Annotated in this window: 59 protein-coding genes and 3 tRNA genes (2 of these 62 running past the window's edge); 24 read left to right on the plus strand and 38 right to left on the minus strand. The window is 68.9% G+C overall.

Going from position 1 to position 54763, the window contains the following annotated elements:
• The 6 genes from ACX80U_RS01820 to ACX80U_RS01845 all read right to left on the minus strand — a co-directional run.
• Positions 1-192, minus strand: partial view of an FAS1-like dehydratase domain-containing protein gene (locus ACX80U_RS01820; protein ID WP_133082370.1) — the beginning only. Its footprint begins 258 nt before the window's first position; 192 of the gene's 450 nt are visible here — the first part of the coding sequence; its start codon is at positions 190-192; its stop codon lies off the left edge, out of view.
• A 70-nt stretch (positions 193-262) separates the two neighbouring features.
• Positions 263-493 (minus strand): hypothetical protein, encoded by a 231-nt coding sequence (locus tag ACX80U_RS01825; RefSeq protein WP_459267198.1) that lies wholly within the window; start codon positions 491-493, stop codon positions 263-265.
• A gap of 35 nt (positions 494-528) precedes the next feature.
• On the minus strand, positions 529-1503 hold the full coding sequence (locus ACX80U_RS01830; protein ID WP_459267199.1) for a DUF2797 domain-containing protein: 975 nt from the start codon (positions 1501-1503) through the stop codon (positions 529-531).
• A 43-nt stretch (positions 1504-1546) separates the two neighbouring features.
• Positions 1547-2596 (minus strand): ATP-dependent DNA ligase, encoded by a 1050-nt coding sequence (locus tag ACX80U_RS01835; RefSeq protein ID WP_459267200.1) that lies wholly within the window; start codon positions 2594-2596, stop codon positions 1547-1549.
• A 73-nt stretch (positions 2597-2669) separates the two neighbouring features.
• Positions 2670-3236: a type 1 glutamine amidotransferase domain-containing protein gene (locus tag ACX80U_RS01840; RefSeq protein WP_459267201.1), complete on the minus strand. Its 567-nt coding sequence runs from the start codon at positions 3234-3236 to the stop codon at positions 2670-2672.
• A 98-nt stretch (positions 3237-3334) separates the two neighbouring features.
• Positions 3335-3919, minus strand: coding sequence for a helix-turn-helix domain-containing protein (locus ACX80U_RS01845; protein ID WP_208739053.1), 585 nt, complete (start codon positions 3917-3919; stop codon positions 3335-3337).
• Between the two features lie 92 nt (positions 3920-4011).
• Between ACX80U_RS01845 and ACX80U_RS01850 the strand changes: the two genes are divergently transcribed.
• From ACX80U_RS01850 to ACX80U_RS01870, 5 genes are all read left to right on the plus strand, one after another.
• Positions 4012-5121: an NAD(P)/FAD-dependent oxidoreductase gene (locus ACX80U_RS01850; RefSeq protein ID WP_459267202.1), complete on the plus strand. Its 1110-nt coding sequence runs from the start codon at positions 4012-4014 to the stop codon at positions 5119-5121.
• A complete protein-coding gene (locus ACX80U_RS01855) occupies positions 5111-5740 on the plus strand; it encodes a class I SAM-dependent methyltransferase (RefSeq protein ID WP_459267203.1) in 630 nt (209 codons plus the stop codon). The genes ACX80U_RS01850 and ACX80U_RS01855 overlap by 11 nt, the downstream gene beginning before the upstream one ends.
• Before the next feature lie 70 nt (positions 5741-5810).
• The gene (locus tag ACX80U_RS01860) at positions 5811-6980 is read left to right on the plus strand and encodes an RtcB family protein (protein ID WP_459267204.1); all 1170 of its coding nucleotides are present in this window, start codon (positions 5811-5813) and stop codon (positions 6978-6980) included.
• Positions 6981-7030: 50 nt separating this feature from the next.
• Entirely contained in the window at positions 7031-7462 is a 432-nt protein-coding gene (locus tag ACX80U_RS01865) for a hypothetical protein (protein ID WP_459267205.1), read from the plus strand.
• 23 nt (positions 7463-7485) lie between these two features.
• Positions 7486-7659 (plus strand): hypothetical protein, encoded by a 174-nt coding sequence (locus tag ACX80U_RS01870; protein WP_459267206.1) that lies wholly within the window; start codon positions 7486-7488, stop codon positions 7657-7659.
• An 81-nt stretch (positions 7660-7740) separates the two neighbouring features.
• Here the strand turns inward: ACX80U_RS01870 and ACX80U_RS01875 are convergent, their stop codons facing one another.
• The 4 genes from ACX80U_RS01875 to ACX80U_RS01890 all read right to left on the minus strand — a co-directional run bounded on the left by ACX80U_RS01875 (position 7741) and on the right by ACX80U_RS01890 (position 11132).
• A complete protein-coding gene (locus ACX80U_RS01875; RefSeq protein WP_459267207.1) occupies positions 7741-8682 on the minus strand; it encodes an SDR family oxidoreductase in 942 nt (313 codons plus the stop codon).
• Positions 8683-8856: 174 nt separating this feature from the next.
• Positions 8857-9696 (minus strand): helix-turn-helix transcriptional regulator, encoded by an 840-nt coding sequence (locus ACX80U_RS01880; RefSeq protein WP_459267208.1) that lies wholly within the window; start codon positions 9694-9696, stop codon positions 8857-8859.
• Between the two features lie 114 nt (positions 9697-9810).
• Positions 9811-10386, minus strand: a complete 576-nt coding sequence (locus ACX80U_RS01885; protein ID WP_133082359.1) for a dihydrofolate reductase family protein — start codon at positions 10384-10386, stop codon at positions 9811-9813.
• A 320-nt stretch (positions 10387-10706) separates the two neighbouring features.
• Entirely contained in the window at positions 10707-11132 is a 426-nt protein-coding gene (locus ACX80U_RS01890; protein ID WP_459267209.1) for a hypothetical protein, read from the minus strand.
• A gap of 221 nt (positions 11133-11353) precedes the next feature.
• Here ACX80U_RS01890 and ACX80U_RS01895 point away from each other — a divergent pair, with 221 nt between their 5' ends.
• The gene (locus ACX80U_RS01895) at positions 11354-11734 is read left to right on the plus strand and encodes a hypothetical protein (RefSeq protein WP_459267210.1); all 381 of its coding nucleotides are present in this window, start codon (positions 11354-11356) and stop codon (positions 11732-11734) included.
• Positions 11735-11988: 254 nt separating this feature from the next.
• Here the strand turns inward: ACX80U_RS01895 and ACX80U_RS01900 are convergent, their stop codons facing one another.
• The 11 genes from ACX80U_RS01900 to ACX80U_RS01950 form a co-directional block, all read right to left on the minus strand.
• Positions 11989-12360: a hypothetical protein gene (locus ACX80U_RS01900; protein ID WP_133082356.1), complete on the minus strand. Its 372-nt coding sequence runs from the start codon at positions 12358-12360 to the stop codon at positions 11989-11991.
• A gap of 36 nt (positions 12361-12396) precedes the next feature.
• A complete protein-coding gene (locus tag ACX80U_RS01905) occupies positions 12397-12591 on the minus strand; it encodes an excisionase family DNA-binding protein (protein WP_133082355.1) in 195 nt (64 codons plus the stop codon).
• 288 nt (positions 12592-12879) lie between these two features.
• Positions 12880-13440, minus strand: coding sequence for a hypothetical protein (locus ACX80U_RS01910; RefSeq protein WP_459267211.1), 561 nt, complete (start codon positions 13438-13440; stop codon positions 12880-12882).
• Positions 13441-13499: 59 nt separating this feature from the next.
• Entirely contained in the window at positions 13500-13691 is a 192-nt protein-coding gene (locus tag ACX80U_RS01915) for a hypothetical protein (RefSeq protein ID WP_133082353.1), read from the minus strand.
• 327 nt (positions 13692-14018) lie between these two features.
• Positions 14019-14092: transfer RNA gene (locus ACX80U_RS01920), tRNA-Met, on the minus strand.
• A gap of 54 nt (positions 14093-14146) precedes the next feature.
• Positions 14147-14218: transfer RNA gene (locus ACX80U_RS01925), tRNA-Thr, on the minus strand.
• 128 nt (positions 14219-14346) lie between these two features.
• Positions 14347-16332, minus strand: a complete 1986-nt coding sequence (locus ACX80U_RS01930; protein WP_459267212.1) for a DEAD/DEAH box helicase — start codon at positions 16330-16332, stop codon at positions 14347-14349.
• A gap of 267 nt (positions 16333-16599) precedes the next feature.
• Positions 16600-17256 (minus strand): MOSC domain-containing protein, encoded by a 657-nt coding sequence (locus ACX80U_RS01935; RefSeq protein WP_459267213.1) that lies wholly within the window; start codon positions 17254-17256, stop codon positions 16600-16602.
• Between the two features lie 39 nt (positions 17257-17295).
• Positions 17296-17970, minus strand: a complete 675-nt coding sequence (locus ACX80U_RS01940; protein ID WP_459267214.1) for a response regulator — start codon at positions 17968-17970, stop codon at positions 17296-17298.
• Positions 17967-19610: a sensor histidine kinase gene (locus tag ACX80U_RS01945; protein WP_459267215.1), complete on the minus strand. Its 1644-nt coding sequence runs from the start codon at positions 19608-19610 to the stop codon at positions 17967-17969. Before ACX80U_RS01945 ends, ACX80U_RS01940 begins: the two co-directional genes overlap by 4 nt.
• A complete protein-coding gene (locus ACX80U_RS01950) occupies positions 19610-20956 on the minus strand; it encodes a glycosyltransferase 87 family protein (protein WP_459267216.1) in 1347 nt (448 codons plus the stop codon). The genes ACX80U_RS01945 and ACX80U_RS01950 overlap by 1 nt, the downstream gene beginning before the upstream one ends.
• Positions 20957-21102: 146 nt before the next feature.
• Between ACX80U_RS01950 and ACX80U_RS01955 the strand changes: the two genes are divergently transcribed.
• Positions 21103-22308 carry an amidohydrolase gene (locus ACX80U_RS01955; RefSeq protein ID WP_459267217.1) on the plus strand — a complete coding sequence of 402 codons (1206 nt, stop codon included), beginning with the start codon at positions 21103-21105 and terminating at the stop codon, positions 22306-22308.
• A 6-nt stretch (positions 22309-22314) separates the two neighbouring features.
• On the plus strand, positions 22315-22728 hold the full coding sequence (locus ACX80U_RS01960; RefSeq protein ID WP_459267218.1) for a hypothetical protein: 414 nt from the start codon (positions 22315-22317) through the stop codon (positions 22726-22728).
• Between the two features lie 171 nt (positions 22729-22899).
• Here the strand turns inward: ACX80U_RS01960 and ACX80U_RS01965 are convergent, their stop codons facing one another.
• Positions 22900-24069 carry a cystathionine gamma-synthase gene (locus ACX80U_RS01965; protein WP_459267219.1) on the minus strand — a complete coding sequence of 390 codons (1170 nt, stop codon included), beginning with the start codon at positions 24067-24069 and terminating at the stop codon, positions 22900-22902.
• Between the two features lie 30 nt (positions 24070-24099).
• A complete protein-coding gene (locus tag ACX80U_RS01970) occupies positions 24100-25476 on the minus strand; it encodes a cystathionine beta-synthase (protein ID WP_459267220.1) in 1377 nt (458 codons plus the stop codon).
• 97 nt (positions 25477-25573) lie between these two features.
• Here ACX80U_RS01970 and ACX80U_RS01975 point away from each other — a divergent pair, with 97 nt between their 5' ends.
• Together ACX80U_RS01975 and ACX80U_RS01980 are read left to right on the plus strand one after the other, a co-directional pair.
• A complete protein-coding gene (locus ACX80U_RS01975) occupies positions 25574-26731 on the plus strand; it encodes an ArsB/NhaD family transporter (RefSeq protein ID WP_459267221.1) in 1158 nt (385 codons plus the stop codon).
• Positions 26732-26789: 58 nt separating this feature from the next.
• Positions 26790-27866: a tartrate dehydrogenase gene (locus tag ACX80U_RS01980; protein ID WP_133082343.1), complete on the plus strand. Its 1077-nt coding sequence runs from the start codon at positions 26790-26792 to the stop codon at positions 27864-27866.
• A gap of 9 nt (positions 27867-27875) precedes the next feature.
• On the opposite strand, the gene ACX80U_RS01985 is transcribed toward ACX80U_RS01980, so the two are convergent.
• Positions 27876-29117, minus strand: a complete 1242-nt coding sequence (locus ACX80U_RS01985) for a CapA family protein (protein WP_459267222.1) — start codon at positions 29115-29117, stop codon at positions 27876-27878.
• A gap of 111 nt (positions 29118-29228) precedes the next feature.
• On the opposite strand from ACX80U_RS01985, the gene ACX80U_RS01990 reads away from it, so the two are divergent.
• Positions 29229-30203 (plus strand): DNA-3-methyladenine glycosylase family protein, encoded by a 975-nt coding sequence (locus ACX80U_RS01990; RefSeq protein ID WP_459267223.1) that lies wholly within the window; start codon positions 29229-29231, stop codon positions 30201-30203.
• 60 nt (positions 30204-30263) lie between these two features.
• Positions 30264-30554 carry a putative quinol monooxygenase gene (locus ACX80U_RS01995; RefSeq protein ID WP_133082340.1) on the plus strand — a complete coding sequence of 97 codons (291 nt, stop codon included), beginning with the start codon at positions 30264-30266 and terminating at the stop codon, positions 30552-30554.
• Between the two features lie 59 nt (positions 30555-30613).
• Here the strand turns inward: ACX80U_RS01995 and trxA are convergent, their stop codons facing one another.
• Positions 30614-31003, minus strand: a complete 390-nt coding sequence (gene trxA, locus ACX80U_RS02000) for a thioredoxin (RefSeq protein WP_133082339.1) — start codon at positions 31001-31003, stop codon at positions 30614-30616.
• A 91-nt stretch (positions 31004-31094) separates the two neighbouring features.
• Here trxA and ACX80U_RS02005 point away from each other — a divergent pair, with 91 nt between their 5' ends.
• Complete coding sequence (locus ACX80U_RS02005; RefSeq protein ID WP_459267224.1) at positions 31095-31526, plus strand: DUF1810 domain-containing protein; 432 nt, start codon at positions 31095-31097, stop codon at positions 31524-31526.
• Between the two features lie 30 nt (positions 31527-31556).
• Here ACX80U_RS02005 and ACX80U_RS02010 read toward each other — a convergent pair whose 3' ends face one another.
• Together ACX80U_RS02010 and ACX80U_RS02015 are read right to left on the minus strand one after the other, a co-directional pair.
• On the minus strand, positions 31557-32777 hold the full coding sequence (locus tag ACX80U_RS02010; RefSeq protein WP_459267225.1) for an MFS transporter: 1221 nt from the start codon (positions 32775-32777) through the stop codon (positions 31557-31559).
• Between the two features lie 10 nt (positions 32778-32787).
• Entirely contained in the window at positions 32788-33228 is a 441-nt protein-coding gene (locus ACX80U_RS02015) for a MarR family winged helix-turn-helix transcriptional regulator (protein WP_459267226.1), read from the minus strand.
• A gap of 93 nt (positions 33229-33321) precedes the next feature.
• On the opposite strand from ACX80U_RS02015, the gene ACX80U_RS02020 reads away from it, so the two are divergent.
• Entirely contained in the window at positions 33322-33837 is a 516-nt protein-coding gene (locus ACX80U_RS02020; RefSeq protein WP_459267227.1) for a DUF6314 family protein, read from the plus strand.
• On the opposite strand, the gene ACX80U_RS02025 is transcribed toward ACX80U_RS02020, so the two are convergent.
• Positions 33824-34879 (minus strand): acyltransferase family protein, encoded by a 1056-nt coding sequence (locus ACX80U_RS02025; protein WP_459267228.1) that lies wholly within the window; start codon positions 34877-34879, stop codon positions 33824-33826. The genes ACX80U_RS02020 and ACX80U_RS02025 overlap by 14 nt on opposite strands.
• A 182-nt stretch (positions 34880-35061) precedes the next feature.
• On the opposite strand from ACX80U_RS02025, the gene ACX80U_RS02030 reads away from it, so the two are divergent.
• Complete coding sequence (locus ACX80U_RS02030) at positions 35062-37167, plus strand: acyltransferase family protein (protein WP_459267229.1); 2106 nt, start codon at positions 35062-35064, stop codon at positions 37165-37167.
• Between the two features lie 130 nt (positions 37168-37297).
• On the opposite strand, the gene ACX80U_RS02035 is transcribed toward ACX80U_RS02030, so the two are convergent.
• A tRNA-Tyr gene (locus ACX80U_RS02035) sits at positions 37298-37379 on the minus strand.
• Between the two features lie 88 nt (positions 37380-37467).
• Positions 37468-37845 carry a hypothetical protein gene (locus tag ACX80U_RS02040; protein ID WP_459267230.1) on the minus strand — a complete coding sequence of 126 codons (378 nt, stop codon included), beginning with the start codon at positions 37843-37845 and terminating at the stop codon, positions 37468-37470.
• A gap of 168 nt (positions 37846-38013) precedes the next feature.
• Between ACX80U_RS02040 and ACX80U_RS02045 the strand changes: the two genes are divergently transcribed.
• The gene (locus tag ACX80U_RS02045) at positions 38014-38502 is read left to right on the plus strand and encodes a YajQ family cyclic di-GMP-binding protein (RefSeq protein ID WP_104051037.1); all 489 of its coding nucleotides are present in this window, start codon (positions 38014-38016) and stop codon (positions 38500-38502) included.
• A 72-nt stretch (positions 38503-38574) separates the two neighbouring features.
• On the opposite strand, the gene htpX is transcribed toward ACX80U_RS02045, so the two are convergent.
• The 3 genes from htpX to ACX80U_RS02060 all read right to left on the minus strand — a co-directional run bounded on the left by htpX (position 38575) and on the right by ACX80U_RS02060 (position 41618).
• Entirely contained in the window at positions 38575-39453 is an 879-nt protein-coding gene (gene htpX / locus ACX80U_RS02050) for a zinc metalloprotease HtpX (protein ID WP_133082308.1), read from the minus strand.
• 121 nt (positions 39454-39574) lie between these two features.
• Entirely contained in the window at positions 39575-40861 is a 1287-nt protein-coding gene (locus ACX80U_RS02055; RefSeq protein WP_459267231.1) for an MFS transporter, read from the minus strand.
• Between the two features lie 52 nt (positions 40862-40913).
• The gene (locus tag ACX80U_RS02060) at positions 40914-41618 is read right to left on the minus strand and encodes an alpha/beta fold hydrolase (protein WP_133082306.1); all 705 of its coding nucleotides are present in this window, start codon (positions 41616-41618) and stop codon (positions 40914-40916) included.
• 92 nt (positions 41619-41710) lie between these two features.
• On the opposite strand from ACX80U_RS02060, the gene ACX80U_RS02065 reads away from it, so the two are divergent.
• From ACX80U_RS02065 to ACX80U_RS02085, 5 genes are all read left to right on the plus strand, one after another.
• Positions 41711-42181 carry a Fur family transcriptional regulator gene (locus ACX80U_RS02065; RefSeq protein ID WP_432206091.1) on the plus strand — a complete coding sequence of 157 codons (471 nt, stop codon included), beginning with the start codon at positions 41711-41713 and terminating at the stop codon, positions 42179-42181.
• Positions 42182-42208: 27 nt separating this feature from the next.
• The gene (locus ACX80U_RS02070; protein WP_133082305.1) at positions 42209-43696 is read left to right on the plus strand and encodes a catalase; all 1488 of its coding nucleotides are present in this window, start codon (positions 42209-42211) and stop codon (positions 43694-43696) included.
• A 112-nt stretch (positions 43697-43808) separates the two neighbouring features.
• Complete coding sequence (locus ACX80U_RS02075; RefSeq protein WP_459267232.1) at positions 43809-44819, plus strand: adenosine deaminase; 1011 nt, start codon at positions 43809-43811, stop codon at positions 44817-44819.
• Positions 44820-44915: 96 nt separating this feature from the next.
• Positions 44916-45299, plus strand: coding sequence for a hypothetical protein (locus ACX80U_RS02080; protein WP_459267233.1), 384 nt, complete (start codon positions 44916-44918; stop codon positions 45297-45299).
• 103 nt (positions 45300-45402) lie between these two features.
• Positions 45403-46041 carry a YitT family protein gene (locus tag ACX80U_RS02085; protein WP_459267234.1) on the plus strand — a complete coding sequence of 213 codons (639 nt, stop codon included), beginning with the start codon at positions 45403-45405 and terminating at the stop codon, positions 46039-46041.
• Between the two features lie 66 nt (positions 46042-46107).
• On the opposite strand, the gene ACX80U_RS02090 is transcribed toward ACX80U_RS02085, so the two are convergent.
• On the minus strand, positions 46108-48660 hold the full coding sequence (locus tag ACX80U_RS02090; RefSeq protein WP_459267235.1) for an MMPL family transporter: 2553 nt from the start codon (positions 48658-48660) through the stop codon (positions 46108-46110).
• A 48-nt stretch (positions 48661-48708) separates the two neighbouring features.
• On the minus strand, positions 48709-49446 hold the full coding sequence (locus tag ACX80U_RS02095) for a TetR/AcrR family transcriptional regulator (RefSeq protein WP_459267236.1): 738 nt from the start codon (positions 49444-49446) through the stop codon (positions 48709-48711).
• Between the two features lie 126 nt (positions 49447-49572).
• Here ACX80U_RS02095 and ACX80U_RS02100 point away from each other — a divergent pair, with 126 nt between their 5' ends.
• The 3 genes from ACX80U_RS02100 to ACX80U_RS02110 all read left to right on the plus strand — a co-directional run bounded on the left by ACX80U_RS02100 (position 49573) and on the right by ACX80U_RS02110 (position 52591).
• Positions 49573-50547: an aldo/keto reductase gene (locus tag ACX80U_RS02100; protein WP_459267237.1), complete on the plus strand. Its 975-nt coding sequence runs from the start codon at positions 49573-49575 to the stop codon at positions 50545-50547.
• 326 nt (positions 50548-50873) lie between these two features.
• Complete coding sequence (locus tag ACX80U_RS02105; protein ID WP_459267344.1) at positions 50874-51551, plus strand: hypothetical protein; 678 nt, start codon at positions 50874-50876, stop codon at positions 51549-51551.
• Positions 51552-51589: 38 nt separating this feature from the next.
• The gene (locus ACX80U_RS02110) at positions 51590-52591 is read left to right on the plus strand and encodes an asparagine synthase-related protein (RefSeq protein ID WP_459267238.1); all 1002 of its coding nucleotides are present in this window, start codon (positions 51590-51592) and stop codon (positions 52589-52591) included.
• An 18-nt stretch (positions 52592-52609) separates the two neighbouring features.
• On the opposite strand, the gene ACX80U_RS02115 is transcribed toward ACX80U_RS02110, so the two are convergent.
• From ACX80U_RS02115 to exaC, 3 genes are all read right to left on the minus strand, one after another.
• Positions 52610-53356: an ANTAR domain-containing protein gene (locus ACX80U_RS02115; protein ID WP_133081062.1), complete on the minus strand. Its 747-nt coding sequence runs from the start codon at positions 53354-53356 to the stop codon at positions 52610-52612.
• A gap of 158 nt (positions 53357-53514) precedes the next feature.
• Positions 53515-53913, minus strand: a complete 399-nt coding sequence (locus ACX80U_RS02120; protein ID WP_133081063.1) for a DUF779 domain-containing protein — start codon at positions 53911-53913, stop codon at positions 53515-53517.
• Positions 53914-53921: 8 nt separating this feature from the next.
• Positions 53922-54763, minus strand: partial view of an acetaldehyde dehydrogenase ExaC gene (exaC, locus tag ACX80U_RS02125; protein WP_133081064.1) — the 3' portion only. The gene runs 682 nt beyond the window's last position; the window shows 842 of its 1524 coding nt (coding positions 683-1524); its start codon lies beyond the right edge, outside the window — the gene reads right to left on this strand; the stop codon is at positions 53922-53924.

Consider the following 54763-nt stretch of genomic DNA (forward strand, 5'->3'; position numbering starts at 1 on the left):
CGCCACGATGATGGCGAACGTCGGCGGAGCCACGAGGTCCGCGTGCCCGAGCGCCGCCGCGGCGTCGACGTCGTAGTGTGCCGGGTGCGTGGCCTTGACGGCCCGCGCGAAGTCGCGGATCGCCTCACGTCCCACGGAGTAGGTCTCTCCCGCGGGGTAGCTGCGCCCCTGCAGGTTCGGGTCGATGGTCATGGGTCCTCCGGTGGAAGCGGCGTGGGCAGTGGCGAAACGAGCGGCGTCGCACCGCGCGGGAGTGGAACGGTCAGCGCAGGTCCTTTATGCGGCGTCGGACGTCGCGGGACCGGACCACCATGCCGGCGAGGTGGCACACCATGCCGACCACGATGACCGGGATGCCGGTGAGGACGAGGGCGCGCTGGTCCGTCGCGGCTCCGACGACCGCGACGAGGATGCCGATCGCCGTGGTCACCAGCGCGGAGACCACCAGCTTGCGGTACAGGTCCGAGCCGGTCTCCCAGGGCGTATTCAGCATGATCCGATTCTACTGCCGACTCCACCGGCCGCTGCTCAGAACAGTGCTTCCTGGACAGCGGGCACCGGCGTGCTGAAGGCCCCGGGCCTGATGCGCCGGCCCTTGAGCTGCGAGAGGTCCGCGACGAACAGGAGGTCGGTCCCGTCGATCGAGACCAGCGCCGACGGGCCGAGCACCTCTCCGACGGTGAAGCCGTGCCGGCCGCTGCCCAGGAACGCCGGGTACGGCTGCAGCCCGCTCCGTCCGAGGACGGCGGACCACGCCGCCGGCGGTTCGAACTCCTCGTGCACCACCTCGAAGCCGTCCAGTCCCAGGCCGCTCTCGAGCAGTCCCCGGGCCGCCAGGGCGAGACCGTCGTTCACGTGCTGGAGCTGCACAGGAGGCAGGGGTGCGCACAGCGACGCGGCCTTCGTCCCGGAGCGGACCGCCTGCTGGAGCCCGGTGCTACGGGTCACCTCGTCCTCGAGGATCCGGACGATCCGACCGTCGACGGCGTGGGCCACGAACTGTGCGACCACCGCGCCCTGCTCCACGAGTCGGGCCCGCTTCCTCGGGTGGGATGCCGTGCCGACCTTGCTCGAGCCGTCCGCGAAGGTCGCGACGTACAGCCAGTGGGGCTGGTCGAGGTAGCGCTTGAGCCCCGCCGGAGCGATACCGGAGCGGTGGATGTCGTGCATGAACCGGACGTCGTCCTGCGCGAAGCACCGCGCGCACTGGTAGCCCCGTTCGGCGGGCGCCTGGTCCGCGCACCGCACCCAGGTCCGGTCCTCCCGGCCGTGGACCCGGTGGAACCCCAGGCAGTACCGCCCCTCCGCGGCGACCTCGTAGGCCAGCCTCGTGCCGGGCGTGAGGCGGATGTCCTGGGCGCTGTCGTCGCCGGATCCGCCATCAGCCACGGCTCCCGGCACCTCGCCGGACACCACCGTCGCCACCGCCGGCACCGTCCGGAGTGACAGGACCGGCCCCGAGGAACGCCAGTCCACGCCGCTGCAGAGGGAGAAGGGATCCATACCTCCAGCCTAGACGCGGCCGCTCCCCCGTCGTCCGGGAGCGTCAGGCGAGCACTGCACTGAGGTCGTAGGCGGCGGGGATGTCGAGCTGCCCGAAGGTGCAGGAGCGTGCTTCGCGGTCCGGCCGCCACCGCTCGAACTGTACGGTGTGCCGGAAGCGGTCGCCCTCCATCTGGTCGTACCGCACCTCGACCACGCGCCGGGGGTGCAACCGGATGTAGGAGACGTCCCTGGCCGAGGCGAAGCGGCTGCGCTCGGTCTCGCCCCGTTCGATCTCTCCGGCCGCGTCGCGCATCACCTCGGGTTCGAGCTCCTCGACGAGTTCGAGCCGCCGCCTGTCCGAGAACGCCGAGATGCCGCCGACGTTGCGGAGTCCGCCGCCGTCGTCGTACAGGCCGAGCAGCAGGGAGCCGACGCCCGAGCCGGACTTGTGCACCCGGTATCCGAGTACCACCACGTCAGCGCTGCGGTGGTGCTTCACCTTGAGCATCAGCCGCTTGTTCGGTCCGTACGCGGCCGTGAGGGGTTTGGCCACGACGCCGTCGAGGCCCGCGCCCTCGAACTCGACGAGCCAGCGCCGTGCCAGGTCGACGTCGCGCGTGACCTGCGACAGGTGGACCGGTGCGGAGAAGGACTCGCCCACACCCTCCAGCGCCTTCCGCCGCTCACCGAAGGGGACAGCCGTCAGGTCCTGGTCGTCGATCGCGAGGAGGTCGAACGCCACGAAGGACGACGGCGTCTCGTGCGCCAGGAGCCGCACCCTGCTCTCCGCGGGATGGATGCGCTGGGACAGTGCCTCCCAGTCGAGCCGTTCCGCGCCCGGTTCACCCTGCCGCACCACGATCTCGCCGTCGACGACGCAGCGATCGGGCAGGTTCTCGAGCAGGGCTTCGACGAGCTCCGGGAAGTACCGGGTGAGCATCTTCGAGCCCCTGCTCCCGATCTCGCAGGTGCCGTCCTCGATCCTGACGACGGCACGGAAGCCGTCCCACTTCGGCTCGTACAGGAGCCCGCCCGGCACGCTGTCCGGGTCGGGCACGGCGTTCACCGCTTTCGCGAGCATCGGCTGGACGGGGAACGGCAGGTCGGTCATACCCTGATCCTGTCGCAGAGGACCCGCGCTTGGCTATGGGCGCAGGCGCGGGTCCTTCCGGGGACGCCCGCGGTCAGGCGGTCTGGCCCTCGTGCGGGCCTTCGGCGATCTCCTCGAGGAGCTTGTCGTTGAAGGCGTCGAGGTCTCCGGGGTTCCGGCTCGTGACCAGCCCCTGGTCCACCACCACTTCCTCGTCGCTCCAGTTGGCGCCGGCGTTCTTCAGGTCGGTGGCGAGCGTGTGGTAGGACGTCAGGTCGCGACCGCTGACCACTCCGGCCTCGATCAGCAGCCATGGGCCGTGGCAGATGGATGCGACGGGCTTGTGCTGTTCGAAGAACGCCCGGGTGAAGGCCTGGGCGTCCTTGTCGACCCGCAGGAAGTCGGCATTGACCACACCGCCCGGCAGCACCAGTGCGTCGTAGTCGTCCGCCGTCGCATCGGACACGGCGAGGTCCACCTCGAACGTTTCACCCTTGTCCATGCCGTCGAAGCCCTGCAGCGACCCGGTCTTGGGCGAGACCAGCGTGGGGACGCCGCCCGCTTCCTTGACCGCGTTCCACGGGCTCGTGAGCTCGATCTGCTCCACCCCGTCGGTCAGCAGGAATGCGACCTTCTTGCCTGAGATGTCGTGTTCGGACATGCTGTTCTCCCTTGCGTAGAGCGTGGCTGTCGTACGGTGTCCAGCCTAGGAAGCGCCCTAGTGATAAGCAAGCTGAGCAATTTTCCCCATCGGCCTCGCTAGGACCGCTTGGGGCGGGCACGCACGTGCATGCGCTCGCCCTGCTGCCCGAAGAGGCTGATGAATTCGACCGATTCCCCGTCGGCGCTGGCGAACCAGTGCGGCGTGTGGGTGTCGAACTCGGCAGCCTCGCCCGGTCCGAGCACGAAGTCGTTGCTCCCGAGCACGAGCCGCAGCGAGCCGTTGAGGATGTACAGCCACTCATAGCCCTCGTGCACCTGCAGATCGGGCTCCGTGCCGCGTGCGTTCCCCGCCAGCACCATCTTGTACGCCTGTACGCCACCCGGTCGCTTCGTCAGGGGGATGGCCGTGATGCCGTGGTGCTCGATCGGGCGCAGGTGGATCCGGGGATCACCGGTGGGAGGCGCTCCGACCAGGTCGTCGAGCGGGACGCCGTAGAGCTGCGCGATGGGCAGCAGGAGTTCCAGGTTGGGGCGCCGCTGGCCGGATTCGAGCCGGGACAGGGTACTGACGGACACGCCGGACGCCTCGGACACCTCGCCGAGGGTCAGGCTGCGTTCGGTACGCAGGGCCCGGAGCCGGGGTCCGACGGCGTCGAGCACTGATGTGAGGTCTGCTGCCATGGGTCCATCTTGCCATACCGGCAAAGAAGTTTGCTCATCTTGCCTCATCGCGCCGATGCTGGATTCATCAGCGCACTAGAAGGAGAACCACCATGCCAGCCACTATCAGGCCACTGCAGGACAGGTACGACGTCGTCGTCGTCGGAGGCGGAGCCGCGGGACTCAGCGCCGCCGTGACCCTGGGCCGCGCACTCCGCTCCGTCCTCGTGCTCGACGCCGGCCGTCCCCGCAACGCACCCGCGCAGGGCGTCCACGGATTCCTGACACGTGAGGGCATGCATCCGCTCGCGCTGCTCGACGCCGGCCGCGGCGAGGCGGAGTCCTACGGGTCCACGGTCCTGGCGGCCGAGGCCGTGCAGGTGCGGCGCGAGACCCGAGGATTGGTCGTGGAGCTGTCCGACGGCCGCGTGGTCCGGGGCCGCCGCCTGCTCCTCGCCACCGGGCTCACCGACGGCCTGCCCGACATCCCCGGGCTCCTCGACCAGTGGGGTGCGGGCGTGGTCCACTGCCCGTACTGCCACGGCTACGAGATCCGCGGGCGGCGCATCGGCATCCTGGGCACCGGGCCCCTGTCCGTCCACCAGACCCTTCTCTTCCGGCAGTGGTCGGACGACATCACGCTCTTCCTCAACGACGCGGTGAGGCCGACGGACGAGGAATGGGACCGCCTGGCAGCGCGCTCCATCCGCGTGGTCGACGGCGCCGTCGCATCGGTCGACGCCATCGACGGCGTGCTGTCAGGGGTGACGACGCGCAGCGGCACGGCTTTCGCGCTGGACGCCCTCGCCGTCGGCACCCGGATGGAGGCCAACGGCGGCCTGCTCGCGCCGCTCGGACTGCCGGAGCAGCAGCATCCGTCGGGGATGGGCCGGTTCGTCGAACCCGGACCTATGGGCACGACGGCGGTGCCCGGCGTCTATGTCGCCGGGAACGTCTCCAATCTCGCCGCGCAGGTCGTCGTGGCTGCGGCAGAAGGCACCATGGCAGGTGCTGCGATCAACGCGAGCCTCGTCGAGGAGGAGACGGCCTGGGCCGTGGAGGGCTACCGCGGGCCCTTCTCCGCGTCGTCGGAGAGCGAGGTCTCGGCGCGCGTCCTCGGCACGCGCCGGCACGGGCTCGATGATGGGGTCCCGGGTGCTCCCGCACCCGTCGGGTCGATGGTCCGCGACAGGGCCGGGGAAGGGGTGCGCCATGCAGGTTGAGTACACGCAGGAGTTCTGGGACGACCGCTACCGGCAGCGTCCGAGGATCTGGAGCGGCAGGCCGAACCGCCAGCTCGTGGCCGTGGTGGAGGACCTCCCTGCGGGAAGGGCACTCGACGTCGGCTGCGGAGAGGGAGCGGACGCCGCCTGGCTCGCCTCCCGCGGCTGGTCCGTCCTCGGCATCGATGTCTCCGAGGTGGCGCTCTCCCGTGCCCGGGCCCACGCGGAGGGTCTCGAACCGTCCGTCGCCGAACGCCTCGAGTGGCGCCGGGTGGACCTGCTGGCATCACCGGAGCTGCCCGCGGGCCTGGACCTCGTCTCCGTCCAGTTTCTGCATCTGCCGGAACCGGAGCGTTCGCGCATCTTCGGCTCCTTGGCGACCCTGGTCGGCGTCGGAGGGACGCTCCTGATCGTCGCCCACGATCCCTCGGACCTCCATTCCGGCGTCGGACGGCCTGCCCAACCCGATCTCTTCTACACGCCGGAGGAGATGGCAGGGCTGCTCGACGACGGCTGGGACATCCGGGTGTGCGAGTCGCGTCCACGCGTCGAGCGCACCGCCGACGGCCGGGACGTGAGCATCAGCGACGCGGTGCTGCAGGCGGTACGGACCGGCTGACCCGTCCGCAAGGGCCCGGCGGCGTTCTCCGTCGCGTGCTTCCCGCCGGGCCCGTCGGTAGCCTCGACGCATGCAGTGGATCACGGAGAGATACGTCAACTTCGCCAGCATCATCGACGACGCGACCCTCGAACAGAACCGCAGAACCAGCTCCATGCCGTTCGTGTACCCCCACTTCGCCTCCATGCCCGACGCCCATCTGGGCCTTGGCTGTGCCGTCGGCTCGGTCCTGCCGACCCTCGGCGCCATCATCCCCGCGGCCGTCGGGGTGGACATCGGCTGCGGGATGGTCGCCGTGCGCACGGACCACTCCGCGGGGGACATCGCCCGCCTGGACCGGCGGAGGCTGCGTGAATCGATCGAACGAGCCATTCCCCTCTCCGCGGGCAACAACAACAAGCGGGTGTCCGCCTCCGCCCAGCCGCGCATCGACGCGCTCGACGAGGACGCCCGGCGTGCCGGGTTCGACCCTGCCGGCTACCTGAAGAACTGGCGGCTCCAACTGGGTACCCTCGGCTCCGGCAACCATTTCATCGAGGTGTCGCTCGACGAGGCGGACGACGTCTGGCTGTTCCTGCACTCGGGCTCGCGGGGTATCGGGAATCGCATCGCGCAGCGCCACATCCGAGCGGCGCAGGACTATTGCGCGGGCCGTTCCATCTCGCTGCCTCACCGGGACCTCGCCTACCTCGAGGAGGGCACGCCAGCGTTCGACCGCTACATCAGCGAACTGCTGTGGGCGCAGAAGTTCGCCCTGCTCAACCGCGAGGAGATGATGGACCGCGTGGTCGGCCAGTTCACGCACTGGGTGGGCAAGCCCGTGCAGGAGCTCGAACGCATCAACTGCCACCACAACTACACTCACCGGGAGAACCACTTCGGGAAGGACGTGTGGCTCTCCCGCAAGGGTGCCATCGCGGCGGATCCCGGGCGACCCGGCCTCATCCCGGGCTCGATGGGCACGCGCTCCTACGTGGTGACGGGCCGGGGCAACAGGGAGGCGATGGACTCGGCACCCCACGGCGCGGGGCGGGAGTACTCGCGCAACGCCGCGCGGAGGACCTTCACGCAGGACCAGCTCCGGGCCGCGATGCAGGGTATCGAATTCCGGGACACCCCTGCCTTCCTCGACGAGATCCCCGCCGCCTACAAGGACATCGATGTCGTCATGCAGGATGCCCGGGACCTCGTGGACATCCGTCATACCCTGCGCCAGATCATCAACGTGAAGGGCGACTGACGGCCCCGGACGGCACCGCGGACGGGAGTGGCGGCGGCTAGGCTGGCGCCATGTCGCTCCTGACCGGCACGCAGCCGCCCGAACCGATCGTCGTGGACGTCGCATCCGATGTGCCGCAGTGGTGGGAGATCGTCGGCGCCCTGGCACCCCTCGCCGTCCTGCTCGCTGCGGTGCTCGCGGCTGTCACGGCGTTCGCGGCCCTCCGGCAACGCTCGACGGCGGACCGGGCCGCACTGGAGCAGAAGAGGCGTGCGGACGACCGGGCCGAATGGTGGCGCAGGACGCAGTGGGCCATCGACGCCGCGACATCCCTCGACCCGATCCGGCAGGAAGCAGGGGTGGAGGCGCTGCTCCAGCTGTCCTACAGCGATCTGGCGACCGAGGAGGACCGCCTGATCCTGGACGCGATCTGGGTGAGCAATCCGGTGGCGAATCCGGAGGATCCCGACGCTGGACTGCCCGAAGGCGGTGCCGGACAATGAGACCAGGACGAAGGAGAGCGCCGATGACCGATTCAGCACATGCACGGCAAGCCCCGTCCGGGCAGGGCGGCTATCGACGACCCGCCGATACTCCGCGGGTGACGGCGGCGAAAGCACGTCTCCGGGTGGCCCTCGACCAGCAACTGGGTCGCAAGACCCCCCAATCCGTGAAGGATGCGGCGGCGGGCAAGCGCTAGCAGCTGCACGCGATCCTCGAATCGGGGCCCGGCAGGTTCGCCTGCCGGTCTTCGTCGTGCCCGGGCGTCGTGCTCCGTGAACTACGAGGATGAGCGGTGTGGGGCCTTCATGCCGACGAGGTGTTCGGAGACCTCCCAGATGCGGCGCGCGTCGTTCATGTCCGTCATGGGTGCCCAGTGTTCCCGGGCGACGGGGCGTCCGCCGGTGGTGCGCCTGGGTCCGAAGAACTGGTCGCCGCTGGGGTCGGGCGCAGTGGCTGCCATGAGCGCCGGCAATGCCGCGCTCTGCGGGGTGCCGGCCAAGCCGACCCGGGAGAGGACTCCGATGAGGCGGCGCTCCGGCGGTATGCGGTCGCGGCCCATACCTGGCTGTGCGGCCAACAGGTTCGTCGGTGAGATGCCGGGGTGTGAGAGGTTGCTGCTGATACCCCATCCTTCGACGCGGCTCCTTGCGTCGAGTTCGCGGGCGAACAGGCCGACTGCGATCTTGGATCCGGTGTAGGCCGTCATGACGTCGTAGCTGTGCTCGTGGTTCAGGTCGTCCCAGTTCAGGAAGCCCTTCCTCGCGGCGACGCTGCTCTGGTGGGTGACCCGTGCGCGGCCTTCCTTCAGGAGCGGCAACAGGCCCACGGTGAGGGCGAAGTGGGCGAGGTGGTTCGTACCCCATTGCAGCTCGAACCCGTCACGGGTGACCTGTCGAGTGGGTGGGCGCATCACGCCGGCGTTGTTGACCAGGATGTTGATGGGCCGTCCCTCGGCGGCGAGGGTGGTGACGAGGGTGGCGACGGATGCCAGGGAGGACAGGTCCAGGGATCGGGTGCTGACGCTCGCGCCGTCGATGGTCGTGCGGATGCGTTCGGCTACGGCGGCCCCCTTGTCCGGGTTGCGGACGGGCATGATGACCTCGGCTCCAGCCTGTGCGAGGCGGGCGGCGATGACGGCGCCGATGCCGTCGCTGGCGCCGGTGACGACGGCGAGCTGTCCGGTCAGGTCAGGGATGGGAAGGTCGTGGTTCTGTGGCATCTGAGGGTCCTTCGGTAGAGGCCGGGTGATCACCGGAATCGGTGCCTGAGTTCATGCTGTACCGGTTGCCACACCCCAGCCAGGACCTGTCGATCCACGGATGACGAAACAGCGGACAGGAGGCGATGCTGCGACGCCTGGTGTCGCGTGCTGCGACGATGCGGAGAGGAACGATCAGTTGCTGATGGTCTGCGTGCCGATGACGGTCAGCAGTTGCAGTTTCTCGTGGCTGTCGCTGCCCGGCACGGCCGTGTAGACGAGCAGGCGATGGGACTGGTCCGGATCGAGCAGGGTCTGGCAGTTCAGGTCCAGGCGCCCCACGGTGGGATGGAGGAACCGTTTGAACTCGGGTGGCAGCACGCCCACGTCCTGCGCGTCCCACACCCGGCGGAAGTCCGCATCGTCCTGCAGGAGTGCCGCGAGTTCAGCGGCCCTTGAACCCGGCCCGCGGAGCGCGATGAGCTCGCGTAGGCCCGAGGCGTAGACGCGGGACAGCTGCTCACGTTCCTCAGGTGGATATGCTTCCCTGACTGACGGGTCGGTGAACCAGCGGTACCCGATACTGCGTCCTGGGCCCGTACGCGATGAGGCATCACCGAGTACGGCCAGGCCGAGCGGGGTCTGTCGGAGGGTGTCGCCCACCTCGGTGATGATCTCCGCCGGCGTATCGGTCAGCCGGTCGAGGATCCTCATCAACCCGGGGCTCACGAACTCGCTCGCCGAGCCCCGTGGCGGGGGCGTATGCCCGGCGAGGCGAAAGAGATGATCCCGTTCACCGAGAGTCAGATGCAGCCCCTGAGCGATGGAGGTGATCATCTGCTCCGAGGGGTGAGGTCCTGTGCCGCGCTCCAATCGGGCGTAGTAGTCGGTCGACATGTGGCACAGTCCGGCCACTTCCTCGCGGCGCAGACCACTGGTCCTCCGCCGCTGACCCCTCATCAGGCCGACGTCCTCCGGCTGCAGCGATTCACGACGAAGTCGCAGAAACGAGCCCAGACCGTCACGATCGATCATGCGGACCTTCCCTTCATGGCAGGTCTTCCGTCCAGCAGGTCGACGCTCGACCATCCAGGGTCTGCCGATCCACCCATGGAGCGCTTTCCGGTCGAGGCGTTCGTCGAGCCCGCCTCAGTGGACGACGTCGTAGACGGCCTTCACGACACCATTGGGGTAGTTCTCGGACTCGCGAAGGCGCAGCTGTTGCCGGTCCCTGTCCATGGTGCTGAAGAGTCTCTTCCCGGCACCCAGCAGGACTGGGAACACGAGGAGGTTGTACCGGTCGACGAGATTCGCATCGGCGAGGGCCCGCGCGAGTTCGGCACTGCCGTGGACGAAGATCGCGCCGCCGTCGCCCTGCTTGAGTGCGGCTATGTCCTCGACGGATCGCAGGATCTCCGACGGGCCCCACCCGTCGATGAGCGCGTGCTCGTCAAGACTCGTCGAGACGACGTACTTCGGAAGGTCCTTGTAGGCCGCATGGTCCTCCGATCCGACCCAGATGGGCGCGAACGCTTCATAGCTGCGGCGCCCGAACATGAGCGCTGTCGTCTCCGCCAACTCCTCCTCTTTGAGGGCGAAAGCCTCAGGCAGGAACTCGGTGCTGAAAACCCATCCGCCACCGCGGTGCCCCTCTTCGACCCCACCGGGGGAATCGACCACACCATCCAGCGACATGAATCCCGTCCACACCAGTTCCCGTGACATCAAAAACCTCCATTGGTTCATCCAGTTGCCTACATGCACACGGTAGACGCAGCGCGCAGCAGGAATTCATCGGTTGCCTTGGTGAATGGTTCTGAGCCTCATGTGGGCTCCTGATCCGCGCGGGAGCGCGTCCGGTATCGCCCGGGCGGGAGCGAGCGTTCGCGGTGGAACGCTCGGCTGAAGGCGTAGACGGAGGTGTAGCCCACATCGGCGGCGGTGTTCTCGAGGGGATCGTCGGTGTCGCAGGCGAATCCTTCGTCGGTAACGCGAAGGGTAGGACGCGCGACGGGGGATCCCGTCAGGTGCAGTCACCTCCGGCTCTACCGGACGAAGATGTTGGTGTGGACCTCAACCCAGTTGTCGCGCTTCAGGTCAGTTGTGTCGTACGAGTCCAAGACCAGCGTCAGCTGAGGCAGACTCGAGCCTCCCCCTGGCGAGACGGTGACCAGTTGACCATGACCGCGGCCACACCCTCCGATGAAGTCGTCGTTGTCGACCGCGTACGCGCAGTAGCCCTGGTCGTCGTTCATCGCTCCTATGAAGTAGGCAACCTGATTCTGCTCGGCCACCTTCCTGACCGAGTCCGCGTTCACGCTCTCGTCTACGACGACGTCCGGTAACCGGTCCGCCGCGGTGGCCTCCCGGTCCAGGGCCGTGATGCCGTATTCAGCACCACTGCATCCGCCGATCAGGATCAGTGTCGAAGCCAGGGCTGTTGCCGCTGCTGCCTGCTTGAAGTGCATCATCGTCCCCCTCGACAGCCGCCAGAGCATTACCTCGTCATGACGCTATCAACGGGCACAGGCGCCTCTGACGCGTAGCTCCGGATTGGAGCATCGAGCCCCCTTGATGCGGTGACCGCCGGGGGTAGCGGAACGCCGGCCACACCGAATGTCGAAATGAATGTACCCGCTACACGCGCATCCGATCATCGCCGGTCACCCGTGGAGCCCTGATACCTGTAGCTGTGAATCACAGCGGTGGGTGGCGTGGCTTTCACAGCGTTCGATGGCTGACCAACGTCCGTATCAGGATCGACATCCGGCGCTGGAAGAAGACTTCCATATCAGTTCAGTTCCGTGACGAAGCCGATCTTATTGCCGTCCATGTCCGTGAGTTCGAAGAACTCGACGACATCCTGAATCCGCCGCAGCTCGCTGACCCGGAGCCCGAGTTTTTTGAACCTCATGTGCTCTTCGGCGGCATCTTCGACGCTGATGTTGACGGACAAACCCTCGCACCCAGCGAGCTGTGGAGCCAGCGCAAGCTGAAGCCAGAAAGGGCCGAGGTCGAATTCCACGAGACCGTCGAGAGGCATCTGCGCGGGCTCCCCAAGCTCGAAAGCTGATGTATACCAGGCAACCGCTGATTCCACATCACGGACTGGCACCCCGATGGTCACTGCTTGCGCTCTCATCCGAGCAACCTAGCAACCCGCCCATGAGGTGGGAAGGACCATCGGGCGCTTCAGAGCTGGAGGACATGACTATTCATGCCCGTGAGCCGGTCCTGACCGAGAATATGACGGCGATCATGGGAACCCGTGAGGCGACAACTGCCGTGCCGAACTCATAAATTCTTGCCCGGTCCGACAGGCGAGATCTACCCCGTTGCCTCATAGGTCGCCGGTACAGCCGCGATAGGGAGAGTGGCGATGGTCTCCCTGAACACGTCGGCTTGTCCCTCAAGCCTCCTGATCAACGCGCCGGAGTGCTTCGCTCTCGTCGGTTGCTGACCGAGGGCGCGGGTTGCTGATGCCTCTAGTTGCGCTGCCCCCACCATCGCCGCACTGGCCTGCAGGCTCAGAAGCGCCGTGGTGATCTCTTCTTCGTCATGGTCTTGATAAGCCTGTTCGATGCGCTCTATCCGACCGGCCAGGAGTGCGCTGAAGGTGGTCAGAAAGTCCATTGCGACGTACAGGTCAAGATCTTCGACGAGCTTCGCCAATGCGGTCGTGTCAAAGACAGGAATCATCGGGTGCCTTCGAGTGCTGGTAACCCGCGGTATTCATCAGTGTCCGGGATTGACTGACTCGAGGTAACGCTGCACCGCGAGCTTCGGCACCCGGTAGGAGCGACCGAAGCGGATGCTCTCCATCGCCCCGGACTGCATCAACCGATACACCGTCATCTTCGACACCCGCATACTGGCAGCTATTTCTGCGACCGTCAGAAGGTCTGTCGTCATCGATGTGTTCTGTGCCATGACTACCCCAGCTCCCCGTATCGTGTGCCACGTTGGCCACAGTCTTAACACTGAACTGTTCCTGCTGGTTACACACGAGTAGTGACTACCTGTTCCGCACCACCGTCGACCAAGTACCAGGCAGGCCGCCGGCTCCTGGTGTCACCGCATCCGATGGATGCTGAGGCGCACCCGCAACGGACGCTGGCACCACATCACCGCCGACGCTTCAAGCGGTGGATGGGCGACGTGACCCCAACCTGCCGGGCACTCGATGAGGAACCAGAGGCAACCGATGGACTCCGAGGCCTAAGCCGGCCCTTCGATAGGATTACCCGTCCCGTGCTCGATCCAAGGGCCGGTCCCGGTCACCGGGCACGTGGCATCCAGAGCCTTCGACGTGGTGTCGTAATCGGTCGTGGGGAGCCCGTACGTCGAGCTGAGCATGGCGATGTCGCGATCGACGCGACCGTCGCTCCACAATGCGTCATAGCGGAATCCTCGAACCTCGCGACGCAGCCACCTGGTGGTGCGAGGGTACGCGGTCACCCGGAAAGCGATCGGCGCCTGATCGCGGGTCGACCAGGTGCGGGCATGCCGCAATACCGTACCCAATCGGGTGACGGCGAACGAGGACTCGGCGGTCCCGGCATCGGAGAACGACGCCATGCCTCCGTACAGGGTCAGGGAATCCGAGGCGGCTTCACGAAGATGATGTTCCCCCTGGATGTCCTCGAACAGCCGAAGGAGCCGATCAGCGGCATGGATTCGCGCCTCGTCCCCCTCTGCCTGAGCGACCACACGGACATGAGCGATGGCGGCGATGGCATCACTCTGGACCGACTCGACCGTTTCCCGCTTCGTACTCATGCCCTCATCCTATGGATGCGCCAGAGCAGCCTCATCAAGGAGGCCCTGTCGGGAATCCCTCAGCGGATGATGCATCCTGTGGAAGCGAGGATCCATTGGTCGAAGGCGTCCAGGTGGGCATCAGGCGAGACACCTGCGAGGTCGACACGCGTGGCGTTCCGGCCGCTCTCGACGAACCGGTTCTTCTGCTCGGTGGTCGACTTGCCGTGCTCGGCATATATCACCAGGGTCGGGACAGCGAGGCTCTCCATTCCTCCCACCGCCGCGACATGCGGCAGTGAGGTTCCGGGGCATCACGTCCCGCTCGAACCGGGGGTACAGGCCATCCTCGCGTTCATCGAGGACCGCTCCCCATGAGCGCGACAGCGCACGGCGCCGAGAGCGGCAAGCGCGGACTCCTGGTCGCATACGGGCCGACCATGACCTTCCGGAGTCCCGCCGCCGGCGTCGCACTTCACAAGGACGAGTCGGCGCACCCCGGCTGGATGAGGGCGCCCAGGGGCGGTGCTGTACGAGTAACGCCGTCAGCAGACAGAAGAAGACCCCCGGAGTCTCGAGGACTCCGGGGGTCTTGTCTGTAGCGGTGGTGGGACTCGATCCCACGACCTCACGATTATGAGTCGTGCGCTCTAACCAGCTGAGCTACACCGCCCTAAATGAGGCTGCCCGCACCGATCGGATGATCGTCACGGGCCCCTCATTCATGAGCCCCCCACCGGAATCGATCCGGTGACCTCGTTCTTACCAAGAACGCGCTCTACCACTGAGCTAGGGGGGCAACAGCAAGAAACTTTACCAGTTCCCGGCCGCTGGTGCGAAATCGACAGCGGCCCGAACGGGCCGACCCCTGATTCCGCGTCGGACCCGCGCGGGGCGAGGGTCCGACGGGGTTCGACTAGCTAGTTCCTACCACTGCTCGGACTGGGCGCTGGAGCGTCCTGCTCCGGCTCCCGCACCCTTGGTGTAGCGGGGCTTGCGGGTGGCGTCGCCCGAGAAACGGGTGTCGCCGTCGCGCTTCGGAAAGTCCTTCTTGAAGGGCTTCTTGAACTCGCCAGCGCCGCGGTTGCCCGAGGGCTTGCGTCCCTTGTCGAGCTCGAGGTGGATGAGCTCACCGCCGATGCGCGTCTTGGAGAGCGCACGCAGCTGGTCCGTGGACAGGTCCGCGGGCAGCTCCACGAGGCTGTGGTCGGCGCGGATGTCGATGCCGCCGATCTGCGAGGAGGACAGGCCGCCCTCGTTGGCGATGGCGCCGACGATCGAGCCCGGCATCACGCGCTGGCGACGCCCCACCGCGATGCGGTAGGTGGCGTTGCCCTCGGTGAGGGTGCGCGTCGGGCCACGGGAGCCGAAGGCGTCCTTGCGGCCCTCGGCCCGCTCGCGCTGGCCGGCGGGAGCGACGGGGATGTCCTGGACGAGGATCGGCTGTCCGCCCTGCGCCATGACGGCGAGGGCAGCGGCGATCTCGGTGGCGGGCACGTCGTGCTCGCGCTCGTAGTTCGCGATGAGGTCGCGGAACAGTGCCACGTCCTTGCCTGCCAGCGTCTGGGTGATCTTGTCCGCGAACTTGCTGAGGCGCAGTTCGTTGATCTTCGCCGTGGAGGGCAGCTGCATCTGCTCGACGGGCTGGCGCGTGGCCTTCTCGATCGAGCGGAGCAGGTACTTCTCACGCGGGGTGATGAAGAGGATCGCGTCACCCGAACGTCCTGCGCGGCCGGTACGACCGATGCGGTGGACGTAGGACTCCGTGTCGTTGGGGATGTCGTAGTTCACGACGAGCGAGATGCGCTCCACGTCGAGGCCGCGGGCGGCGACGTCCGTGGCGACGAGGATGTCGATCTTGCCCTCGCGCAGCGCCTCGACGGTGCGCTCGCGCTGCTGCTGGGGGATGTCTCCGTTGATGGCTGCGGCTGTGAAGCCCCGTGAACGCAACTTGTCCGCCAGGTCTTCCGTGGCCGCCTTGGTACGGACGAAGGCGATGATGCCGTCGTAGTCCTCCACCTCGAGGATGCGGGTCATCGCGTCGAGCTTGTGCGGGCCCATGACCTGCAGGTAGCGCTGACGCGTGTTGGTGCCCGTCGTCGTCTTGCCCTTGACCGAGATCTCGGCCGGATCGTTCAGGTACTTCTTGGCGATCCGGCGGATGGCCGGCGGCATGGTCGCGGAGAACAGTGCAACCTGCTTCTCGGCGGGCGTCGAGCCGAGGATCTTCTCGACGTCCTCGGCGAAGCCCATGCGCAGCATCTCGTCGGCCTCGTCGAGGACGACGTACTCGAGGTTGGAGAGGTCCAGCGACCCCTTCTCGATGTGGTCGATGACGCGACCCGGGGTACCGACGACGACCTGCGCGCCGCGGCGGAGGCCGTTGAGCTGGGGGCCGTAGGGCGATCCGCCGTAGACGGGAAGGACGGTGAAGCCCTCCATGTGCTTGGCGTAGGAGGTGAAGGCGTCGGCCACCTGCAGCGCGAGCTCGCGGGTCGGTGCGAGCACCAGGACCTGCGTGTTCTTGCTGGGTCCGCCGTTGACGTCTGCGAGTTCCGCCATCTTCGACAGCGCGGGTACGGCGAACGCGGCCGTCTTGCCGGTGCCGGTCTGGGCCAGGCCGACGACGTCGCGACCTTCGAGCAGCGCGGGAATGGTTGCTGCCTGGATGGGTGAGGGCTTTTCGTAGCCGAGGTCGTTCAGTGCCGCGAGGATGCGGCCGTCGAGGTTGAGCTCGGTGAAGCGGATGTTCACGCCGTCGTCGTCGGACTCCGGAGCGGGAACCGCTGCGGTGGTCTCGGTGACGGGAGTGGTGTCGGTGATGTGCTCGGACAGGTTTTCAGGCACGGAAAGAATTCCTCCAGATAGGTGCCGGACGGCCTGAGGATGGAGCCCGCAGAGCCGAATGAACATGGATCCGGCACTGTTTCAATCCCGAGGCCGAGCTCCTCGTCACACTGTGTTCTCTGCTCTCTCAGCAGTGATGTGTGACGTTTCTTCTAGCCGGCGCTCCCTGATGAATCTGCTCGCGAGTCTTCGCTCCGAGCCCCAACACAACCTATCCGGCCCGAAAGGGGCGGAAATAAAGGGAATACCGGTGTGGGGGATGTTCCCAGTCTACGGCACGTACGCCCCGTCGCGCTCCACGAGGAGGCCATCCGGCAGGTGACGTTCGGCACGTCAGGCCGGCGAGGCGACCTTCAGGGCCTGCAGCGCGGCCTTGCGGACCTGCGGGGTGAGGGCGAGGTGTCCGGCCGCCGCGGCATCGAGCAGTGCGTGCGCCTGGCGTGCGTCGGGGCCCGCGTAGACCTGCGCAGCGGTGACACCGTGCTCGGGGACGCTGGTCACCCGGATGGTGTCACCCGCGGAGACGCTCCCCTTGGTCACGACGCTCAGGTAGGTGCCCACCCTGTTGGCCTCGGCGAAGCGCTTTACCCAGGACCTCTCGCCGAGGTACCGGGCGAAGTTCACGCAGGGCGTCCTCGGCATCGTCACCTCGAGCACCACCTGCTCCCCCACGCTCCACCGCTCACCGATGACGGCGTTGGAGGCGTCGATCCCCGCGACGCGGAGGTTCTCCCCGAACAGGCCGGGCGTCACCTCACGCCCCAGCTGCTGCGCCCAGAACTCGGCGTCGTCCTGGGAGTAGGCGTAGAGGGCCTTCGTCGGTCCCCCGTGGTGCTTCCGGCTCGCCTGGATGTCGCCGGTGAGTCCGAGCGGATGGACGTTCACGGGCCCGTCGACCGCACGCTTGTCGATCGCAGTGACCCCGGTCGAGTCCTTCGTGGGGAGGAGTTCGTGCACGCGGCAGACGGCGAGGAGGGTACCGGTGGTCATGGCGACCATCCTATGCGGCGCCCGCATCCGCGCTCCCGGTCAGGGTTCGAAGCGGTAGCCCATCCCACTCTCGGTCACGAAGTACCGCGGCGAGCCCGGATCGGGCTCGAGCTTCTTGCGCAGCTGTGCCATGTAGACGCGGAGGTACTGCACGTCCTTCGCGTAGGCGGGTCCCCAGACGTCGAGGAGGAGCTGCTGCTGGGAGACGAGCCGGCCCGGGTGCGCGATCAGCCGGTCCACGATCTTCCACTCCGTGGGCGTCAGCCGGACGTCCTTCCCGTCCTTCACGACCCGGCGCGCACCGGCGTCGAGCAGGAAATCGGGCGTCTCGAGGACGGGTGCGGCGGCCTCGACGGCCGCACGCCGGGCGGCCGCACGGAGCCGCGCGAGCAGTTCGTCGAGGCCGAAGGGCTTCGTCACGTAGTCGTCGGCCCCGGCGTCGAGGGCATCGACCTTGTCCTGCGAGCCGTGGCGGGCGGACAGCACGATGATGTGCACCTGCGACCAGCCGCGGATCCGACGGATGACCTCCACCCCGTCGAGGTCCGGCAGGCCGAGGTCCAGCACGATGATGTCCGGGTGGTGCTCGGCCGCGGCGGCGAGTGCCGTCTCGCCGTCGACGGCTGTGACGCACTGGTAGCCGTAGGCGCGGAGGTTGATCTCGAGGGCGCGGAGGAGCTGTGGTTCGTCGTCGACCACCAGCACCCGCGTCACAGGTCCGCCCCGGTCGAGATCGGCAGGCGGATCACGAGCGTCAGCCCGCCGCCGGGGGTCTGCTCGGCGTCGAGCACGCCGCCCATGACCTCGGTGAATCCCTTCGCCACGGCCAGGCCCAGTCCGACGCCGGCTCCGGACGGCGCGTCGTCGAGGCGTTGGAACGGACGGAACATGGTGTCCACGTCGTCGCGGGACACCCCCTGGCCGTGGTCGATGACGCGCAGCTCGCTCGCGGGGAAGCCGTTGATGAGCGCCCTGCCGGTGCCGCCGATGGACGCGGTGACCTCGATCAGCGAGTCCGGGGCGTACTTCCCTGCGTTCTCGACGATGTTCGCGAGGACCCGCTCCAGCAGTCCGGGGTCCGCTTCGATGGCCGGGAGGTTGGGCGGGATGGACACGTGCACGCGGTCCTCGGACACGTTCGCGAGGGCGGGTCCGACGACGTCGATCCACTTGAGCGGCCGCACGTGCGCGTTCACGGCGTCACCGGTGATGCGGGACATGTCCAGCAGGTTGTTGACGAGCGCATCCAGCCTGTCCGAGTAGTCCTCGATGGTCTCGAGGAGTTCGTCCTCGTCCTCCTGCGAGAAGGTCACCTCCGACTGCCGCAGGCTGCTGACCGCGAGCTTGATGCCGGCCAGGGGCGTGCGGAGGTCGTGGGACACCGAACGCAGGATCGCCGTGCGCATGACGTTGCCCTCGACGAGCCGGCGGTTCGTGCGTGTGCTCGCGAGGAGTTCCTGCCGCTGCAGCATCGAGCGCAGTTGCCCGGCGAACGCCGTCAGGAGGCCGCGCTCGCGCCCCGACAGAGGACGCCCGTACAGCGCGAGCGAGAAGTCGCCGTCGACCGCTTCCCTGGTGGTCGCCGTCTCCAGCGTCCAGCGGTCCTCACTCACGCGAGCGGGGGCGTCCGTTCCCTGGGCCGACCCGCCGGTACCCGGCCCGCGACCGGCGGCGCTTGCCTGCCCGCGGCCTGGGGCGCTCGAGGCGGGGCCGGCCGCGTCCTGCTGCCGAGGTGTCGGACGGACGGCCAGCGCCCTGCGTTCCCGGCGGTCTTCGGCCGACGCGCCGTCCTGCCCGGTCTCGTCACTCCCGGCCGCGCTCCTTCCGGTCCCGGTGCTCCCGTCCTCGGGACCGAACAGGGCGACGGCGTCGACGTCGAACTGCGACTGGACGTGCTGCAGGAAGCCCTGGAGCGTGTCCTCCTCCGCGAGCGCACCACGTGCGAGTTCACCGAGCAGAGCCGCCTCCTGCTGCGCCAGCACCGCCTCCCTGGAACGGCGGGCGGAGAGGCCGACGACGAGCGAGACCGCCACCGCGACGGCGATGAAGATGAACACGGTGACCACGTTCTCGGCGTCGGCGATCTCGAGGGAACCGAACGGCTCGGTCGACGTGTAGTTGAGGATGATGCTGCTCCACAGGGCCGCGAGCAGGGCGGGCCAGAGGCCACCGATCAAAGCGACGGCGATGACGCCTGCCAGCTGGAACAGCACGTCGACGACGAGCAGCGAGTTGCCCACCGCGAAGACGGCTGCCTCGAGGAGGGGCGGCAGGGCGAGCGCCACGACGCAGGCGCCGACGACCCGCAGACGGCTGACAGGAGCTGCGAGGGTACGCCGGGCCGCCACGGACATCAGGGGTTCCGGCTACTGGGCACGACGCCGTCGTCGAGCGCGGTGTCCCTGCTGCTCCCGCTCGGGGTCCGCCCGGATCCCGCTGCCGCCTGCTCGTCCATGCTGCTCGGAGCATGGACCGCCAGGCGCCGGGACAGGAGCACCCAGAGCACGGTGATGGCGAGAGCGCAGAAGACGCCGGCGCTCGAGGCCATGAGCCAGCCCGTCGTCAGCTGCGAATTGAGGTCCTGGGCTCCGAACAGCAGGCCGATGGTCTTGGGCGAGTAGATGAAGACCACGAGGGTGATGACGAAGAGGGCCGCAGCTGCCGCGCGGTACGCCCGCAGTTCCGCCGGGAGTCCGGCGGCCTGGCCTGCGAGGACGGCCAGGACCACCACGATCCACACCCAGTGGTGGGACCAGGAGATCGGCGAGATGAGGAGCATGAGCAGCGACGTCATGGCGATGGGCAGGAAGCGGTCACCGCGCCGTCCGGCCGTGCGGATGACGAAGGCCGTCGCGGCGACCAGCAGGAGGGAGCCGAGCAGCCACGGGATGGTGGAGGGGAAGTCGGGCCCGAGGAAATGCAGGATCGCACCGCGGAGGGACAGGTTGTCCACGTAGCCCTCGCCGCCGATGCGGCCAGTGTCACGCAGCATCTGCAGCCAGTAGGTCGCCGATTCCGCGGGCAGCAGGAGGAACCCGAGCGCGATCGTCCCGAAGAAGCCGCCGGCCATCGTGAACAGCTGCTTCCACTCGCCGCGCACGAGGAAGTACAGGCCGAAGACCAGGGGCGTCAGCTTGACGCCCGCGGCGATGCCGGTGAGCAGGCCGGTCGGCATGCGTCGGTGCGGGCCGGAGAGCAGGTCCGCGGCGATCATCGCGAAGAGCAGGATGTTGACCTGGGAGAAGGCCATGGTCTCGCGCCACGGGCCGAGCAGGCAGACCACACCGGTGCCCGCGATGGCCAGCGGCAGGGCTGCGGGGTGCCGCACCACCTCCCGCACACCGCGGAAGCCGCCGAGGTACCGCGTGACGAGGAGGGAGGTCGCAGCGGCGATGAGGACCGATAGCCCCACGAAGAGGAGGGCGCCCGTCTCGGCGCTGACGAGCGTCAGCACGGTGAAGGCCAGGGCCGCGAAGGGCGGGTAGGTGAAGAGGAGCGACCCCTCGCCCTCGCCGAAGGACCGCGTGTAGAGCGAGCCGTCGCCGTCGACCACGGACTGTCCGCCCATCCGGTAGACGCGGAAGTCCAGGCCGATGAAGTCCGCCCAGGCGAACGCCCAGACCCCCAGAGCGGCTGCGACGGCCACTGCGGCGACGACGCCCAGCGCCCGGACCGCTGCCGGGATACTGCGCTGGCTCATGCTTTCCTTCCGATCAACAGGGTGCTGTCACCGGCCCGGGAAACCCTGCGGAACGGCTCATCCAGTGTAGGCACGGCCCCGGGCAGGTGCCCGCGGGCCGATATGGTGGAAATCACCCCGCACCCTCGCGAAAGGTCGATGCACCCATGTCCTCCCCCAGCGGCACCACCATGCCCGCTTCCACCACGGCCATCACCAATGCCCACGTCGTCCCGATCGACGGGGAGCCCTTCGACGGCACCGTCGTCGTGGAGGACGGCCGGATCACGGCCCTCGGCGCCTCCGTTCCGGTGCCCGACGGCGCCACGGTCGTCGATGCGGGCGGCAAGTGGCTGCTCCCGGGCTTCGTCGACGCCCACGTCCACCTCGGGACGCACGAGGAAGGTGAAGGCGCCGCAGGTGACGACACCAACGAGATGACCAACCCGAACACCGCCGGCGTCCGCGCGATCGATGCAGTCAACCCCTTCGACCCCGGCTTCGACGACGCCCTCGCCGGCGGCGTCACCACGGTGAACGTCAACCCCGGCTCCGGAAACCCGATCGGGGGCCTCGCCGTCGCCCTCCACACGCACGGGCGCTACCTCGAGGAGATGGTGCTGCGCTCCCCCAGCGGCCTGAAGTCCGCTCTCGGCGAGAACCCCAAGCGCGTCTACGGCGGCAAGGACAAGACGCCGTCGACCCGACTGGGCACCGCGCTCGTCATCCGTGAGGCGTTTATGAAGGCCCAGAACTACATGGGCAAGGCCGACGAGAACGCGCGCGACCCGCATCTCGAGGCCCTCGCCATGGTGCTGCGCCGCGAGATCCCCTGGCGCCAGCACGCCCACCGTGCCGACGACATCGCCACGGCCCTCCGCATCGCCGACGAGTTCGGCTACGACCTCGTCCTGGACCACGGAACCGAGGCGCACCTGCTCGGCGACGTGCTGGCGGAACGCGGGACCCCCGTGCTGATCGGGCCGCTGTTCACCACGAAGTCCAAGGTGGAGCTGCGCGGCCGCTCCATCGCCAACCCGGGCAAGCTCGCGAGGGCCGGCGTCGAGATCTCGATCATCACCGACCACCCCGTGATCCCGATCAACTTCCTGGTGCATCAGGCCACGCTGGCGGTCAAGGAGGGCCTGGACCGGGAGACGGCGCTGCGCTCCATCACGATCAACCCCGCGAAGGTCCTCGGCCTGGCGGACCGCCTCGGCTCGCTCGCCGTCGGCAAGGATGCGGACCTGGTGCTGTGGAGCGGCGACCCGCTCGACGTCATGCAGCGTGCCCTGCAGGTGTGGATCGGCGGCACGGAGGTCTACTCCTACGACACCGAAACCTCCACCGGCACCGTCGCCCCGCGAGGATAGGCAATCTTGGGTCCCCGTCCGAACGCACTGCCGCCACGGCCGTTCACGCTGCGCGCGGCGATCGTGCTGTGGCTCGTGATCGCGGTGCTGCTGCTGATCGCCGCGGGCACCTTCATCACGTCGGCCGCGATGCAGGACCTCGACCGGGCAGGCTTCATCGGGCTCGGGGCGCTCGCCGTCCTGCAGCTGATCCTCCTGCTCCCGCTGCGCCGGGGCAGGAGGAGCGCCCGCGAGCTGCTGAGCACCATCGGCATCATCGTGGGCGTGCCGATCATCGTCCGCGGGACGCCGGGCCTGTCACTCATCGCGGGGGCGATGCTCGTCGCGGTGCTGCTGATGTGGCTGCCGCAGAGCAGCGACTACTTCCAGCTGACCCAGCCGAAGGCGAAGAAGCGCTTCCGGCTGCCGGGTTCCCGCTAGCGGGGCGTGCCGGCGCGGCGTCGTGCACGGCTTTCGCCCTCGGAAGGGCGTGTCGGGCCAGGACACGCCGCGAAGGACGCCGTCCCCGCCGAAAACACGTGCACGAGGCCGCGGCGGCCCGGCCGACTCCGGACACACGAAGGGCCCCTCCATCAGGAGGGGCCCTTCGCATCAGGACTGGCGCAGTGTGGCGATCGCCTGGTCGAGATCGGTGATCAGGTCCTCGAGGTCCTCGATGCCGACGGACAGCCGGACCAGGTTCTCGGGGACGGCGAGCTCGGTGCCCTTGACGGACGCGTGCGTCATGTCGGACGGGTAGTTCATCAGCGACTCGATGCCGCCGAGGGACTCCGCCAGCAGGAATACGTGCGTCGACTCCGCCACCTTCTTCGCGGCCTCCGCCCCACCCTTGAAGGTCACGGAGATCATCCCGCCGAAGTCCTTCATCTGGGCAGCCGCGAGGTCGTGGCCCGGGTGCTCGGGCAGCCCAGGGTAGTACACGTGCTCCACCTCGTCCTGCTCGAGGAGCCAGCGAGCGATCGCGGTCGCGTTGGAGGAGTGCCGGTCCATGCGCACTCCGAGGGTCTTGAGCCCGCGGGTGGTGAGCCAGGCCTCCATGGGAGCCGACACGGCGCCGACGGCGAACTGGATGAACCCGATCTTCTCGGCGAGCTCGCCGTCGTTCACGACGACGGCCCCGCCGCTGGCGTCCGAGTGCCCGCCGATGTACTTGGTCGTCGAGTGGACGACGACGTCGGCACCGAAGGTGAGCGGCTGCTGCAGGTAGGGCGAGGCGAACGTGTTGTCGACGACGAGCAGGGCACCGGCGTCGTGCGCGAGCTGGGCGGTCGCGGCGATGTCGGTGATCTTCATCATCGGGTTCGACGGCGTCTCGACCCACACCATCCTGGTGTTGTTCGCGGCGATGGCGGACCGGACCGCGTCGGCGTCCGCCATGTCCACGGCGGTGTTGGTGATGCCCCACTGGGACAGCACACGGTCGATCAGGCGGTAGGTGCCGCCGTACGCGTCGTTGCCGAGGACGATGTGGTCGCCCGGACGGAGGGCGGCCCGGATGAGCGCGTCCTCCGCCGCGAGGCCCGACGAGAAGCTGAAGGCGTGCTCGCCGCCCTCGAGCGCCGCGATCTGGACCTGCAGCGCATCACGGGTGGGGTTGGTGCCGCGCCCGTACTCGTAGCCGTTGCGCAGCTTGCCGATGCCGTCCTGCGCGAACGTGGTGGTCTGGTACAGGGGCGGGATCACCGCTCCCGTCGTGGGGTCGGGGGTCTGGCCTGCGTGGACGGCCCGGGTGTTGAAACCCTGGGCGTTCGAGTGCGTCACGATGCTCCTGAGAATCCTGGTGGGAGTGAGTTATCTGCTCATGTACGTCAGCAAGTCGTGGCGCGTCAGAATTCCCACCGGGGACCCGACGTTCGTCACCATCAGCGCGTCGACGTCCTGGAGCCGTTCCCGCGCCGTCTCGACGGATTCGAGCGACCCGATGAGCGGGAGCTTCCCGTCCATGTGCTGCGAGATCTGGTCCGTCAGCTGCGCCTCGCCGCTGAAGATCTTCGCCGTCAGCGACCGCTCGTCGACGGACCCCAGCACCTCCCCCACCCTGACGGGAGGCTTCCGGGACAGCACCGGGAGGCTGGAGACGCCGTGTTCGGCCAGGGTCGCGATGACGTCGCGGACGGTCTCGGTGGGGTGCGTGTGCACGAGGTCCGGCAGCGAGCTGTTCTTGGCGCGCAGCACCTCGCCGACGCTCGCCTCGTCGCCGCCGGCCATAAAGCCGTGGGACTTCATCCAGTCGTCGTTGAAGATCTTGCCGAGGTAGCCGCGGCCGCCGTCGGGCAGGAGGACGACGACGACGTCGTCGGCGGTCAGGTCCTTGGCGACGCGCAACGCGGCGACGACCGCCATACCGCAGGACCCGCCGACCAGCAGCCCCTCCTCGCGGGCGAGGCGCCGGGTCATCTCGAAGCTCTCGGCGTCCGTGACGCCGTGGATCTCGTCCGGGATGGAGGGGTCGTAGGACTCGGGCCACATGTCCTCGCCGACGCCCTCGACGAAGTAGGGGCGTCCGGTGCCGCCCGAGTAGATGGAGCCGTCGGGGTCGGCGCCGATGATGCGTACGGGCCCGCCATCGCGGTCCGCCGAGACCTCCTTCAGGTACCGGCCGGTGCCGGTGATGGTGCCGCCGGTGCCGACGCCGGTGACGAAGTGCGTGAGCTTGCCGTCGGTGTCGTTCCAGATCTCGGGGCCCGTGGTCTCGTAGTGGCTCAGCGGCCCGTTCTGGTTGGAGAACTGGTCGGGCTTGTAGGCACCGGGGATCTCGCGGACGAGGCGGTCGGAGACGCCGTAGTAGGAGTGGGGGCTGTCGGGGGCGACGGCGGTCGGCGTGACCACGACTTCCGCGCCGTAGGCCTTGAGGACGTTGCGCTTGTCCTCGCCCACCTTGTCGGGCACCACGAAGACGCATTTGTAGCCGCGCTGCTGCGCCACGAGGGCGAGTCCGACACCGGTGTTGCCGGAGGTCGGTTCGACGATGGTTCCGCCGGGCTTGATCTTCCCCTCGGCTTCGGCTGCGTCGATGATCTTCGCCGCGATGCGGTCCTTCACCGACCCGCCCGGGTTGAGGTATTCGACCTTCGCGAGGACGGTGGCTGCGATACCGTCGGTGACGGAGTTGAGCCTGACCAGCGGGGTGTTGCCGATCAGGTCGACGATTGAATTGGCATACTTCATGACTACAAAGTTACCGGCTGGTGCCCGCACGACCATGCCGCCGTTACGCCGCGGGACGCGACCCGACCTGCTACTGCCCCTGGATCGGAGCCCGCCCGTGACCCTGCGCACTGCCTCCCGGGCGATCCTGCCGGTCCTCGCCCTGGCCTGCATCGCCGCCGGCCTGCTGCCCGGCCCTGCCCTGGCCGGACTGTGGGAGCGTATCTGGCCGATCCTGCTCTTCGTGACCGCCATGACGGTGGTTACGGACCTGCTCTTCGCGGCGGGCGTCTTCGAACGGATCATCGCGGCGTCGGCGCGCCTGGCCGGGGGCCGCACGATCGTGCTGTGGCTCGTGACCGTCGTCCTCGCCGTGGGCTGCACCGTCTTCTTCTCGCTGGATACGACGGCGGTGCTGCTCACGCCCCTGGTGGTGCTGCTCGCCCGGCGGAGCGGGCTCCCTCCCCTGCCCTTCGCGATGACGATCGTCTGGCTCGCCAATACGGCGTCCCTGCTCCTGCCGGTGTCCAACCTGACGAACCTCCTGGTGCAGGAGCGGCTGCAGCTCACTCCGGCGGCCTTCGCAGGGCTCGTTTACGGCCCGGCGGTGGTGGGCATCGTCGTGCCGTGCGCCGTCCTGCTCCTGATCTTCCGCCGGCAGCTGTCCGGCCGCTTCTCACCCGCCGCACCCCGCGCAGCGGAGGACCGCGTCCTGCTGCTGTGCGGTTACGCGGTCCTCGCACTCCTGGTGCCCGCCCTGGTCAGCGGGATCCCGGTGGCGGCGAGTGCGAGCGTGGCCGCCGGCGTCCTCCTGGTCCTCTTCGCGGTCCGGCGACGCAGCACGCTGACCTTCCGGCTGATCCCGGTGAATCCGCTCGTCCTGGCCCTCAGCCTCTTCGTGCTCGTCACGGCGGCCCAGGCGCAGGGCCTCGACGCCGGGATAACTCCCGTGGCCGGGACCGGGGCGGGACTCGCGGACCTCCTGCAGCTCGCGGCCGTCGGTGCCGCCGGCGCCAATGCCGTCAACAACCTGCCCGCCTACCTGGCCCTGGAACCGCTGGCCGGCTCCCCCCTCCGCCTGGCAGCACTGCTCATCGGTGCGAACCTCGGGCCGCTCGTCACCCCCTGGGGATCGCTCGCGACCCTGCTGTGGGCCGAACGGCTGCAGTCCCTCGGCCTGTCCGTCCGATGGGTGCCGTTCGCGCTGGCGGGACTGCTGGTGACGGCGCTGACGCTGCCCGCGGCCGTCGTCGTGCTGTGGTGGACGGGGTCCTGAGCCTAGGCTGGGTTGGTAAGCAGCCTGCCGATGAAGGGAACCGACCATGACGAACACCATGACGAACACCTACCGGATCGCTGCGATCGCCGGCGACGGCATCGGCAAGGAGGTCATGCCGGAGGGGTTGCGCGCGCTCCGGACGGCCGCGGACAGGTACGGCTTCGGGGTCGAGGTCACGGAGTTCGACTACGCCAGCGCCGACTACTACCTCGAACACGGGCAGATGCTGCCGGACGGCTGGTTCGAGGAACTGCGCGGCTTCGACGCGATCTTCTTCGGGGCCGTCGGCTGGCCCGACGTCGTGCCGGACCACGTGTCGCTCTGGGGCAGCCTGCTGCAGTTCCGGCGCCACTTCGACCAGTACGTGAACCTGCGTCCGGTGCGGTTGCTGCCGGGGATCACCAGTCCCCTGGCCGGCAGGAAGCCGGGCGACGTCGACTTCTACGTGGTCCGCGAGAACACCGAGGGCGAGTACTCGAGCGTCGGCGGCAGGATGTTCGAGGGCACGGACCGCGAGACGGTCATCCAGGACACCGTCATGACCCGTACCGGCGTGGACCGCATCCTGAAATACGCCTTCGAGCTCGCCCGGAAGCGGGAGAAGAAGCACCTGACGTCGGCCACGAAGAGCAACGGCATCTCGATCACCATGCCGTACTGGGACGAGCGCGTGGAGGCGATGGCGGCCGGCTACGAGGACGTGCGCACGGACAAGTTCCACATCGACATCCTCTGCGCGAACTTCGTCCTCCACCCCGACTGGTTCGACGTCGTCGTGGCCAGCAACCTCTTCGGCGACATCCTGTCCGATCTCGGGCCGGCATGCACGGGCACCATCGGGGTCGCACCCAGCGGCAACATCAACCCCGACCGGACCTTCCCCAGCCTCTTCGAGCCGGTGCATGGCTCGGCGCCGGACATCGCGGGCAAGGGGATCGCCAATCCGGTCGGCCAGATCTGGAGCGCCTCGATGATGCTGGAGCACCTCGGCGAGCCGGAGGCGGCCGCCGCGATCCTCGGCGCCATCGAGTCGGTGCTGGCCGCCGGCGGTGACACCCTCACCCGGGACCTCGGCGGTACCGGGACGACGGCGTCGCTCGGCGAGGCGATCGCGTCGACGATCCGTGGGTGATCCGCGGCCCTAGCGCCCCGCCCCGTCGGCGGAGACCTCCCACAGGCGGGCACCCGCGCCGGCCGCGCCGCGCGACTCGACCACGCGCCGGGTCCGCTCGCGCACCGCTGCCTCGTGCTCCGGGGACGAGCAGGCCCCGACCGGCCGATCGGGGGCGACGGAACACCAGCGGTAGGGTGCCGCGACGATCAGGGACGGCACCCAGTCGAAGCCGGAGACGGACCAGCCGCCGCCGGCAGCCCGGCTCAGCCGGACCCGGATCATCAGGCCTTCGTTGTTGACCTCGTGGGCGGGTGACAGCTCTGTCACCCCGTTGCCCAGCCCGTACGCGATCCACGTGCCGTTGTAGCGCTCGACCGGCAGGACCGAGTGGGTGTGGTGGCCGTAGACGACGTCGATCTCGCCGCTGTCCGCGAGCGCGTGGGCGACCTCCACCTGCTGGGCGTTCGGGACGGAAGCGTATTCGTCGCCGGCGTGCAGTGCAGCGATCACGATGTCCGCCCCCTGGCCCCGGGCCGCCGTCGCCTTCGCGATCATGTCCTGCGCATCGATCAGGTCCACGCGCCACGGCTCGTCGGGCACCAGTCCGTTCAGCCCGTACGTCGCCTCGATGACCGCCACCCTCGCCTGTGGCTGGTCGAGGATCAGGACCTCCTCCGCATCGGCGGCGCTCGCATAGGACCCCGTGTGGTCGAGGCCCACCGCGTCCAGCGCCGCGAGCGTGCGTTCCACCCCCTGGGTGCCCCAGTCGATGGTGTGGTTGCTCGCGGTGGTGCACGCGTCGTATCCGACGTCCTTCGCCGCGGCGAGGATCTGCGGCGGGACGTTGAACTGCGGATAGCCGCTGAACGGTCCTTCCGCGTCGGCCACGGGTGTCTCGAGGTGGCAGACGCCGAGCGTGCCGGCCGCGAGATAGGGGCGCTGGCCCGCGAGCAACGGCCCGAAGTCCAGCGGAAGTCGGCCCGTCACCGCCGCGTCCGCCGCGGCCTGCTCCCACAGCTGCGGGTGCACCAGGAGGTCTCCCGTCAGGACGATGCCGACGCAGTCCTCGCATGCCGGCGGGGACGGTGACGGTTGCGGCGACCTGCTCGGCGAGGTGCGAGGGGATGCTGCCTGCGGTGCGGGATCCTGCGACGCCCGCCCGGAACGGTCCACCGTGCACCCTGCGCACAGCAGGGCCATCACGACGAGGAGGACGAGGAGCCCGGGCGCGACGAACTGCCACCCCCGATTCCTCTGGGCCTCCACCATCGGCTGTTCCTCAGGACGATTCCACCGGATGCCTGATGCTACTCCCGCGCGACCCCGCGTGACACGCCGTCGGACATCGGGACAGCACGGCCTCCGTGGGACGATTGAGGCATGAGCATCGCCCCCGCCGTCGTGCCCCCGGGTGCGGAAGCCGCGGAGTGGATCCCCGACGGACCCTACAATCTCGCCGCGACGATCGGCACGCTGCAGTGCGGCACCCACGACCCCTCCTTTCTCGTGCAGGGACCCGACTCCTGGCTCGCCTTCCGTACCGTCGACGGCCCCGTCACGCTCTCCCTGCGACAGCGGGGCTCCCTGACCAGCAGCCGCATCCAGGCGAACGCCTGGGGGCCAGGGGCTGCCCGGGCGCTGGCATCCCTTCCCCGCCTGCTGGGAGCGCACGACGACTGGACCGCCTTCGACTGCGCCGAGTTCCGGGCCACGCTGCCCGACCTCGCCCGCAAGGGCCGGTACCTCAATCCCGGCCTGCGCCTTCCGTCGTCGGGGCGGATGCTCGACACGGTGGCCCGGGCGATCCTCGAACAGAAGGTCACCGGCATCGAGGCCAAGCGCGCCTGGCGCTACCTGCTCGTCCGCTACGGCGACCCCGCCCCGGGTGCCGGTGGCGTCGCTCCCGCGGCACTCCGCCTTCCCCCGACCGCCGAGCAGTGGCGCCGCGTCCCGTCCTGGGACTGGCACAAGGCCGGCGTGGACGCGAAACGCTCGGCCACCATCCTCAAGGCGGCCCTCGTGGCGACCGGGCTGGAACGGCTCGCGTCCCTGCCGGGCGGTGACGCGGTCCGTGCCGGCCTGCGGTCCGTGCCCGGCATCGGCGTGTGGACGGCGGCCGAGGTGGTGCAGCGGACGCACGGCTGTCCCGACTCGATCTCCGTCGGCGACTACCACCTCGCGGCCTATGTCGGTGCTGCGCTCACCGGGCGGCGGACCGACGACGCCGGGATGATCGAGCTGCTCGCGCCGTGGCAGGGGCAGCGCCAGCGCGTGGTGCGGTCCCTGTACTCGAGCGGCTTCCGCAAGCCCACCTTCGGTCCCCGCCTCTCCCCCGAGGACCACCGCCGGCGCTAGGCCCGCCTTGTGCGCGTGACACGATGCGGCGGCCGATCCGGGCGCCGCTAGGGTGGAGGCATGAGCCGACCCGTAGACGTCACCGCAGTATTCACCCCGCTCGACGGCGAGTTCTTCCGCGTGAAGCTCGCCCTGGACATCGCCATCGAACAGGTGGTGCAGGAGCCCGGCTGCATCCGGTACGAGATCACCGAAGCGCAGGAGGACCGCATCGTCCTCACCGAGCAGTGGGAGTCCACCGACCTGCTGGACACGCACCTGCGCGGCCCCGCCGTCCAGGACCTCGGCGAATCGCTGAGCGCCCTGCTGGCCAGGCCCGTGGAGATGGTGCGGTCGGACCAGGCCGCCTAGCACCGGAACGAGAGAAGCCCCGCACTCGAGGAGTGCGGGGCTTCCGTTCGGAAGGACGGCTACTGCGCGTCGCCGGCGGTGTCGCCCTGCGCCTGCTGCTGCGCGATCTGCTCGTGCACGGCCTTCATGTCCAGGCCCTTGACGGCGTCGACCAGCTCACCGAACTGCGTCGCGTTGAGCGCGCCGGGCTGGGAGAAGACGAGGACCTTCTCGCGGAACGCCATCAGCGTGGGGATGGAGGTGATCCCCGCGGCTGCGGCGAGCGACTGCTCGGCCTCGGTGTCGACCTTCGCGAAGGTGACGTCCTCGTGCTGCTGCGAGACGGCGTCGTACACCGGTGCGAACTGCTTGCACGGCCCGCACCAGTCGGCCCAGAAGTCAACGAACACGATGTCGTTGCCCTCGATGGTCTCGGGGAAGCTTGCCTCAGTGATATTGATTGTCGACATCCTTCAACGCTAGCGACCCCCTGGACCCTTGTCAGGCCTGTTCGCTACCGATGAAGTGCCCGCCCACCCACCCTTTTCTCCGGAGGCCAGCATGACCGACCCCTACGACCTCGCACGATTCGTCGACGCGCAGGACGCCCACGGCACCTACGACCAGGCCCTCGCCGAGCTGCGGAACGGCCGGAAGACGGGGCATTGGATGTGGTTCGTCTTCCCGCAGGTGGCAGGACTCGGTAGCAGCCCGACGTCGGTCCGGTACGCCATCGGCTCCCTCGAGGAGGCACGCGCCTACATCGCGCATCGGGTCCTGGGCCCCCGCCTCATGGAGAGTGTCCACGCCCTCCTCAATCTGCAGGGCGGCGATCCGGTGGCGGTGCTCGGCGGGATCGATGCCCGCAAGCTGCAGTCCTCCATGACGCTCTTCGACCGGGCCGGGCCGCAGGAGCCGTGGTTCAGGGCGCTGCTGGACCGGTACTACGCGGGGGCGGAGGACGAGGCGACGACGTCGATCCTCGACGGCTGACGCCGTCGCTCCGGCCCTGTCGCTCCGGCCCTATTCGCCCGTCCCGGTGGCGTGCGTGAGCGAGGCGCGACCGGCGAGGATCACGCCCGCCGCGACGAGCACCATGACCGCGGCGACGGCGTAGGTGGCGCGGGGATCGAAGACCTCGGCCAGCTTCGTCGCGGCGAAGGGTGCGAGCGCCCCGCCCATCCACCGGACGAAGTTGTAGCCGGCCGAGGCGACGGGCCGCGGCGCGGTCGAGACACCCATGGCGAGTTCCGTGTACAGGGTGTTGTTGATGCCCAGCAGGGCGCCGGAGACGACCACCAGGACGACGACGGCGGTCACCGAACGCTCGGCGGCCAGGGTGAGGCCGACGAGCACGAGGGCCAGGGCCGCGAGGGTCAGGAGCAGCACGCGGGTGGTGCCGAGCATGCGCTGCAGCACGGGTGCCACGAGGACCGAGAAGATGGCCACCATCAGGCCCCAGCCGAAGAACACCGCACCGATCCCGTACGCGTCCATGCCGAGGACGAAGGGGGTGAACGCCAGGATCGTGAAGAACCCGTAGTTGTAGAACAGGGCGCTGGATGCGGTGGTGCGCAGGCCCTTGTGTCCGAGCGCGACGAGCGGTGCCGTGAGCGACGTCGTGGTAGCGGGCCGGGGCGTGGCGGGCAGCAGGATGATCAGGGCGAGAAATGCCGCGGCCATGAGGACGGCGGTGCCGAAGAAGGGCGCGCGCCACTGCCAGCCGCCGAGGAGCGCACCGAGCAACGGGCCGAGGGAGATCCCGAGGCCGAGGGCGGCCTCGTAGAGGATGATCGCCGTCGCGGTACCGCCACTGGCCACACCGACGATCACGGCGAGCGCGGTGGCCACGAAGAGCGCGTTGCCGAGGCCCCAGCCGGCGCGGAAGCCGACCAGGGTGGCGACGTCGCCGGACAGGCCGGCGAGCGAGGCGAACACCACGATCAGGCCCAGCCCGAGCAGGAGTGTCCGCTTGCCACCGATGCGTGAGGAGATGACGCCGGTCACGAGCATCGCGACGGCCGTCACGAGGAAGTAGCTCGTGAACAGCAGGGACACCTGGCTCGGTGAGGCCTGGAGGTTCTCGGCGATGGCCGGGAGGATCGGGTCGACGAGGCCGATTCCCATGAAGGCGAAGACGGCCGCCAAAGCTGTGGCCCAGACGGCTCTGGGCTGCCGGAAGAAGGACTGCTTCTCCTCGGCAAGGACCGTTGCGGGCTGCGCGGCCTGTGCGTGGGTGGTCACTCGGGTACTCCTAGGCTGTGTGGTTCAGTTTTTCGATGATCGGCAGGGCGGCGGCCAGTGTCGCGCGGTCATCGTCGTCGAGTTGTTCCAGCAGTGCCGCGACGCGTTCGTTGCGGCGCCTGCCGGCCGCCTCCCAGGCCTCGCGGCCGGTCTCCGTCAGCTGGACGAGGACGGCACGGGAATCGGTCGGATCGGGCTGCCGGAGGACGAGCCCCGCCTGCTCCAGCTTGATGATCTGCTCGGTCGCCGACGGGACGCGGATGCCGAGGTTCGCGGCGACCCGGCTCACGCGGAGCGGTTCGTCCGCGGCCATGCTCAGGGTGCTCATCTGCATGGTGGTCAGTTCCCCGTCGCTGTCCATGGACCGGCTGAGGTAGACGGCGTGGCGCAGGGTGGTGCGGAAGGACTGCGCGAGGGCCAGCAGCTGCGTATCCGTCGGAGGAAGGCTCATAGTTAGGTAGCCTAACATTTTCGGGCGGTGTTCTCAATCGACGGCGGTGCCGAGCCCCGCTAGCGTGGGACGCAGCCGACACCAGGAGGGACGATGCAGGACGAGGCAGCACCGGCTGTCCACCCGGCGCGGGCCCTGCTCGACGGCGGGGATGCCGCGGCAGCGCACCGATACGACTCCACCCCCTCTGCGGTCGGCGACCCGCTGGCCTTTTTGGCGGGCTCCTGGCACACCGAGCGCCGTCTCCTCGACAGGGCCGGTGGTCTGACGGGCACCTTCATGGGGACCACCACCTTCACGCCCGACGACGACGGCCTCCGCTGGGAGGAGGAGGGGATCGTCGCCTGGCCGCAGTTCCAGGGTCCGGCGGTCCGCACCTATCTGGTGCGGAGGGGCCGGGACGGATCAGCCCTCGTGCACTTCCCCGATGGCCGGCTCCTGTGCCGGCTCGACCTCACCTCGGGCCGGGCCTACGACGAGCACGCATGTGCGCCCGACACCTACCGGGTCCGTTTCACCGCCACCTCGGCCACCACGGTCGAGTACTCGTGGGACGTCACGGGGCCCGCGAAGGATCTCCTGCTGACGACCGTCCTCACGCGGGAGTAGACCCCCGGATCCTCGCCCACCGGAGCCGGGACCCGAGGTCGCGGAGGCGCCGCCCCGGTACCGGCAGCTCGAAGAGGAGGTTCACCGACGCATGCTCCCTCGTCGAGTACACCCAGGCGAGACCGAGCGGCAGCCCGATCCCCAGCAGGAGCAGCAGCGGCAGCAGGAACCATCCGCCGGCGAGGCCGACGGCGTCGGCCAGGGCGAGCGTGACCATGATCGGCCCCAGGTGCGCGACGTAGAACACGATCGAGTAGCGGCCCACGAATGCGAGGAACGCGGTGGCCCGGTTGGTACCGAGCCGCGGGAACAGCCAGCACACGACGCCCAGGGCTCCTGCTACTCCCCAGGCGAACTCCCCCCGGTACAGGACGTCCCGGCCCATCACGTTGAGGACACCCACGGTGACGGCTGCGGCCAAGGCCGGTGCCAGCAGCCAGGGCCGGCTGGTGATCCTCACCAGGAGCGGGGCGTGCCGGGCACACCACGCCCCGAGGAAGAAGAAGGCCGCCAGGAAGGCCATGGTCTCGGGGCGGCTGCCGTGCGGCAGCACGAACGAGACCAGGAGCGCCGCACCTGCGGGGACGAGTTGCGGGATGCGGCGCAGCGGATAGGCGAGCGCATAGAAGACGAGGATGAACCAGAGATACCAGAGGTAGGTCGGCGAGCGGTAGAGGATCTCGGCGACTCCACCCGGGCTGAGGTCCCCACTCGCCGCCAGGATGATCAGCGACCAGAGGACGTACGGCCACGCCACCCGGGAGACCTTGCCGGCGACGTACTTCCGTCCGGGCTTGGCCAGTGACTGTGGCAGCAGGAGCCCCGAGAGGAACATCAGCACGGGCATGCGGAAGGGCTCGAGGAAGAGGTTCAGGGTATCGACGCCCGGCGTCGGCCCGGCGGCCAGCCGGAGGGACTCCGCTGCGTGCAGCAGGACGACGAGGAGGATGGCCGTACCGCGCAGGCTGTCGAGCCAGGCGATCCGAGCGCCCGGAATATCGCTGATCACGCCTCCCCTGCCGTCGAATTCCACTGTATGCATGCCTAGGTACTCTTCGTAGGGCAGGCCACCCGCGGATGGCTCGGACGTCCCTGTGGTAGCGGACCTATCAGCTTTCCCCGGGCAGGTCGAGCCGATGGCGGCACGGCTGGGCGGGAAAGCCCCGGCGCTACGCTGGGATCGACAGCGCTCGGGGGTCGCACGGTTTCTCTGGAGGTTTCCTGTTGGCAGTCAGTCTGCTCGGCGCGGCCGAGCGCACAGCACCCACCGCGGGGAGGTCGGCTTTCCGGCAGGACATCCAGGGCCTGCGCAGTGTGGCGGTGATCGCGGTGCTGCTGTACCACCTCGGGGTGCCGTTCGTGCCGGGCGGATTCGTGGGAGTCGATGTCTTCTTCGTCATCTCCGGTTTCCTGATCACCGGGCTCCTCCTCCGGCAGCTCGTCGAGGACGGACGTGTCTCGCTGGTCGGGTTCTACGCGCGAAGGGCCAAGCGGCTGCTGCCGGCGGCGACGCTCGTGCTCGTCGTCACGGCCGCGCTGACCGCTGTGCTCCTGCCCGTCACGCGCTGGGCCTCGATCGGGTGGGACCTCATCGCCTCGGCGTCCTACGTCCAGAACTGGCGGCTCGCCGCCGACTCCGTGGACTACCTCACGAGTGACGCGGCCCCCGGGCCCCTCCAGCATTACTGGTCCCTTGCCGTGGAGGAGCAGTTCTACCTGGTCTGGCCCCTGCTCCTCATCGCCGCCGGGGGGCTCCTGACGGGGAAGCGGCGCCGGAGCGGGCCGATCCCGATGGAACGTCTGCGCCCGCTGCTACTCGTCGCCCTCACCCTGGTGCTCCTGCCGTCGCTGGCCTGGTCCATCCACTACACCGCGACAGCTCCCGGGCCCGCCTACTTCGCCTCGACGACGCGGTTCTGGCAGCTTGCGCTCGGCGCCCTTCTCGCCGTGGCCGTCGCGCAGCTCGAGAGGCTCCCCCACGCTGTCGCGACGACTGCAGGGTGGGCCGGAATGGGCGGCATCATCGCCTCCGCGGTCCTGATCGACGGCTCGGTCCCGTACCCGGGAAGCGCTGCGCTGATCCCCACGGTGTCCTCCGCCCTGGTCATCGCCGCGGGCGTCGGCCGGGCTCCGCTCGGGCCCGGCCTCGTCCTCGGCACCCGACCCATGACCTTTTTGGGGGACATCTCCTACTCCCTGTACCTCTGGCACTGGCCGCTCATCGTCGTGGCGACGGCGGTGGTCGGAGAACCCGACGCCGTGACGGGCACCGTCATCGCCGGGCTCTCGATCGGCCTCGCGTACCTCACGTACGCCGTCGTCGAGAAACCCGTCAGCGGGTGGAGTGCGTTCAGGGACGCCTCCCTCCGCGGCGTCTGTACCGGACTCGTCCTCATGGTGGTCGGCGGCATCGCCGGCGGGCTCCTCGTCACAGCGGTCCGCACGGAAGTGGACAGGGCGGAAGCCGTTCGTGTGCAGGTGCAGACGGTCCTCCACGGCGCCAGAACTCTCCCGGCGAACCCGCGATCAGCCGGGTTCGAACCGCAGGCGACGGCGGAGGACATCGCGCCGATGCCCGTCGTCGCAGCGAAGGACTTCCCCACCTGCGACTCGGCCAAGATCAGTGAGACCGAGATCGTCTCCTGCGAGTACGGGGAGAGGGCATCGGACATCCACGTGGCCCTCGTGGGTGACTCGCACGCGAAGCAATGGATCCCCGCCCTCGAGAAGATCGCCCAGGAGCGAGGCTGGAGGCTCACGGCATACATCCATGACGCCTGCCCCTTCGCGACGGGCGAGCTCGAGCGGAAGGGCAGGGTGTACACGACCTGCATGGACTGGAACGGCCGGATGCAGGACCTGCTGCAGGAGGACCCCCTCCTCAGCATGGTCATCACCAGCAGCTACACCGTCAGCGCCGGGATCTCCGGAGCGACCGACGACGTCGCTGCCATGTCGGAGGCGTTCCGGAGGTCCTGGGGCACCTTCACCCGGAACGACATCCCGGTGGCCGTCATCAGGGACACCCCCGCACCCGGGTTCGACGTCCCGGAGTGCGTCGCGGCCAATACCGCCGCACTGGGCGAGTGCTCCGCGCCCCGGGGCGAAGCAGCCGACGACAAGGGGCTGGCGCAGATGGCGGGGGCGCGGGGCCTCCCCGGAGCCACCCTGATCGACCTGAACGACTTCATCTGCCCTGCCGACGAGTGCCCGCCCGTCATCGGTGACGTCCTCGTGTACCGGGACGGCGACCACCTGACCGCCACGTATGTCCGGTCCCTCTCCTCCCGCCTCGCGCCACCGCTCGACGCGCTGCTCGACGTGCCGTAGCAGGGCTCGAAGGGTGGCGCCGAGGGGAAGGACACCCTCGTCGCGACGCTACGGCATGAGCCCGGGGGCTTCAACGCGAAAGGCCGGTACTTCCACTATTCCTAGCGGAAGTACCGGCCTCTCCTTGCTGTGGCAGATGAGGGATTCGAACCCCCGTAGGCGTTGCCAGCTGATTTACAGTCAGCCCCCTTTGGCCGCTCGGGTAATCTGCCGAACGTCTTCACAGGAAGACCGCCCGCAGCAAGCGCGGGCAAGACAACTTTACAGACAAACGGCCCCGGTGACGAATCGGGTGGATCGTCACAGGCCTGCGGCCACCCTGCGCTCGATCTGGGCGTAGAAGGCGTCCGCCTGCCGGGGCGTCACCATGCGGAACAGGACGGCCTGGTCGAGGTCGGCCCGGACACCCGCGAGACGCTCCCCCGGGGTCGTGGCACCGTCCGTCGCAGCGACGGGCGACGCGACGCTCACCTGCGAGGCGGTATCGAGTCCGAGGATGATGTCGCTCGCGGCGTCGTCCACGGACTCGGAGCTCGCGGCCACCGCCCTCGGCGGGACGGCGAGTGCCGGTACCGCCGTGAAGCCCGTCAGCGACGCCGCCGTGGCGGCGGCGAGGAACGATCCCGCCACCGCCTTGCGGAGGCGGATCTGGTAGCGCCGGCGTCGTGGTTCAGGCATCTCGGTTCTCTCTGTTGCGGAAGCGGTACGGGTGGTCCCACCGTGCCACCGGACCCGGTGCCTACCCCCTGTGCCTCCTGACTGCTGCCTGTGAACCGGACCGCAGCGGGCCGGGAGGGTTGCGGATAGTCTTGAGGGCAGGAAATCCCATCACCCCGAGGAGGAATCGTGGCAAGCGAATCCACGTTCGACGTCGTCAGCAAAGTGGACAAGCAGGAGGTCGCCAACGCGCTCAACCAGGCGCAGAAGGAGATCGCGCAGCGGTACGACTTCAAGGGGGTCGGCGCGGAGGTGGACTTCAGCGGCGAGAAGATCCTCATGAAGGCCAACTCGGAGGAGCGTGTACTGGCCGTGCTCGACGTGCTGCAGTCCAAGATGATCAAGCGGGGCATCTCCCTGAAGTCCCTGGACACCGGCGAACCCTTCCCCTCCGGCAAGGAGTTCCGGCTGGAGACCTCCATCAAGGAGGGCATCGCCCAGGACATCGCGAAGAAGATCAACAAGCTGATCCGCGACGAGGGGCCCAAGGGCGTCAAGTCGCAGATCCAGGGCGACGAGCTGCGCGTCAGCTCCAAGTCGCGCGATGATCTGCAGGCCACGATGGCCCTGCTCAAGAACTTCGACGAAGCGGACCTTCAGTTCGTGAACATGCGCTGACCCGGTCATGAGGCACAGACGACGGCGGCCCCACCTGCAGGAGGTGGGGCCGCCGTCGTCGTTCCGGGCTGATCAGCCGAGCGGTCGGCCGGCCATGCCCTCGAGGCGTGCGATGCGCTGGTCCATCGGCGGATGGGTGGCGAACAGGCGGCTCATGCCGGCGCCCTTGAACGGATTGGCGATCATGAGGTGTGAGGTGTTCACGAGGCGCTGGTCCTGCGGGAGCGGTGCGCGCTGCGTCCCGATCTCGAGCTTGCGGAGCGCCGATGCGAGCGCCAGCGGGTCGTCCGTCAGTGCCGCACCGTCCTCGTCGGCGTCGAATTCCCGGGTGCGGCCGATGGCGGTCTGGATGAGGCCTGCGGCGAGGGGCGCGAGAAAGGCGAGCAGCAGTGCTCCGATCGGGTTGCCGCCCTGGTTGCGGTTGCCTCCCATCATGCCGGCGAACGCGAACATCTGGGCCACGGACGTGATCACGCCGGCGACGGCCGCCGCGATGGAGCCCGTGAGGATGTCGCGGTTGTAGACGTGCATGAGTTCGTGCCCGAGTACGCCGCGGAGCTCGCGCTCGTTCAGCAGCTGCAGGATCCCCTGCGTGCAGCACACGGCGGCGTTCTCCGGGTTGCGGCCCGTGGCGAAGGCATTCGGGGCCGGGGTCGGCGAGACGTAGAGCCGGGGCATGGGCTTGCCGGCGCGCGCGCTCAGCTCCCGGACGATCCGGTACATGGCGGGCGCCTGCTGCTCGGTGACCTCGACGGCGCGCATGCTGCGGATGGCGATCTTGTCGCTGTTCCAGTAGCTGTAGGCGATCGATCCGACGCCGAGCAGGGCGAAGATCCAGAGGAACGCCGAGCTGCGCGTCGCGCCGGCGACGACTGCGCCGAAGACGAGGAAGATCCCCATGAGGGCGCCGAACAACAACGCCGTCTTGGCACCGTTGAAATGGTTGTGCACTGTCACTCCTTGCGACGACGACGACGGCCGGGCGCCGCCCACCGGTACAACGGCGGGTCCGAGCGCGGTGTTCCTTCATCGTACGGCGATGGGCGTCACCGAGGACGGGCCGGGGCGGTGGTCAGGCCTCCGGCCGGCGGGAGTCGTACCGTGCGAACCGGGGCTGCCAACGGGCCACGGCGAGCACCAGCACGATACAGGCGACACCCCCGACGACGGCGGTCCAGCCCTCCCCCAGCCAGGCGGCCTGGCCGCCGGCCACCATGTCCCCGAGGCGGGGACCACCGGCGACGACGACGATGAACACGCCCTGCAGGCGCCCGCGCATGGCGTCCGGCGTGGCGGACTGCAGGATGGTGTTGCGGAACACGCTGCTGACCGAATCGGCGATGCCTGCCAGCACCAGGCAGGCTGCTGCAGGAAGCACCCACACCGACAGTTCCCCCTCACCGGGAACCGGCAGGGCCGACGAACCCGCCATGACGACCACGAGCCCGAAGCCCGCCACGGACGCACCCCACCCGACGATCGACCAGATCACGGCCCTGCCGTGCTTGTGGATCCGACCGAGGGGTCCGGAGAACAGGCCGGCCAGCACCGAACCGAACGCGGCCGAGGCGAGCAGGATGCCGACGGTCTGTTCACCTCCGCCGATGAGCACAGCCCCGACGGCGGGCAGCAGCGCCCGCGGCTGGGAGGTGATCATGGCGATCAGGTCGAGGATGAACGTCATGCGGATGTTCGGCCGCGTACCGAGGAAGCGGAAGCCCTCGAGGACCGTCGCGAGCCCGGCGCGTCGGGTGGGACCCTCAGGGGGCAGGGACGGGAGCCGGAAGACGGCCCACAGCGCGAAGGTGAAGGTGACGACGTCGACCGCGTACGTCCAGGCGTAGCCGACCTGCGCCACCAGGAGGCCGGCGAGCAGCGGCCCGACGGTGAAGGCGAGGCCGAAGGTGATCATGCTCAGCGCATTGGCGGCCGGCAGCAGTTCCGGGCGGACGAGGCGCGGGATGATGGAGCTCCTGGTGGGCTGGTTGATGCCCGCGGCGCCCGACTGGATGGCGACCAGGAGATACAGCAGCCAGACGCTGTCGACGCCGATCCAGGCCTGCGCGGCGACGGCCATGGTGGTGCCCCACAGAGCGAAGCCGGAGTAGAGGGCGACGGTCCGCCGGTCCTGCGCGTCGGCGATCGCCCCGCCGTAGAGGCCTGCGACGACCAGGGGCACGAGTGCGAACAGGCTGAGCAGGCCCACGCTGAACGTGGACTGGGTGAGCGAGTAGATCTGGAGGCTGACGGCGACGATGGTGAGCTGCGTGCCGATGGCCGAGAGTGCCGACCCGATGTAGAGCCGCCGGAATGCCGGCGATTCCTTCAGCGGGGTGATGTCGGCGAGGAGTCGTGGCACGGGGAAAGTCTAGCCGGGCATTGATTCGCTGCAGCAACGAACCTGGCACGCCTCAGGCGGAGTCGCGTTCCCCTGCCCCGATGGCGCGGTCGATCTCCTGCAGGACCCGCCTGTCCGCGATGGGCCGGAAATGGCCCATGGTGTCCAGCTGGACGTTCCGTGCCCCCTCCACGAAGCTCCCGCCCGGGATGTGGGGATCGAATCGCCCGTAGATCGAGGTGATGCGGCTGTTGAGCGCGAGATTAGCCAGGAGCGTCCGGAGCGTCGGGTTGCGCGGCGAGAACGCGCGGATGCTCGGCAGGAAGAAGAATTCGGCGTAGACGGAACCGGAGAACGGCGTGTTGACGGCGACGAGACGGGTGATCCGCGGTGCCACGCCGGACATGGTCATGAGGAACTTGCCGATCAGCCCGCCCTTGCTGTGCGCCACGATCACGACGTCGGTGAGGTCGTGCTCCTCGAGGTAGCCGGCGGCGAGCTGGGCCATCGCCTCCACGGTGCCGCGGTTGTACCCGAGCTTCTGCACGACATGTACGGGATGACCTGCCCGGTGCAGGTGGTCGGCGACGGGCCGCAGGAACTGCCAGGTCTCGTAGATGCCCGGGATGAGGAGCACCGGTGCCTTGCCTCGGGGAGCATCGGCGGCGGGAGTGAGGTACTGGGCGGGATCGGCCCGGAAGAGGAAACCCTGAACCTGCCAGAAGCCCACGTAGGCGTAGTCCAGCAGCCAGGCCCGGCCACGCTTGAGAAGGTTCACCCTTTCCACGGTACCCATCGCGAGCCACCCGTGGTGCGCAAGTTAGTCAGACCTTATTATGAATAACTCAGATTTACTGGTTCACTGAAGCCATGATGCAGGCAGCGATGACACCGGAGGCCCGCGAGGCCCGCTGGTCCGCAGCCCTGCATGTCCACGGCCGCCGCGTGACGCGCCAGCGCCTCGCGGTCCTCGCCGCCGTCGAGCAGTACCCCCACGCCACGGCCGACGACGCCGCGACCGCGGTCCGCGCGGACCTGCCGCACATCACGGTGCAGTCCGTCTACGTGATCCTGGCCGACCTCACCGACATCGGCCTGCTGCGCCGCATCGACACGCCGCACTCCCCCGCCCGGTACGAGACCCGCGTGGGCGACAACCACCACCACGCGATCTGCACCGGCTGCGGCCGGATCGAGGACGTCGACTGCGCCGTGGGACACGCGCCCTGCCTGACCCCCGAGTGGTCGCCCGGTGCACGCCGCATGACCATCCAGATCGCGGAGGTCCTCTACCAGGGCCTCTGCGACGACTGCCGCTCGGCAGCCCCCAGCCACCACTGATCCCCAACCCCTAGGAACAGGAGCACTATGTCCGCGAACTTCAGCACCACGCAGTCCGGCGCCCCCGTCATCGATGACAGCAACTCGTCCGTCCTCGGCCGCGACGGCGCCATCCCGCTGACCGACCACTACCTCATCGAGAAGCTGGCCCAGTTCAACCGCGAGCGCGTCCCCGAGCGCGTGGTCCACGCCAAGGGCGGCGGAGCCTTCGGTGTCTTCGAGACCACCGAGGACGTCAGCATGTACACCCGCGCGGCGCTCTTCCAGAAGGGCACGACGACGGAGACCCTCCTCCGCTTCTCCTCCGTGGCCGGCGAGCAGGGCTCACCGGATACGTGGCGCGACCCCCGAGGCTTCGCCCTGAAGTTCTACACCTCCGAGGGCAACTACGACCTCGTGGGCAACAACACCCCGGTGTTCTTCATCCGCGACGGCATCAAGTTCCCCGACTTCATCCACTCGCAGAAGCGCCTTCCCGGCACCAACCTGCGCGACGCCGACATGCAGTGGGACTTCTGGACGCTCAGCCCCGAGTCGGCGCACCAGGTGACCTGGCTGATGGGTGACCGCGGCCTGCCGAACTCGTGGCGCACCATGAACGGCTACGGCTCGCACACCTACATGTGGATCAACGAGTCCAACGAGAAGTTCTGGGTCAAGTACCACTTCAAGTCCAACCAGGGCCACGAGGTGCTGACGGTCGACGAGGCCGAGGCGCTGGCCGGCTCGGACGCCGACCACCACCTGCGCGACCTCTCGGAGAACATCGCGAAGGGCAACCACCCGAGCTGGGACCTCAAGGTCCAGATCATGCCCTACGACGATGCGAAGACGTACCGCTTCAACCCGTTCGACCTCACGAAGGTCTGGCCGCAGGGCGACTACCCCCTCATCCCGGTCGGCAGGCTCACGCTGAACCGCAACCCGGAGAACTACTTCGCGCAGATCGAGCAGGCGACGTTCGCGCCGTCGAACTTCGTGCCCGGTATCGCCGCGAGCCCGGACCGCATGCTGCAGGCCCGCATCTTCTCCTACGCGGACGCGCACCGCTACCGCGTGGGCACCAACCACGCGCAGCTGCCCGTGAACATGCCGAAGAACGAGGTGCGGAACTACTCGAAGGACGGCGCGGCGCGCTACTACTTCAACTCCTCCTCCACCCCGGTGTACGCACCGAACTCCGTCGGCGGGCCCGCCGCGGATCCGGCGCAGTACGGTGCGCACGGCGGCTGGGAGAACGACGGCGACCTCGTCCGGGCAGCGCACTCGCTGCACGCGGAGGACGACGACTTCGGCCAGGCCGGCACGCTGTACCGCGAGGTGTTCGACGACGCGCAGCGTGCGCGCTTCCTGGAGACGATCACCGGCGCGGTCGGCGGCGTGAAGAGTGACGAGATCCGCGCCCGCGCCATCCAGTACTGGGCGAACGTGGACGCCGAGCTCGGCGCGAAGCTGGCCGCGAACCTCGGCCACGGCATCACGCCGGCCACCGAGTCGGAGGCCGCCCTCTACTAGGGGATGCACGGACAAGGGCGGGCCCGGTCGGGTCCGCCCTTTCCCGTGTCCCGCGCCGCCCGTCCGAGGTGCGGCGCTCCGGCGGAGCGGCGCGGGCCCCTAGGCTGGAACCATGCCTTCCCTGCCCTGCGCCGAACTGCACCTGCACATCGAGGGGACCCTCGAGCCGGAGCTCATCTTCACCCTGGCCGCCCGCAACGGGATCCGCCTGCCCTACGCCGACACGGCCGACCTGGCGGATCGCTACGCGTTCACCGACCTGCAGTCGTTCCTCGACCTGTACTACGCCAACATGGACGTGCTGCGCACCGAGGCGGACTTCACCGACATGACCCGGGCCTACCTCCGCCGCGCAGCCGCGGCCGGAGTGCGGCACGCGGAGATCATGATGGACCCGCAGGCGCACCTCGCCCGCGGCATCGCCCTCGAGACCTGTGTCGGCGGAGTGGCTGCAGCACTGTCCACGAGCGAGGCCGACTACGGCATCAGCACCTCGCTGATCGCCGCCTTCCTGCGCGACCGCCCCGCCGCGGAGGCGCTCGCGGTCCTGCGGGACCTCCTCGCTATGGAGGCCCCGATCATCGGGATCGGCCTCGACTCCGCCGAGGTGGGCTATCCGCCATCGCTCTTCGCCGAGGTGTACGACGTCGCACGCGCCGCCGGCCTGAAGTGCATCGCGCACGCGGGCGAGGAGGGCCCGCCCGGCTACGTCCGGGAGGCGCTCGACATCCTCCGGGTGGACCGGCTGGACCACGGCATCCGGTGCCTCGAGGACGAGGCGCTCGTGCAGCGGCTCGTCGCCGACCAGGTGCCGCTGACGGTCTGCCCGCTCTCGAACGTCCGGCTCCGCGCCGTCGCCACCCTCCGGGACCACCCGCTGCCGGCGATGCTGGCCCGCGGGCTGAACGTATCCGTGAACTCGGACGATCCCGCCTACTTCGGCGGGTACGTCGACGACAACTTCTCCGCGCTGCGGCAATCCTTCGGACTGGGCGTGGACGACCTCGCGACCCTCGCCGCCAACTCGTTCCGCTCCGCGTTCATCAGCGGGGAACGGCGCGCCGCCCTCCTGGCCGAGGTCGAGGCCTGGAGGTCCGCGCCGGGCGCGGCCGGCGTGGCCTAGGCTTCCCCGGCCGACACCGTTTAGGCTCCCGGGCGCCGCGGTGCGAGACTGCAGGCAACGGCTGCACATCGGCGCACCGACGGAGGAGGACCGACCGTGGACGACTTCAGGATCCTGCATGCGGCCGGGATCCTCGAGGTCCTGTGGCGGCCCGGAGCCGTGATCGGGCCCGGCGAGCTCGACGTGCTCGCGAACACGATCACGCATTTCCCGCACTGGCACTCCGCCCCGATGCTGGTGCACCTGACCCTGGTCAGGCACATCACGCCGCCTGCACGCCAGATGCTCGTGGCCTACCGCCACCTCGGGCCCATCGCGCTGATCGGGAGCGACCCCGTGGACAGGGTCCTCGCCGCCTTCATCGCCCAGTCCCGCAGCCGGACACGGTACTTCGCGGAAGCGGACGACGCGCGGGACTGGTTGACCGCCGTCCGGCGGGACCTGCCGTCGCCGGTGGACCTCCGCGTCCCGCTGCACTGATCCACCGTCGGCGGACCCACCACCGGACCCTGTCCCTGTGCTTTCCTTCACATCCATGCCTATCCGTTGGATCCGCGGAAACGCCCGATGGTACGTTGCGGCCATGGACACCACGGCGCCCCGACCCGAGACCGACGAACCGGACCTGATCGTCCGGCATTCGGCCTTCGAGGACGTCCTCGGGATCGTCACGGGAACGTTCACGGTGTCGCTCGGCCTGTTCCTCCTCAAGACGAGTGGCGCCGTGACCGGTGGCACCGCCGGTCTGGCACTGCTCCTGAGCTATCTGGGGGAACTCCCCTTCAGCGTCCTGTTCTTCACCGTGAACGTGCCGTTCTTCGCACTGGCCGTGTGGAAGAAGGGATGGGACTTCACCCTGCGCACCATGGCGGCGGTCGCACTGGTCTCCGCCCTGTCCTACCTGCATCCCCTCGCGCTCGGGAACGTGATGCTGGATCCGCTCTATGCAGCCCTCGGTGGGAACCTGCTGGCAGGCGTGGGGCTCCTGATCCTCTTCCGCCACAAGGCGAGCCTCGGCGGGTTCAACATCCTCGCGCTGATCCTCCAGGAACGCCTGGGCTGGCGGGCCGGCTACGTCCAGATGGGTCTGGACACAGCCGTCATCCTCACGGCCCTCACCGTGGTCGAGCCGGCCGGCGTCCTGCTGTCCGCCGTCGGGGCCGTTCTGCTCAACCTGGTCCTGGCCCTCAACCACAGGCCCGGCCGCTACCTCGGCACGTAGCGGCTCCCGGCCGGACGCACCGGCCGGACGACGCCCCGAGGACGGCGCCGCCCGGCACGAGCAGGACTAGACGGAGACCGGTACGCGCTCCTCCTTCTCCTCGCGGAGCAGCTTCGCACCCTCGACGTCGACGTCCGGGAGGATCCGCTCGAGCCAGGCGGGAAGCCACCACGCGTGCCGTCCCAGCAGGTACATCGCGGCCGGAACCAGCGTCATGCGGACCACGAACGCGTCTAGCAGCACGCCGAAGGCGAGTCCGAACCCGATCGGGCGCACCATGGCGAGGTGGGAGAAGACGAAGCCCGCGAACACCGACACCATGATGATCGCCGCCGCGGTGACCACGCGCGCGCCGTGGCTGAAGCCGATGCGCACCGCGGCCTTCGGGTCGTCACCGTGGACGTACGCCTCACGCATACCCGACACCAGGAACATCTGGTAGTCCATCGCGAGGCCGAACAGGACGCCGATCAGGATGATCGGCAGGAAGCTCAGGATGGGCCCCGGATTGGTGACCCCGAAGAAGTCCCCGAGCCAGCCCCACTGGTAGATGGCGACCGTCGCGCCGAAACTCGCCAGGAGGGACAGCAGGAATCCGGCCGTCGCGATGACCGGCACGAGGATCGAGCGGAAGACCAGCAGGAGCAGGATCAGTGACAGGCCGACCACGATTCCCAGGTAGACCGGCAGCGCCTCCATCAGCTTCGCGGACACGTCGATGTTCGCGGCGGTCTGCCCGGTCACGGCGATCGGGACACCCGTCTCCTCCTCGAAGTCGTCGGTCAGAGCGCGGAGATCCCGGACGAGGTTCTCGGTGGTCTCGCTCGCCGGGCCCTCCTCCGGGAGGACCTGGAAGATCGCGGTACGACCGTCCTCGCTGACCGCCGCGGGCACGGATGCGGCGACGTCCGGCACCTCGAGCAGGCGGTCGTTGACGTCCAGCCGCAACGCGGTCAGCTCGGCGTCGTCGGCGGTCTCGGGCAGGGACCCGACGACGATCAGCGGGCCGTTGGTGCCCGCGCCGAACTTGTCCCCGATCGTGCTGTAGGCCTGGAACGCCGTCGAGTCGGCGGGTTCGGTGCCGCCGTCGGGCAGGCCCACGCGGAGCTGTGCCGCAGGGATCGCGATGACGCCGAGGAGGAGGATCCCGGCGAGGACCGTCAGGACGGGCCGCCGCGTGACGATGCCACCCCATCCCGCGCCCCGCGCCGCGCGTTGGTCGGCGAGGGACGTTCCGCTGTCCGTATCGAGCGGTGCGGCGGCCGAGTGCCTGCCACCGTGGGTCCGGGCCCAGCGGCGCTTCGAGACGACCCGCCGTCCGATCACCGCGAGCAGGGCCGGCGTGAGGGTCAGGGCCACGAGCACGGACACCGCGACGGTCCCGGCGGCCGACAGTCCCATCACCGTCAGGAACGGCAATCCCGGTACTGCCAGCGCGGCGAGGGCCACGATCACGGTGATACCGGCGAAGAGGACCGCGTTACCCGCCGTGCCCGTGGCCCGGGCGAGCGACTCCTGCAGGTCCATCCCGTGCAGCAGCTGCGTGCGGTGCCTGTTCACGATGAACAGCGAATAGTCGATGCCGACGGCGAGCCCGAGCATCAGGGCGAGGACGGGAGAGATGCTGTTCATCTCGATCACGCCGGAGAGCGCGAACGTGATGCCCACGCCCACCCCGACGCCGACGATGGCCATGAGGAGCGGGAGCCCCGCGGCGATCAGCGTGCCCAGCATCACGATCAGCACGACGGCGGCGACGGCCAGGCCGACGGCCTCCGTGGCACCGACGATCCCCGACACGTCCTCGACGATCTCCTTGCTGTAGTCGACGGCCACGCCGGCTGTCTCGGCGTCGGCGGCCGTCTCCTGGACCGCTTCCCGCAGTTCGGGCGACACGCCGTTGATCTGCTGCTCGAACTGCACGCTGGCGACCGCCGTCGTGCCGTCCTCGGAGACGAGGCTCACGCCGGACGTCGCCTCGAGCTGACGCTGGGCGAGCTCCAGCTCGGCCCTGCCGGACTCGAGCTGCTCGCGGCCGGATGCGAGCTCGGTCCGGCTCGCGTCGAGCTGCGCCTGTCCCTGCGCGAGCTGCTGTTCGGTGGTGGTCACCTGCGCCGGCGGGAGCGTTCCGCGGGCCTGTTCGAGCTGCGCACGCTGCTGGTCGAGCTGGGCCTGGCCCTGCACGAGCTGCGCCTCGCCCGCGCTCAGCTGCTGCTCGCTCGCCGTGAGCTCGGCGCGGCCCGCTTCGATCTCCTGACCACCGGCGGCGACCTGGTCCGCGACGTCGAACGGGTCGACGACACCGCGCACACCGTCCAGGTCCGCGATTGCTGCCAGAGCGGACTCGACCCCGTCGCGTTGCTCGGGCGAGAAGGGGGTCCCGTCCTCGGTGGTGAAGACCACGGTGCCGGTCCCGCCGACGGCCTCGGGCAGTTCCTCCCGCAACCGGTCGGAGATGCGCTGCGACTCCGTCCCGGGGATCGTGAAGTTGTTCGTGAGGGTTCCCGAGAAGGCGACGGCGGCCCCCGCCACCGCGAGCATGATCGCCAGCCATGCGGAGATGACCCACCACCTCCTCCGGAACGCGAACGAGCCGAGCCGGTAGAGCAGAAAAGCCATGGAGTGGTCCTTGCGGGGTGAGGGGCGGAGGCCGGGGAAGGGGTGGTGTCAGGGACCGGCGGTTACGGACGGCACAGGGCTCGTGCCCTGCGCCGTCGCCGTCGTGTCCGCGGCGATGTCCGCCGCGGAATCGGTCGTGGGATCGGCTGTGAGATCGGTCGTGGGATCGGCGAAACCGTTCCGCAGCATGGTCAGCGATGCGAGGATGCGCGCCTCGAGCTGCGTGCCCGAGTCGTCGCCGGATTCGGGCGTGCTGGCGGCCCAGTCCCGCATGGCCGCCTTCGTGCAGGACAGCACGCACCCCACCAGCGCGGTGAGGTAGAGGGTGGATGCGGCAGGTCCGAGGCGCCGACGCAGGGCCTCGACGATCAGGGCCTCCGCCCGCTCCCACGAGTGCAGCTGTGCGCGCAGGAGATCGGGATTCGAGTCCGCCATCCGGAAGAGCTCGCCGTGCTGGGACAGCCCCTCCATCCGTGTGGTCTCGGAGAACGCCCGGACGATGGAGTCGAACAACGGCTCGTCCTGCGGTAGCTGCCCGAAGACGGCGAGCGCGAGTTCGAGGAACCCGTCCGTCCGCACGGTCAGGGCGTCCTCCGCACTGTGGAAGTAGTTGAAGAACGTCCGGCGCGACACTCCGGCCCGCGCGGCGATCTGGTCCACGGTGAAGGCTCCCGGACCGACGGAGCGGGCGAGGTCGAAGGCCGCGTCCGCGATCGCGCGGCGCGTGTCGACCTTGTTCTGTTCACGGCGGCCCAGGGGGCCGGCGTTCTCGGTAGTACTCAGCACGGGTCAAGCGTAGGGGCAAAGTTGCACACCGTGCAAACAACGGGACAGCCGAATCTCACCGCACGCGTTCCGCCCCCCCGGGCGTACGCTGGCCGGGCACCCCTTCCCTCGACACAAGGCGGCTCCATGAAGACCATCCGACTCGGTTCCAGCCTCGACGTCTCCCGGCTCGGCCTCGGCTGCATGGGGATGTCCGCGTTCTACACCGGCAGCGGCACCGACGACGCGGGTGCGACGAGGACCCTCCACCGCGCCCTCGATCTCGGTGTCACCTTCTTCGACACCGCCGAGATGTACGGCCCGTACACGAACGAGGAACTGCTCGGCCGGGCCCTGAAGGACCGGCGGGACGACGTCGTGATCGCCACGAAGTTCGGCACCATCCGCCACACCGCAGGAGACGCCATGGGCGTCGATGGGAGCCCGGAGAACGTGCGCCTCTCGATCGACGGATCGCTCCGGCGGCTCGGCACCGACCACGTCGACCTCTACTACCAGCACCGGATGGACCCCTCGGTCCCCGTGGAGGAGACCATGGGCGCCCTGGCGGACCTCGTGCGGGAGGGCAAGATCCTGCACATCGGGCTCTCCGAAGCGGCCCCGGAGACGATCCGCCGGGCGCACACCGTCCATCCCGTGACGGCGCTGCAGACCGAGTACTCCCTGTGGAGCAGGGATCCAGAACGCGAGCTCCTCCCCCTGGTCCGCGAACTCGGTATCGGGTTCGTACCCTATTCGCCGCTGGGCAGGGGATTCCTGACCGGCACCATCCGCTCGGTGGACGCACTCGACGAGTCGGACTTCCGCCGCCGGAATCCCCGCTTCGCAGGAGAGAACCTGCAGGCGAACATCCGGATCGTCGAACAGGTGGACGACGTCGCCCAGCAGGTCGGAGCCACGCCGGGCCAGGTGGCCCTGGCCTGGCTCCTCGCGCAGGGGGACGACATCGCTCCCATCCCCGGGACCAAGCAGGTGCACTACCTCGAGGAGAACGTCGCCGCGGACGGCCTCACCCTCACGGCCGGCCAGCTGGAGCAACTCGACGCCGTCGCCGCACCCGTCGGCGACCGTTACGAGGACATGTCCGGCGTCGACCGCTAGCCGCGGTCGGCACGACGGGCGGTTGGCAACCGCAATCTTCCCGACCGTCCATCATCCCCCGGATGGTAGACCGTAGGCATGCTTCGCAATCCGGTCGAGGCGCGCGGCGACCCCTCTGCGGGAGGCGGCGGCGAAGCTGGAGCCGCACACCCTCCGACGAGCCGGAGGGTGAGCACCGCGCTTCCGACGATGACCGGTTTCCGGATCAGCTCCGCACCCCGTGGAGCCCGAGTACAGGACGCGGAAGACGTGGAGGACGAATGTGTGGGATCGCCGGTGAGATAGCCTTCGGGGGTGCTCGTGCGGAGCAGGAATCCGTGGCGCGCATGACGGCCGCGATGGCGTCGCGGGGCCCGGACGGGCACGGGAGCTGGACCAACGGCCGGGTCGCCCTGGGACACCGGCGCCTCACCGTCATCGACCTCTCCGAGGCGGGTGCCCAGCCCATGCACGACTCCGGCTCGGGCTTGACCATCGTCTTCAACGGCTGCATCTACAACTACCCGGAGCTCAGGGCCGAACTCGGCGGCGACACTGTCTTCTCCTCCACGAGCGACACCGAAGTCATCCTGCGCGCGTACCAGCGCTGGGACGAGGACTTCGTGGACCACCTCGTGGGGATGTTCGCCGTCGCCGTCGTGGACGAGCGCCGCGAGCGCGTCGTGATGGCGCGGGACCGCCTCGGCATCAAACCCCTCTACATCGCGGAACTGCCGGGACGGCTGCGCTTCGCCTCCACCCTCCCAGCCCTCGTGGCCGGCGGCGGTGTGGACACCTCCATCGACGAGGTGGCGCTCCACCACTACCTGAGCTGGCACTCCATCGTCCCCGCCCCGCGGACCATCCTGCGGGGTGTCCGCAAGCTGCCTCCCGCGACCGTCCGGGTGATCGACGCCGATGGCGGCCGGCGCGACCGCGTGTACTGGAAGCCCGACTACGTGCGTGACCCGGCAAGGCGGACTGGAGCGTCGATGACTGGCAGGACGCGCTGCACGAGTCCCTGACCACCGCCGTCCGGCGCCGGCTCGTCTCGGACGTGCCCGTGGGCGTGCTGCTGTCCGGCGGCGTCGACTCGAGCCTCATCGTGGCGCTGCTCGCCGAACTCGGGCAGGAGGGACTGAGCACCTTCAGCATCGGCTTCGACGGCGCGGGCGGGGAGGAGGGCGACGAATTCCGGTACTCGGACCTCGTCGCCGAGAAGTACGGGACGCGTCACCACCGCATCTCCATCGCAAGCTCGGAGCTCGTGCCGGCCATCGAGGACACGATCGGTGCGATGACCGAGCCCATGGGCACCCAGGACGTGACGGGGTTCTATCTCCTCTCGAAGACGGTCTCGGAGCACATCAAGGTGGTGCAGTCCGGGCAGGGCGCGGACGAGGTGTTCGCCGGGTACGCCTACCACCAGCCCGCCGGGACGGCATCCCGGAGGGAGGCGCTCGATGCCTTCCGCGGCGCATTCCTCGACCGCACGCACGAACAGATCGCCGACGTCGTCGAGCCCGAATGGTACACGGACACCGACGTGAGCCGCGCGCTGCTGGAGGCACACCTCGACGCTCCCGGCGCCGACACCGCACTCGACGCCGTCCTGCGGCTCGACACCCACCTGTTGCTGGTCGACGACCCCGTGAAGCGCGTGGACAGCATGACGATGGCGTGGGGGCTCGAGGCCCGCGTCCCCTTCCTCGACCAGGACCTCGTCACCCTCGCCGCGCAGTGCCCGCCCGAGTTCAAGGCCACGCAGGGCGGGAAGGGCATCCTCAAGGACATCGCCCGGCAGGTCATCCCGCCCGAGGTGATCGACAGGCCCAAGGGCTACTTCCCCGTCCCACCCGTCAAGTATCTGGCCGAACCGCTGCTCACGACCGTGCGCGAGGCCCTCCGGGCCCCCGAGGCGAAGGACCGAGGGCTCTTCCGCGCCGACTACGTCGACCTCCTGCTGGACGAGCCGAACGGACACTACAGCCCGGGCGGCAACAACATGCTGTGGCAGCTCGGCGTGCTGGAGCTCTGGCTCCAGCGGCACGGCATCACGGGGTGACGGCGCGGAGGCGGCCCGTCAGCTCCTGCCCTTCCGGCGTGCCGGGAAATTGCCCGTGTTCGCCAGCTCGTCGGCCACGGACAGCAGTTTGAGGTTCATCTCGGTGGACACCCTCACCAGCATGATGAACGCCTGCCCCGCGGTGATGCCGTACCTCTCCATGAGGATGCCCTTGGCCTGGCCGATCAGATCACGGGTGGCGATGGCGTCCTTGAACTGGTGGAGCTTCTGCGCGTCGGCGAAGGCGACCGCGGCATGGGACGCCACCAGCCGGCCCACGTAGTCCGATTCCTCCGTGAAGGCGTGCGGGGCGCGGCCGATGAGGTTGAGCGCCCCGAGGTTGTCGCCCTCGACGAAGAGCTGGAAGGACAGCATGCTGCCCGCGCCCGCCCGGACCGCCTTCGTGGAGAACTCCGGCCACCGGCTCTCGGTACGCAGGTCGGGCACCCGGACGGTCTGCTCGTCGTACACCGCGCTCATGCACGGCCCTTCGCCGGTCCGTTCCTGGAGTTCGTCGATCGCCCGCGCAAGGTCTCCCGACGGTGCGCGGGACTCGACCCGGCGGCGCGCCATGACGAGCGTGATCGATCCTTCGTCGGCGCCGGGTACGAGGCTGATCGCGGCGCGCACCAGGTGCTCGAGCACGGCATCCTCGGAGTCCTCCTGCTGCAGGGACCGCGCCAGGTCGCTCAGCCGACCGGCGACGTCGTCGTGCGGGGCGACCCAGGGCCCGCGATGCTCCCCTTGCCCGTCGTCCGTGATCATGGAAGTCTCCCCTGCCTGCAGCGGCACCGCGTCCGGGCCGGACGAACTGCCCGGCGGTGGCCCGCGGAACCCCACCGTACCAGTGACCTGCGTCGTGGCAGCGGGTGTCGATGCCTGAGGGGTACGGACAGGGGCCCGGGTTCCCGGGCCCCTGTCCGTCACGGCTGGGCCATCAGCCTCGAGCGGATGAGGAACCGTTTGCCCTCCGGTGCCTCGACCGAGAAGCCGCTCCCCCGTCCGGGCACCACGTCGACCGTCAGGTGCGTGTGGCGCCAGTACTCGAACTGCTCACGGGACATCCAGAACTCGATGAGGCGAGGCTCGTCGCCGACGGTCGAGATGTCCAGGACGCCGAGCAGCACGTCCGCCTCCGCCGTGATGAACTCCCCGGCCGGGTAGCACATCGGCGACGAGCCGTCGCAGCACCCGCCGGACTGGTGGAACATCAACGGCCCGTGGATGAGCCACAGCTTCTCCAGCAGCTCGACGGCGCTGTCCGTCAGCGCCACCCGGGAGGAGGTCTCCCCCGGGAGGGTCACCGAGGCTTCGACGGTCATCGCATCTCCTAGAAGAAGCCGAGCTTGGATTCCGAGTAGCTCACCAGCAGGTTCTTGGTCTGCTGGTAGTGATCGAGCATCATGGCGTGGTTCTCACGTCCGATGCCCGAGGACTTGTAGCCGCCGAACGCAGCTCCTGCCGGATAGGCGTGGTAGTTGTTCACCCACACGCGACCCGCCTGGATCTCCCTCCCGGCACGGTAGGCGACATTCCCGTTCCGGGACCACACGCCGGCGCCGAGTCCGTACAGGGTGTCGTTGGCGATCTCCATGGCCTCCGCGTAGTCCTCGAAGCGCGTCACCGACACCACCGGGCCGAAGATCTCCTCCTGGAACACCCGCATGCTGTTGGTGCCCTCGAACACGGTGGGCTTCACGTAGTAGCCCTCGGCGAGGTCGCCGTCGAGGATGTTCCGCTCGCCGCCGATCAGGACCTTCGCGCCCTCCTGCGTGCCGATGTCCATGTAGGACAGGATCTTCTCGAGCTGGTCGTTGGAGGCCTGCGCGCCGACCTGCGTGTCGGTGTCGAGCGGATTGCCCTGGACCATCTTCTCCACGCGGGCGATCGCGTCGGCCATGAACGAGTCGTAGATGGAGCCCTGCACGAGCGCGCGGGACGGGCACGTGCAGACCTCGCCCTGGTTCAGCGCGAAGAGCGCGAAGCCCTCGAGCGCCTTGTCGTAGAACGAGTCGTTGCTGTCCGCGACGTCCGAGAAGAAGATGTTGGGGCTCTTGCCCCCGAGTTCCAGTGTGACCGGGATCAGGTTCTGGCTCGCGTACTGGCTGATCAGCCGGCCCGTTGTCGTCTCGCCGGTGAACGCGATCTTGCGGATGCGCTTGCTCGAGGCGA

Source organism: Arthrobacter sp. TmT3-37 (assembly GCF_054510835.1).

What these genes read in the sequence shown, in the direction of transcription:
- ACX80U_RS01945 (WP_459267215.1), bottom strand. Translation starts at nt 19,610, where the DNA reads ATGTCCGTGGCGGCCCGGCGTACCCTCGCAGCTCCTGTCAGCCGTCTG.
- ACX80U_RS01875 (WP_459267207.1), bottom strand. Translation starts at nt 8,682, where the DNA reads ATGCCACAGAACCACGACCTTCCCATCCCTGACCTGACCGGACAGCTC.
- ACX80U_RS01885 (WP_133082359.1), bottom strand. Translation starts at nt 10,386, where the DNA reads ATGTCACGGGAACTGGTGTGGACGGGATTCATGTCGCTGGATGGTGTG.
- ACX80U_RS02020 (WP_459267227.1), top strand. Translation starts at nt 33,322, where the DNA reads ATGCAGGACGAGGCAGCACCGGCTGTCCACCCGGCGCGGGCCCTGCTC.
- ACX80U_RS01855 (WP_459267203.1), top strand. Translation starts at nt 5,111, where the DNA reads ATGCAGGTTGAGTACACGCAGGAGTTCTGGGACGACCGCTACCGGCAG.
- ACX80U_RS02105 (WP_459267344.1), top strand. Translation starts at nt 50,874, where the DNA reads ATGACGGCCGCGATGGCGTCGCGGGGCCCGGACGGGCACGGGAGCTGG.
- ACX80U_RS01890 (WP_459267209.1), bottom strand. Translation starts at nt 11,132, where the DNA reads ATGATGCACTTCAAGCAGGCAGCAGCGGCAACAGCCCTGGCTTCGACA.
- ACX80U_RS01845 (WP_208739053.1), bottom strand. Translation starts at nt 3,919, where the DNA reads ATGGCAGCAGACCTCACATCAGTGCTCGACGCCGTCGGACCCCGGCTC.
- ACX80U_RS02115 (WP_133081062.1), bottom strand. Translation starts at nt 53,356, where the DNA reads ATGATCACGGACGACGGGCAAGGGGAGCATCGCGGGCCCTGGGTCGCC.
- ACX80U_RS01935 (WP_459267213.1), bottom strand. Translation starts at nt 17,256, where the DNA reads ATGACCACCGGTACCCTCCTCGCCGTCTGCCGCGTGCACGAACTCCTC.
- ACX80U_RS02005 (WP_459267224.1), top strand. Translation starts at nt 31,095, where the DNA reads ATGACCGACCCCTACGACCTCGCACGATTCGTCGACGCGCAGGACGCC.
- ACX80U_RS02065 (WP_432206091.1), top strand. Translation starts at nt 41,711, where the DNA reads ATGATGCAGGCAGCGATGACACCGGAGGCCCGCGAGGCCCGCTGGTCC.
- ACX80U_RS02070 (WP_133082305.1), top strand. Translation starts at nt 42,209, where the DNA reads ATGTCCGCGAACTTCAGCACCACGCAGTCCGGCGCCCCCGTCATCGAT.
- ACX80U_RS01970 (WP_459267220.1), bottom strand. Translation starts at nt 25,476, where the DNA reads ATGAAGTATGCCAATTCAATCGTCGACCTGATCGGCAACACCCCGCTG.
- ACX80U_RS02100 (WP_459267237.1), top strand. Translation starts at nt 49,573, where the DNA reads ATGAAGACCATCCGACTCGGTTCCAGCCTCGACGTCTCCCGGCTCGGC.
- ACX80U_RS01840 (WP_459267201.1), bottom strand. Translation starts at nt 3,236, where the DNA reads ATGTCCGAACACGACATCTCAGGCAAGAAGGTCGCATTCCTGCTGACC.
- ACX80U_RS01910 (WP_459267211.1), bottom strand. Translation starts at nt 13,440, where the DNA reads ATGAGTACGAAGCGGGAAACGGTCGAGTCGGTCCAGAGTGATGCCATC.
- ACX80U_RS01930 (WP_459267212.1), bottom strand. Translation starts at nt 16,332, where the DNA reads ATGTTCATTCGGCTCTGCGGGCTCCATCCTCAGGCCGTCCGGCACCTA.
- ACX80U_RS01985 (WP_459267222.1), bottom strand. Translation starts at nt 29,117, where the DNA reads ATGGTGGAGGCCCAGAGGAATCGGGGGTGGCAGTTCGTCGCGCCCGGG.
- trxA (WP_133082339.1), bottom strand. Translation starts at nt 31,003, where the DNA reads ATGTCGACAATCAATATCACTGAGGCAAGCTTCCCCGAGACCATCGAG.
- ACX80U_RS01865 (WP_459267205.1), top strand. Translation starts at nt 7,031, where the DNA reads ATGTCGCTCCTGACCGGCACGCAGCCGCCCGAACCGATCGTCGTGGAC.
- ACX80U_RS01835 (WP_459267200.1), bottom strand. Translation starts at nt 2,596, where the DNA reads ATGACCGACCTGCCGTTCCCCGTCCAGCCGATGCTCGCGAAAGCGGTG.
- ACX80U_RS01880 (WP_459267208.1), bottom strand. Translation starts at nt 9,696, where the DNA reads ATGATCGATCGTGACGGTCTGGGCTCGTTTCTGCGACTTCGTCGTGAA.
- ACX80U_RS01830 (WP_459267199.1), bottom strand. Translation starts at nt 1,503, where the DNA reads ATGGATCCCTTCTCCCTCTGCAGCGGCGTGGACTGGCGTTCCTCGGGG.
- ACX80U_RS01860 (WP_459267204.1), top strand. Translation starts at nt 5,811, where the DNA reads ATGCAGTGGATCACGGAGAGATACGTCAACTTCGCCAGCATCATCGAC.
- ACX80U_RS02090 (WP_459267235.1), bottom strand. Translation starts at nt 48,660, where the DNA reads ATGGCTTTTCTGCTCTACCGGCTCGGCTCGTTCGCGTTCCGGAGGAGG.
- ACX80U_RS01870 (WP_459267206.1), top strand. Translation starts at nt 7,486, where the DNA reads ATGACCGATTCAGCACATGCACGGCAAGCCCCGTCCGGGCAGGGCGGC.
- ACX80U_RS01850 (WP_459267202.1), top strand. Translation starts at nt 4,012, where the DNA reads ATGCCAGCCACTATCAGGCCACTGCAGGACAGGTACGACGTCGTCGTC.
- ACX80U_RS01980 (WP_133082343.1), top strand. Translation starts at nt 26,790, where the DNA reads ATGACGAACACCTACCGGATCGCTGCGATCGCCGGCGACGGCATCGGC.
- ACX80U_RS01825 (WP_459267198.1), bottom strand. Translation starts at nt 493, where the DNA reads ATGCTGAATACGCCCTGGGAGACCGGCTCGGACCTGTACCGCAAGCTG.
- ACX80U_RS01950 (WP_459267216.1), bottom strand. Translation starts at nt 20,956, where the DNA reads ATGAGCCAGCGCAGTATCCCGGCAGCGGTCCGGGCGCTGGGCGTCGTC.
- ACX80U_RS02120 (WP_133081063.1), bottom strand. Translation starts at nt 53,913, where the DNA reads ATGACCGTCGAAGCCTCGGTGACCCTCCCGGGGGAGACCTCCTCCCGG.
- ACX80U_RS02075 (WP_459267232.1), top strand. Translation starts at nt 43,809, where the DNA reads ATGCCTTCCCTGCCCTGCGCCGAACTGCACCTGCACATCGAGGGGACC.
- ACX80U_RS01905 (WP_133082355.1), bottom strand. Translation starts at nt 12,591, where the DNA reads ATGGCACAGAACACATCGATGACGACAGACCTTCTGACGGTCGCAGAA.
- ACX80U_RS02025 (WP_459267228.1), bottom strand. Translation starts at nt 34,879, where the DNA reads ATGCATACAGTGGAATTCGACGGCAGGGGAGGCGTGATCAGCGATATT.
- ACX80U_RS02015 (WP_459267226.1), bottom strand. Translation starts at nt 33,228, where the DNA reads ATGAGCCTTCCTCCGACGGATACGCAGCTGCTGGCCCTCGCGCAGTCC.
- ACX80U_RS01995 (WP_133082340.1), top strand. Translation starts at nt 30,264, where the DNA reads ATGAGCCGACCCGTAGACGTCACCGCAGTATTCACCCCGCTCGACGGC.
- ACX80U_RS02040 (WP_459267230.1), bottom strand. Translation starts at nt 37,845, where the DNA reads ATGCCTGAACCACGACGCCGGCGCTACCAGATCCGCCTCCGCAAGGCG.
- ACX80U_RS01915 (WP_133082353.1), bottom strand. Translation starts at nt 13,691, where the DNA reads ATGGAGAGCCTCGCTGTCCCGACCCTGGTGATATATGCCGAGCACGGC.
- ACX80U_RS01900 (WP_133082356.1), bottom strand. Translation starts at nt 12,360, where the DNA reads ATGATTCCTGTCTTTGACACGACCGCATTGGCGAAGCTCGTCGAAGAT.
- ACX80U_RS01990 (WP_459267223.1), top strand. Translation starts at nt 29,229, where the DNA reads ATGAGCATCGCCCCCGCCGTCGTGCCCCCGGGTGCGGAAGCCGCGGAG.
- ACX80U_RS02085 (WP_459267234.1), top strand. Translation starts at nt 45,403, where the DNA reads ATGGACACCACGGCGCCCCGACCCGAGACCGACGAACCGGACCTGATC.
- ACX80U_RS01955 (WP_459267217.1), top strand. Translation starts at nt 21,103, where the DNA reads ATGTCCTCCCCCAGCGGCACCACCATGCCCGCTTCCACCACGGCCATC.